Origin of the sequence: Lyngbya confervoides BDU141951 (assembly GCF_000817775.3) — a bacterium.
Lineage (GTDB): Bacteria > Cyanobacteriota > Cyanobacteriia > Thermosynechococcales > Thermosynechococcaceae > Lyngbya > Lyngbya confervoides.
In genome coordinates this window covers 1-57,083 of record NZ_JTHE03000022.1, presented here as the reverse complement: position 1 = coordinate 57,083, position 57,083 = coordinate 1, and the positions used below count along the sequence as shown (strand labels likewise).

Sequence of the window (57,083 nt, the reverse complement as noted above, 5' to 3'; positions counted from 1 at the left end):
GTGCGATGCCCCAGGCAATGGAGCGGTTATTGGCAATCCCTGTAACTAAGGCATTCTTCCCGGACAAATTAAGCATGAACTCTACAAATCCTGGTGGTCAAAGTCTACGTTCAAAAAGTCTACGTTCAATACGACCCTCAGTATACCGTTCCCAATCCCTCCCTTTACGAGAAATTGAGGCCATTGATCCAGGAATGGACCAGGGGTCTGAGCGGAAATCGCCTGACTGGGGGAGTCTTAATTCACCAGGGTTTGTGTATCATTCAATACATCTTGGGGGCAAAATGTTAGATTTATTAATTAAATCTTACTCTTCCTTTGATTCCCTGCTGGGGGACACAACGTCATGATCCATATGGTCAATAAAGGCCCCAACGAAGTGATTACTCGCCACATGCGGGGGGGATCATTTCCAACTTCGACTGAAAATTTTGAGCGTGGTAAAACTATTTTTTTTCCCGGTGACCCAGCAGAACGCGTCTACTTTTTACTCAAAGGAACAGTTAAGCTCTCCCGGGTTTACGAATCGGGCGAGGAAATAACCGTGGCTTTGCTACGGGAAAACAGTGTTTTTGGTGTTCTCTCGCTCCTGACCCTACAGCGTTCGGACCGCTTTTATCATGCCGTGGCCTTTACCCCTGTAGAGTTACTCAGTGTGCCCACCGAGCAGGTGGAAAAGGCCATGCTTGAGGATCCAGAACTGCCGATTATGCTTTTGCGGGGGCTTTCGTCTCGAATTTTGAATACGGAGTTGATGATTGAAACCCTGGCCCATCGAGATATGGGATCGCGTCTGGTCAGTTTCTTGCTGATTTTGTGCCGCGATTTTGGCGTTCCCAGCGGCGAGGGAATCACGATTGACCTCAAATTATCCCACCAAGCGATCGCCGAGGCCATTGGCTCAACTCGGGTAACAGTCACTCGTTTGCTTGGGGAGTTAAGAGAGCAGGGACTCATTTCAATTCATAAAAAGAAAATCACCGTGCATAACCCAATGCAGTTAGGCAGACAGTTTAGCTAGAGGAACTGAAACAAGGTTTTCTTCGTCATCAATATACGATATCAATACGATAGGATAAATTAATAAATCAAGCGTGCTCACGCAGCGTGAACAGAGCAGCCTGAGTAAGCCTGACACGAGTATCAAGGCAGCGTGCCTTTATGCCTGCGTTTGTCCCAGTGGATGCTTGAAATCCCCCCTCTTCCTGCCGGTTTTCGAGGAGGAAATGACAATGAATCAATCAGCGATCGCCCTTATCTCTGCCCTGGCGATGAATATGATGCTGACGGTGCCAGTCCTGGCCCAGCGCGTCGTCAACGTCAATCCCCGCGTCAATGCTCAAAATGTGGAGCCAATCCCCGCCATTTATGGTCAGTTTCAGGATTCACGACGAAGCCCCCTGGACCTTGATTCAGTCCGGATTCGGGTCAACAATGAAGAGGTGACCGATAAAAGTACGATCACGCCCCAATTTTTCAGCTACCGACCCCAGCGGCCCTTACCCCCTGGATCGACGACCGTTGAGATTGAATTTCTAGGTCAGGACGGATTTAAGCGCTACGTGACCTGGAACTTTGTTGTGGGTGCCACCTCAGGACGGCTAGCGATTCGTTCCATTTCCCACAATGCTGCCCAGCCCTTAAGATCTGGTGATAACTTTCTAGCTACCCTCACCGGAACGCCCAATCAGCAGGCAACGGTGTTGTTTATTTACTCAAAGACCGCGGTACGAGAGCTCAATGCCCAGGAAGTTTCGCCAGGGGTCTATGTGGCCAGCCAAACCGTAGGAAATACCCCTCTAGATGAAGGGATTGTGGTGGGTCGGCTGTCGGGATGGGGCGAAACCATTTACGGAGTTGCCCAGACGCCGGCTCGATTTATTCGATCTTCAGGTCCTCCTGCCACGGATGAGTCTGCCGCCGCAGATCCGATCACAGTGGTTGAAGGCCAATCCCTATTGCGGTTTACGAGCCATCAAGAGGGGGAGCAGGTGGAGGGGCGCAGTGGTTTTACGGTGCGAGGTCAATCCATGCCCAGAACAGCGGTTCGTGTAAAGGTGAGCGCAATTCCTCGGAGTCTTGGCGGTATTTTGGGGACGGTCGTGACGGGTAACCTGTTGGTGGATCAAACAGTTCGCGCTGATGCTACTGGGCAGTTTGAAATTGCTGTTCCCCCTGCGCTGATCACCCAACGAGGGACGCGATATCGGGTGGAGGCGACGTCGGTACTCAATAATCGTCGGGAAACCGTGACGATGGATCTAATTCAGCAGTAGGCTAGGGCGTGGAGGCCGTGGGTGAACTCCTAGAGCAGATGGATGTGGGTTCTAGAGCCTGTAGCAGCTCGCTGATTGTAAAGGGCTTGGCTAAAAATCCGTCAAAGCCCAGTTGTTCTACTTGGGAGTTTAGATCGGCGCTACTCAGTCCACTCATCGCAACGATATGAAGATTGGGTTGAATTTGCCGCAGCAGGGGAAGCGTGATCAGACCATCACTGGCTGGCATCATGATATCCATTAAAACCTTGTCCACCGGATGGTGCTGCAGCACGTCCCTCGCCTCAACCCCGCTCTTGGCCGTGAGGACTTGATAGTGATGGGCCTCTAGGGTGGCCTTAGTAATTTCGCAAATGGCAGATTCATCATCCACCACTAGTACCCAACTCTGTGCTCCCGAAGCGGCGGGATCTAGAGAAGGGGCTTCCGGCTCGGGTCCCTGGCCAGTGGGCAGGAAAATCATAAATTGACTCCCGCTGCCGGGGCGACTCGTGACTTCAATAAATCCCCCGTGGCGCTTGATAATGCCCAAGACAGCAGAGAGTCCCAGTCCGGTGCCCTGGCCCAAGGGCTTGGTGGTGAAAAATGGGTCAAAAATTCGATGCAGCTGTTCTGGGGGAATCCCAATTCCGGTATCTGCAATGGTGACTTGAACGTAGGGGCCCGCTTGGGCAGGGATAACTGATGAGTTTTTGACTTCATTCACCCACACCTCTTCCGCCTTAAGGGTGAGGGTCCCGCCCTGAGGCATGGCATCGCGAGCATTCACGCACAGATTCATAAAGACTTGATGGAGCTGTGTCGCATCGGCCGATACCGTGGCCAGATGAGTTGGAACTTCTGTGCAGACTTGAATAGATTTGGGAAGGGTTTGTTGAATCATTTTTTCCACCTCTGCAAGCAGATGCTTGATCGACAGGCTCATCTGTTTTCCCTCTACCCCGCGCCCAAAGGCCAGAATCTGCTTGACTAGGTCAGCTCCTCGACGAGCACTATCGTCTAGGAGCTGAAGAAACTGTTGGGTTTGGGCATCAAGGTTAGGGAGTTTGAGGGGCAATATTTGAACCACTGCCAGAATGGGGGTCAGAATATTATTCAGGTCGTGAGCAATTCCGCTGGCGAGGGTGCCCAAACTTTCTAGGCGTTGAGCATGGAGAAACTGAGCTTCAAGCTGCTTTTTATCGGTGATGTCAATGTGAACCCCGATCATGCTTTGGGGATGGCCGTCAGCACGGGTGAAAATATCTCCCTTTGCTTCAATCCACCGAAGTTGGTGATTAAGCGTATGAATCCGAAATTCGCTGTTGAAACGATGGGTCTGGTCAAGGGATCGCTGCAGATCGGCTTGGGTGCTGGCGAGATCCTCTGGGTGAATGCGGTGGAGCCAGTCTGATACGGTTCCGGGAAAGTCCCCTGGAGAAAATCCATAGAGAGCTTCTAGTTCTTTGCTCCAGTCCATACGGTCCGAGGTTAAATCCCACTCGAAGGTGCCAATCTTTCCCACTCGCTGGGCAAGTTCTAGCCGGTCTTGGATACGCTGACGTTCTAGCACCTCTTGCTGAAGCAGCTGATTGGTCTTTTCAAGCTCAATTGTGCGTTCCCGGACGCGCTGCTCGAGAATTTCCTTGGCAATGCGCAAGGATACCGCTGCCTGCTTGCGTTCAATGGCGTAACGCAGCGATCGCACCAGAATGTCCTGCTGCACCTCCCGCTTGTAGAGATAATCCTGGGCGCCATGTTGAACGGCTTCTAGGGCAAGGCGATCATCCTGGGTATTGGTGAGCACCACGATGGGTAAATCGGGTGCTTGCTCCATCAGTCCGTCTAGCGAGTTCAACCCCTGACTATCGGGAAGACTGAGATCCAGCAAGGCTACGCTAAAGGCCTGGGACTTAAGCGCTGCCAGGGCTTCGCCAAGGCGCTGTTTGTGAACTAACTGAAAGGATCGGCTGGCTCCCTTCAGAAGTTCCTGTAGAAATCGAGCTTCGGCAAGATTGTCCTCTACCAACAGTAAATGCATCATGATTTAGGTTTGGGGAGCGACACAGGGAAGAGCGGCAGTCTCCAGCCAAAAATCCTTGATTCCTTCCACAATGCTGAACAACTGCGCTAAGTTACGAGACTTAGAGATAAAACAGTTCACATGGAGATCGTAGCTATGCAGGATATCCTCTTCATTCCGGGAGGTGGTTAAGACCACCACCGGAATGTGCATTAAGGCCGGATCTCCCTTAATGTCGGCTAATACCTCTCGCCCATCCTTCTTGGGTAAGTTGAGATCGAGCAAGATTAGATCAGGGTAGACCTGGGGCGATTGGGACTTGCACTGGCACAGATAGGCGATCGCCTCCATCCCATCGCGGGCAACCACAACGCGGCAGTTCGACTCGGTGCGCTTGAGCGCCTCTTGAATGAGACGAATATCGCCGAGATTATCCTCGACCAGAAAGAGGGTTTTGGGATTTGCGTCCATGGACATGATGGCGATCGCGGCCTCCAACCGGAATTGTGAAGAAAAAGGTTGAGCCTTGACCTGCTTCAGATTCAACCCAGATCTGACCCCGGTGGCACTCAACGATTTTTTTGCAAATTGCCAGCCCCATGCCCGATCCTGGATATTCATCACGGGTATGTAACCGTTGGAAGATCACAAAAATGCGATCTGCAAATGAAGGGTCAATCCCAATACCGTTATCTTTGACGGAAAAGAGCCAGGCATCGTCCTGTCGCTCCACTCCAATATGAATCTGAGGAACTTCACCGGGCTTACGGAACTTGATGGCATTGCCGATCAGATTTTGGAAAAGCTGCATGAGCTGAGTCCCATCGGCCACAATAGTTGGCAGCGGATCGGCGCTAATCTTCGCCTGGGTTTTCTCAATCCGGCCACGTAAATTACTGCAAGCCTGTTCCAGGGCGTCTTCAATGTGGGTGAGCTCCCACTCAATGCCTTGAATGTCCACCTTTGAATAGGTCAGCACGTCGTCAATAAGCGTTTGCATCAGGCTCACGCCATCCACGGCAAAGCCGATAAATTCCTTGGCGTCTTGGTCGAGTTTGGAGTCATAGCGCATTTCAAGGAGCTGCACAAAGTTCGCGACCTGATTGAGTGGCTCCTGTAAATCATGGGAAGCCACGTAGGCGAACTTCTTCAGCTCAGCATTCGAACGCTCTAGATCCTGAGCTAAAATAGCCAACTCCTCCGCTTGCCTTAGAATCAGGTGCACAATGGCGTTGCGTAGCTCCAGACTGGCCTGAATCTCCACGGCTTTCCAGGGTAAGGACTTACAACGTACCGTTTCTTTCCAAAGCTCAAAGGATTTGCGAGGGCAAAGACGATACTCATGGTCCCTTTGCTTCAGTTCGTAGGCATGGTTAGGATCTCCGCCCCAGTTCACGCTTTGCAATACTTCGGGGCGAAACCACAGGACATAGCTTTGCTTTGAAATGGGAATTGCCAACAGTCCACTGGCAATTTCCTTGTATCGCTCGGCATCGGAATAAAGAAGCGGCAGTGAATCGGTCGAGAAGACCTCATCTGGATTCAATTTATTTAACCATTGCAGCAGATAGTTAAGCTCTATTTCCGGAGGAGTCAATCCCAGGGTACTCCAGCGTCCGCCAAAGTAGATAGCTGCCCCTTGGGCGTTAGCCAGATCCAGCAGGGTTGTTTCATACTGAGTTAATCCCTCCACAAAGGAATCGGCTGCTGACATGGTATCCATCAGCTCCGCTTGGACATTGGCAAGCTTCATGCGGTAAACATGGTCTTGCGTCTCCTCGCGATTGGACAGCTCCGCAAAAATGATCCGTCCTAGAAACTCACAGGCCTTTCGTAAATCATAGGGAACGTACTTCGGTGTTCTGTGATGACAGGCAATGAGTCCCCAGAGCTTCTGGTCTTTCATCAGCGAGATTGTCAAGGAAGCGCCAACGCCCATGTTGTGTAAATACTCGCGATGACAGTCATGGGCACTGCGCAAAATAGACAGGGTTAGGTCTACGGGCTGTCGGGTTACGGGATTAATGCCAGGATAGAGTTCCACCGGTTCAGCATGGGCATCAGGAATCACCCGAATCCAATTGGATAAGAATAGCTGGCGCGCTGGCTTAGGAATATCTGATTCGGGATAGTGAAGTCCTAGGAAAGACTCCATTTCCTCTATTTTGTCCTCGGCAACCACCTCGCCATGCCCCTCGGCGTCAAATCGGTAAAGCATGACCCGATCAAATTGGGTCACACGACGAACCTCCTGAACAATGATTTCGCACAGCTTGATTAAATGAGAGGTGGCTTTGAGCTTACCAATCGAAACCTTGGCGAGGTGATAAAAGCTGAGAAAGGGAATATTTTCTTCGGTGGAGGCTGTTTCTAGCTCCAGGATCAAAAATCCCTCTGCACTGCGATGAAAAACGGCATCAAAAATCGCATAGTCATGTTCGCGCTTGCGCACCCAAACTTTGATGGGATTGATTAAATCAAGATTTTCCTCCGCTAGGCCGGGACGAAACTGATCCACCTGAAAGGCATCTAGAATTGAATCCAGGGGTTTTCCCAGGATTTCAGGGGTGGGAATACCGAGTTCTTTGCCCGTGTTTTGGCTGGCTTGCAGCACCGTGAGTTCAGGCTCCCTTAAAACCAGTAACACACCATGGGGCTGTATTTGACTGAGAAGATGGATGAGAGGTTGCTTCAAGCTGTTGAGGTTGACATCTTGTCGCTGAAGATCGGTATTCACGATGCAGAGGACTCCAGAAGGTAGGATGCAGTTTGACCTTGATGAACGGGGGCGTTAGGATCGAACCCGCGCATTTCATGGCTATGCACATTTCATACTATAGAGTCCTCACCAAAGAGATGAATCCTCTGGTAATCGATAGCAATAATTCTGAACTATAGTTATTCCGATTAATAACTAATGTGTAGTTTGCTAAACCTTTATGTGGGCTTTCTCTGAGGTCCTGGGGATTACTCTGGGGGTAGGGTCACAATTTCCAGCCAAAATCGCTGGATGCGCTGAATCAAGCTGTTTAGTCGCGAAGGATCTGAGGTTTTGACGAGATAGCAATTTCCTCGCAGGGTGTAGCTGTGGAGAATGTCATCCCCTTGATCTGAGAGAGCTAAGACGAGGATGGGAATTCGCCTGAGTTTGGGATGGGATTTGAGGGCGATTAAGGTTTGCTGACCCGCTTCGACCTGGGGCTCTAGATTGAGCAGAATTAGATTGGGTAGGACAGCATTAACCTGCTGACAGGCGTCCAGTAAGAACTCTATGGTCTCTTGTCCGTTAGGGTAGGAAATCAGCTTTGGGGGAACCTCGCCCTGTGAAAAGGCTTGTTTAATCAGAGTCGTCTGATTGAGGTCACTCTCCGTCACTAAAATGACTGGCCTATCCTGGATGTCTGCCATACAATCGCCCCAGTTTCCTGCATTTTTACCTTTACTCTAGCAGTCAGAGACCCAACAGACCTCGAGTCCTGGCGGGACCATATCTCTTTTTAAACATTGAAGCTGCAAGTCGGGGGTGAAGCCCCCTTGGCTGTCAGGGGTTTCTAGTCGTGAGTATGGCTATAGGTGCTTTTGGGGGAATGCAACTAGGTAGGGCTAGCCTGGGATAGGGGCTCTCAGAAAAAATGTTTGGATATGAATTGATGTCGAAAATCAATATAAAGAAAACAATTCGTTATTTTTTGCATCAATTAAGGCTATGATTAGTAGTATTCAATCAAACTCTAGGACTATGGCAACTGCAATGAAGTCTCTTCAGGATCTCGATGTCCTTATTGATCAAGTTTCAAATGTTACGGGACTGTCCCAGGATGAGATTTCCGAACAGATGGAGTCTGCAAATATTAACTCGTTTAAGTTTGCAGACACTATCTTGGTCTCTCCTGAAGACTTTGACTCTATTATTGATGCCTGGGCAGAAAAAATTAAAGCGAGCTTACGCACCGGTAATGACGACAAGCCCAGTCGAGTCACGGTTGCCGATAGTGCCGATAGTCTTGAAGAAGAGATAGAGGGTGAAGAGGACTCGGATTTAGACAGTGATGAGGCGGACGGGGCTTTGGCCTGGCCGCGAGGATATAAAAAGGTTGTGACCCATCTCTACGGCCCTACTCTGAAAAAAATATTGCCAGAGGATCTCGATCAGCGACAAAGGTTCCTTGAGGCGATCGCCAATGACACTGAAATTGGCCAGAAGTTGATCGGTGATTTGGCCACGGCAATTGTCAAGCGCTCAAAGCGTAAGCTCTCAAGAGAAAGCGTCTTAGACGGATTGAAGCGCAAAATTGAGGATCTCCTCATGAACGGCTAATCTATGGGGGATTGTCCAGGCCTTAGATTGAGTTGTGCTGGCGTTAGTCGGATTCTGGATCTGCTTGCGCCCTCCTGGCTTGGCGCCTTAAAACCTAGGCCAGGAGGGGGATGTTTTATCTGTACCCTTTCCTGGCCAGTTTCCTGGGGAGGGGCCCTATTCAGCGACTGAAGGGCTCATGCTCTCTTCCCGGGCAAAATCGACGAGGAGTTGGTTGAAAGTGGGACTGGGGCGCATGGCCTGGCGGGTTTTTTCGGCTTCCATCAGATAGTATCCGCCAATATCAACCGGATTTCCCTGGGCTGCTTTGAGTTCTGCTAGAATTTTTGTTTCCTGGGCGCTCAGCTGTTGTGCCAGGGGTGAAAATCTGGCTTGCAGAGCGAGATCCTGCTGCTGTTCCGCTAAGGCTTGAGACCAGTAAAGAGCTAGATAGAAGTGACTCCCGCGATTGTCCAGCTCATGCACGCGAGGAGAGGGAGACTTTGCCTGTTCTAGATATTGTCCCGTTGCCTGCTCTAGGGTTTGAGCCAGGACCTTAGCCGCCGGGTTTTGATTTTTTTCCCCCAGATCTTCGAGGGCCACGGCCAGCGCCAGAAATTCTCCCAGAGAATCCCAGCGTAAATGGCCCTCCTGCAGAAATTGTTGAACATGCTTGGGTGCAGAACCTCCCGCTCCAGTTTCAAATAGGCCCCCTCCTGCCAGCAGAGGAACAATTGAAAGCATTTTGGCGCTGGTTCCCAGTTCTAAAATCGGAAATAAATCGGTGAGATAGTCCCGTAACACATTGCCAGTGACTGAGATGACATCCTGACCTGCTTTAATGCGATCGCAGGTAAAGCGCATTGCCTCAACGGGAGCCAAAATCTTGAGATCCAGGCCAGAGGTGTCATGTTGGGGAAGATACTGATGGACTTTGGTGATTAAATTGGCATCATGGGCGCGGTGGGCATCGAGCCAAAACACCGTTGGATTTCCAGTGGCTCTTGCTCGTTTGACGGCCAGCTTAATCCAGTCTTGAATGGGAATATCCTTAGTCTGGCACATGCGCCAAAGGTCACCCGCAGCCACCGGGTGTTCTAGCAGAGTGTCGCCGTTCTCATGGACCACGCGTACCGTTCCGGCCTCTGGAATTTCAAAGGTTTTGTCATGGGATCCGTATTCTTCAGCCTTTTGGGCCATGAGCCCTACATTTGCCACATTGCCCATGTGAGTGACATCGAAGGCTCCGTATTCTTGACAAAACTCTATGCAGGCTTGGTACATTGTGGCATAGCAGCGGTCTGGAATCATGGCCTTGATATCATGGAGTTCTCCATCAGGTCCCCACATTTTGCCGGAGTTCCGAATGGCTGCGGCCATGGAAGCATCAATAATCACATCACTGGGCACGTGGAGATTGGTAATTCCCCGGTCAGAATTGACCATGGCAAGGGGGGGCTGGGTTTGGTAAGTTTTCTGGAGGTCAGCTTCAATGGCACTGCGTTGGGCGTCGGGTAGGGTCTGGATTTTGGTATAGAGATCCCCCAGCCCATTGTTGGGATTCACGCCTAGCTCCGCGAAGGTTTGGGCGTATTTTTCAAACACCTCCTTGAAGTAAACCGTAACAGCATGTCCAAATAGGATGGGATCGGACACCTTCATCATGGTGGCTTTAACGTGAAGGGACAGCAGAACATTCTCTGCCTTAGCATCCTGAATGGCTTGTTGGTAAAATTCCCGTAGATCCTGGATGCTCATGACCGCTGCATCAATGATCTCGCCGACTTGCAGCGGAAGTTTTTCCTTCAGAACCTGTACGCTTCCATCTGATTTCAAAAGTTCAATTTTGACCGATCCGGCCTGGGAGACGATGACAGATTGCTCACTGCCGTAGAAATCGCCCGCTTGCATGTGGGTGACATGGGACTTGGACTTGGCACTCCAGTCTCCGACCTTGTGGGGATGATGCTGAGCATAGCGCTTTACCGCCGGGGAAACCCTTCTATCTGAATTGCCTTCTCGTAGCACCGGGTTCACGGCACTGCCCAGAACTTTGGCATAGCGAGATTTGATATTGGCTTCGGTGTCGTCCTGAGCAGAGGCAGGATAGTCGGGAATATCGTACCCTTTTTGCTGTAGCTCGCGAATGGCGGCCGTCAACTGGGGGATCGAGGCGCTGATGTTGGGAAGCTTAATAATGTTGGCGGCAGGGGTTTGGGCGAGGGCCCCTAGTTGCGCGAGGGCATCGGGCTGCTGCTGGGCTTCGGTAAGTCCTTCGGGAAAGTTGGCTAGAATCCGGCCTGCTAGGGAAATATCGCGGGTTTCAATAGCGATGCCAGCAGCTTGGGCAAAGCATTCTAGGATCGGGAGCAGCGAGTAGGTTGCTAACGCCGGAGCTTCATCGGTGAAGGTATAGATAATGGTTTCGGCTTGCTGAGTCATAGATATCTTGCTGGTGTGGGATTAGTACTAAGGGGCGTTAGGGTGATGATTGAGCTATTTTATGATCAACTGCTGCGAGAAGGGGGAATCGAATATGATCCAGTCGCACCTGTTGATTTCGCTGCCCGATTGGCTCTCAAGTTGGGCAGATCAGTATCAACCTGGGCCGGTGCAGGAGCGGATGGCCTTCATCTTAAGGACGGCTCAGGAAAATATCAATCATCACAGTGGAGGACCCTTTGCTGCTGGGGTGTTTGAACTTGAAAGCGGTCGGTTGGTGGCAGTGGGGGTGAATCTGGTGCCCACCCTTCAGCTCTCAATTCTCCATGCAGAAATTATGGCGATCGCCCTGGCGCAAGCTCGGCTAAAGACCTACGATTTAGGCGCGCTCGGGTTGCCAGCCCATGAGCTGGTGACGAGTACAGAACCCTGTGCAATGTGCTTCGGTGCCATTCCCTGGTCTGGGGTGAAGCGGGTGGTGACAGGGGCCACAAGTCAAGATGCGATTGCCATTGGCTTTGATGAAGGCCCTAAACCCGATGCCTGGGTTGAAGCGTTGCAATCGCGGGGAATTTCCGTCATCGAGGCGGTGCAGCAGGCGGAGGCGGTGGCGATATTGCAGAACTACGCGAGGCAAGGGGGAGAAATCTATAATGCGCGGGCTGCCGCTGACCTTTAAACTTTATGTCAAGGCTGAGGGCGGCACCAGGGAAGCGATATGATAGTTTCGCTTCCCTGGCAGTCATCAAGGGTTCAATTATCATGAGGCTTAACCTTTCCCGCTGGATGCTATACATTCTGGTGATTGGCTGGAGTGTGATAGCCTTGGGGATCTTCAGCGTTAAATCTGCCCCAGCGATGGCGGCACCGGTGCCGCTGAGTAAGCAAACGCCCATTCAGGTTAGGGTAGAGCTGGGCAATGAGCAGGGAGATCTCAAGTTCTTTCCAGATCATCTATCCTTTGAAGCCGGAAAACGGTACCAGCTAGTGCTTGAAAATCATAGCCCAACTAAGCACTACTTTACGGCTAAGGATTTTGCCGATGGAATCTGGTCCCAAAAGGTGGATGCTGGCAATGTGGAGGTGAAGGGGGCAATTCATGAGCTTGAGCTGCGCTCACAGACTCATGCGGATTGGGTCTTTATTCCGGCAAGGGCCGGAGAGTATGCGTTGCGCTGCACGGTTCCTGGCCATGCCGAGGCCGGGATGGTGGGCACAATCAATATTTCTGGCTAGGAATCAGATCGTCTTTGGCTAGACCAGATCTCGGGTCAGACGCGATCCGGATGGGCCGCTATCCGGATGGGCCGCTATCCTCGTGAATCGCCAACACCGCAGAACCCTGAATCGTCCCGTTGCGAAGGGCTGCGAGGGCCTGGTTTGCCTGTTCCAGGGGAAAAGGGGTGACGTGGGTGTGAAGAGGAATCTGGGAGGCTAAGGCCATAAATTCCTCACCATCCTGGCGGGTCAAGTTAGCAACGGATCGGATTTGGCGCTCGTGCCAAAGCAAGCGATAGGGGAAGGTGGGAATGTCGCTCATGTGAATTCCTGCGCACACTACGATTCCGCCACGATCCAGGGCGGAAAGGGCTGCAGGAACCAGCGATCCAACAGGGGCAAATAGAATCGCTGCGTCTAAAGATCGGGGCGGAAGTTGATCGGATCCGCCTGCCCAAACGGCGCCCAAATCCAGGGCAAACTGTTGTCCAGCGCGATCGCCGGGCTTGGTCAAGGCATAGACTGAACGCCCCTCATGGCTGGCGATCTGAATTAAAATGTGGGCCGCCGCCCCAAAGCCATAGAACCCAATATGTTCGCTTTCTTGCGTCATGCGGTAGGCGCGGTATCCAATGAGCCCCGCACATAGGAGCGGAGCGGCCTGCAGGGCTGAATAGGCCGCGGGGATCGAAAAACAATACTGGGCCTGGGCGATCGCATAGTCTGCAAAGCCGCCATCCAGGGTATAGCCGGTGAATAAAGCCTGTTCGCACAGGTTTTCCTGCTGGCGCTGGCAGTAATGACAATGGCCGCAGGTCTCTCCCAGCCAGGGAACCCCCACTCGCTGGCCCACTGAAAGGGTCTGTACGGCTTTCCCTCGCTCGATCACCCGGCCAACAATTTGGTGTCCTAGGACCAGCGGGAGTTTGGGGGTAGGTAGATCCCCCTCAATAATGTGCAAATCCGTACGACAGACGCCGCAGGCGATGACTTGAATTAACACCTGCCCTTCCCCTGGAACGGGGACTGGCCGATCCACCAGTCTCAGGGGCTGGGAGGGATGTTCTAATTCCATGACCTGCATTGTAAATGGTCTCCCTCAAAAGCCTTGATTCTGTTGAGCACATAACCACTTGAAGCATCCCTGCAATCCAAGCTACCGCGTTGCAGCCATGGGCGAGATTGCCCCCGGATCTATCCCATTGCCATGGGAATATCTTGAGGCACTGACTGATCCGGTGGGGGCTGATCCAGCGTGGACAGGGCAGAATCCCGGAGTATCAGCACCGAACAGGGGGCATGGTGCATCACGTAGTTGCTCACACTGCCCAAAAAAAGTTCTCGGATGCCCCTGCGACCGCGATTTCCCATAATGACTACATCAGCCTTCCAGGCTTGTGCCTGATCACAAAGGATGGGACCGGGGTTTCCAGAGGCCAACAAGACTTGAGCGCGAACCTGGACCGCTTTGGCCCGCTGCTGAAATTCCCGGAGCTGGGCCAAACAATGTTGCTCATGGGCTTGAATGCAAGCTTCATAATCCTCTAAAGCCTTTTCGGTCACCTCGGAATACCCCTCAAAGAGCGGATAGAGTGAATAGAGGGGATAGGCTTCAGAATCGAAGGAAAGGACATGCATAAACATAATTTCGGCGCCATAGTTCTGCGCCAGTTGAATGACCTCGTCAACCCCTCTATCAGGGATATCGAGCAAATCAACGGCTAATATAATTCGCTTGAACATGACAGACACCTCCACGGTACACTCCCATCTTCATCCATCACTCAGAAACTTGAACATGCTGTGAGGCACTCGCGTTCACGGGACGCACTTAAGGTCAACATCAAATTTGAGGCCTGGGCTCTAGGGGGATGCTCCCAGACTGCTGCCCAGTATCTTAGTTCCGGGGTAATATTGCCTGATAGCTGCTTGTCTAATCTGATGACGGCCAGTGTAATATCGGCCAGTGTAATATCGGCCAGTCTCAAGCGCCCTGTAATAGAAAGCCCTAGAACACTGGCCGATCCAGTGGGCTCCCCCCTTCAGACTAATGAATCTCGGGACCCTGGAATAGAGGCTATAGAGAGCCCGGCAAAACCTTCGCTAAAATGCGCCCATCAAAACCAGCAATGTAAAGGTGCAAAAAATCAGCGTGGTAATGATTGCAATTGTGAAGTAGGGTGCGTGGTTAATGGTATCTAGATACTCGTTTGCCTTTTGATCCCCGTCTTTGGGGCGCCATGTCATAGAACCCATAAAACTTACCTCATGCTTGAACTATATGAAGGCTTGTTCTTAGTGTACCGGCCCTATCCTGGGACACCCGAAGAATTGGGGCAAGACGTCGAAAATCTTAATCCCTGGTATCAAAAGTTCATCGATATTCTTGTTCTTGACCCGCTTCCGGCGCGAATTCCTCCAAGGTCTCTACTCTGCCTGGGAGAGGGTGGCTTTGAGGGTATTCACGACGCTGGGGGCCGGCAAATTAGGATCGGTAAAGATCTGCCTAACCGTGACGGGGCGTCCATAAAACTGACGATTATCCTTGTTATCGACTGCCAGCTTAGACCCTTCTAGCGCCACTCCGCCAAATAGACCTTTACTCCGGGAGTAGACATAGACCGTGTCTTCGTCAAAGGCTTGTAAGGACTCTCGAGCGGACTTACTGAGAGGCCCAGCGGTTCCTGAAACGCTTCCCCCAATTTCAAACTCCTCAGAGATAACACTATTCAGGGCTGCTTGGGAGGGAAATAGCAACACTAGATCCCCAGATTTGAATCCAGCCTGGAGGCCCACGCTGCCACCGGTCAAGTTAATAAAGGAGGGATTACTCCAGCTTCCGTTGGGAAGTCGGGTGAGCATGACCCCGTCTCCGCGCCTGCCGCCAAATAGAAACCCTCCCTGCTTGAGATTGGTCACAATCGCAATGGCCTGAGTCCGCTGCATCAGCCAGGAAGGGATTCGGGTATCGGGGTCTTCAATCATTTCAGAAAAAACCTCAGCGGATTCTTCCACCTCTTCATAGGTTGCTGGAGCTGCAAAGGCTGGGAGTTGAAGCGCTGTCATCACCAGCGCGGTTGAAAATAAATATTTAAGTTTCATGGGACTCTTACCAATGGGTTGCTGACTGCGAAGTAATATCAATATATATTGCAATTTTTTAGGCTGAAACCGTCGAAAGTGATAAGTTTACTCTATCGAAGGGAAGATACTTCTATTCCTACTATAACAACCGATCGCAATCCAAATTTGGCCGTTTCAGAGAGTCGGAATTCTGAAGTTTGGTCTATGCAATTCTGAGGGTTGCTGTCTGAACAATATCTGAACAGATTCATAAACAGCGGAACAACCACCTGCAAAATCAAGAGCGACTGTGGACTATCAATTTCCATCCACCTTTGCGTGGGGCGTTGCAACTGCGGCCTATCAAATTGAAGGGGCTGTGGCCGCTGAAGGTCGCCAAAATTGCGTGTGGGACAGCTTTGCTGCGTTGCCGGGACGAATTCAAGGGGGCGATACAGCCGCGATCGCCTGCGACCATTACCATCGCTTTCCAGAGGATGTGGCGGCAATGGCCAGGCTGGGGGTGAAGCATTACCGATTTAGCCTGGCTTGGCCCAGGATTATTCCTGAGGGGCGAGGGGCTGTCAATGAGGCCGGGATGGATTTCTATCGACGACTTCTGGATGCGCTGCAAGACGCTGGAATTGAGCCTCATGCGACACTCTTTCACTGGGACAGCCCTCAGGCCCTGGAAGATCGCTATGGATCCTGGCGCAGCCGAGAGATGGCTCAGGACTTTGCGGATTACACAGCGGCAGTGGTGCAGCGTTTGGGAGATCGGATTACCTCCTGGATGACCATGAATGAAATTCACTGCTTTACCCATTTGGGCTATGGGGTGCGTCGTCAGCCTCCCCATGCGCCTGGAACACTAGTATCCAGTCCTCAGCAGGTTTGGCAAACCTCTCACCATGCGCTGCTGGCCCATGGGTTGGCCTGTCAGGCGATTCGTGCGGCTTCTCCGCGGCCAGCTCAGGTAGGACTGGTGGATAACTTTGTCCCCACGGTGCCGTTGATTGAGGACAAGGATCATATTCAAGCTGCCCAACGAGCCTTTCATTTGAATGCAAGCAATGGAGGCATTGTGGTGCCTGCGCTCACGGGTGCCTATGCTCCTGATTTACTGGAAAGTCTGGGGCCAGCAGCGCCTGAGATTCGTGCAGGGGATTTAGACACCATTGCTCAACCCCTGGACTGGTTTGGATTTAATTGCTACTTTGGCACCTATGTGCGGCCCACGGAAACCGGGGCGGGATATGAGTATTTGTCCTTTCCTAAAAGCTATCCTCGACTGCATATGCCCTGGCTGCGGATTATGCCTGATTGTCTCTATTGGGGGGTCCGACATCTCAGTGAGACCCTGGGACGGCGAGATCTCCCGATTTTTATTACGGAGAATGGCTGCGCGGTTAAGGATCGCCTCACGGAGACGGGAGAAGTCATCGATAGCGATCGCATTTTTTTTCATCGCGCTTACCTACGTGCAGCTCACCGCGCCATTCAGGAGGGGTTTCCCCTGCAGGGGTACTTCCTCTGGACGCTGATGGATAACTTTGAATGGTCCTACGGTCACCATCGCCGGTTTGGACTGATCTATACGGATTACAAGACGCTTCAACGCATTCCCAAGGCAAGCTATTACTGGTATCAACGCTGTATTCAGCACAACCGAATTGTTTAGTTTGGCAAGTGTTGTCATGCCTCATGCTCAATTTCATTGCCGCCACCTGATCAAGCCCGATGGACGCGATCTCTGGCTCTACAGTCGTCGACCGATTCCCTCGACCTTGATTCCCACTAGTCCCCACGCAGATCCCCTTCAGGCTCATCCCCACCTGCGCTGGCATCCGCTTCGCGGAGAATGGGTTGCCTACGCGAGCCATCGCCAAAATCGTACCCACCTGCCTCCCTCTGAACAAGACCCCTTTGCGATCACCACTGACCCGGATCATCCTACAGAATTGCCCGCGGGGGACTACGAGATTGCGGTTTTTCAAAATCGCTTTCCCTCCCTGAGCCTACAGGCCAGCCAGGCTCCCAAGGAGATTGTGCCCTGTGTGCCTGGGCGGGGGAGTTGTGAGGTTGTCGTCTTTACCCAGGACCCTCACCAAGCCTTGAGCACCCTGTCAGTGGAGCATTTGACGCTGCTGCTGCAGGTGTGGGCTGATCGGACCCAGGCGCTGGGACAGCGAGACTCTATTCAATATGTTCTGCCCTTTGAAAACAAAGGCATGGAAATGGGGGTGACCCTCCACCATCCCCATGGGCAAATTTATGCCTATTCGGTTCTGCCGCCGATTCCCCAGCAGATGTTGGATCAGCAGCGCAGCTTCTTTCGCCAGCAGCAGCGATCGCTTTTGGTCGAACTTCTGGAGCAGGAGATCATCCATCGCCAGCGGCTGCTTTACCTGGATGCAAACGCTGTGGCCATTGTGCCGGTCTGTGCCCGATATCCCTACGAAGTGTGGGTTGCTCCCCGCCAGCCCTGCGCTTTTCTGGCTGATCTCAGTGCCCCCCAGCGACGGAGTCTAGCCCTGGCCCTAAAAACGGTTTTGCTGAAGTACGATGGCCTCTGGAGCCGCCCCTTTCCCTATTTGATGGCCTGGTTTCAAGCCCCCACCGACGGGGCTCCCCATCCTGAATGGCAGCTGCATGCAGAGTTTTATCCGCCCTACCGCAGCGCCGATAAACTGAAATACTTGGCAGGCACCGAACTGGCGGCGGGACTCTATGCCAATGATACCCTGCCCGAGGCGATTGCTCAGGAGCTGCAAGCAGTGTCCATTTCTCTGGAGTAAAGCCCCTTGTCCAATTCCTTTCAGGCTGTTTTTGGGACTCATCCCCTTTGTGAAGCCACGGCTCAGGGACGGGTGAATCTGCTTGGTGAGCATACGGACTATAACGAAGGCTTTGTGTTGCCCACCTTGATTCCCCTGGCCACGCAGGTGGCGATTGGACCCCGTTCAGATCCGGGCTATGGCATTTATTCCACCGCCTGGGATAAACCCTTGCAGGTGCTCTCGCTGAGTCCACCCTTTTCTGGCAGTGCCTGCTATGTTCTAGGATCGCTGCATCTCTTGCAAACGCGTGGAGTGCAGGTGCCGCCGATTAACGTGTGGATTGATTCTTCCATCCCCATGGGCCGGGGGCTTTCCAGCAGTGCGGCCTTAGTCGTGGCCCTCCTGCGATCGCTGCGAACATGGCTCCATCTAAACCTGGCTGACCTGGAACTGGCTCAACTTGCCCAGCAAGTCGAGCACCAGTATGCTGGTGTCCGCTGTGGAATTATGGATCCGCTCACCATCAGCGTCGCCCACGCTGGTGATCTGTTCTTTCTTGACACGCGTAGCCTAGAGTATCAGCATCTTCCCTGGCCCGCCGCTGACCTGTTGATTTTAGACAGTGGTATTTCTCGGGATCTGGCCCGGAGTGGCTACAATCAGCGCCGATTAGAGTGTGAACAGGCGGCCCAAGGGCTCCAGGTCCCCACCCTTCGATCGATTCAGTCCCTATCTCAGCTAAGGGGGCTGCCGCCATTACTCTATCGACGGGCAAAGCATGTCTACACTGAAAATCAGAGGGTTTTAAAAGCATCCCAGGGAGGATCTGCAGATCAGTTGGGGAAACTGATGAATGCCTCTCACCACAGTTTGAAGGTCGACTTTCAAGTGTCAACGCCGGAACTGGATGCCCTGGTTAATCTGCTGCAACGGCACCCCGCCGTTTGGGGCGCCAGGCTAACAGGTGCTGGGTTTGGGGGGGCTTGCGTGGCACTGGTTGAGCCTCATCAAGCCCCAACCGTGGCGGCCTCTGTTTTGGCCCAGTACCCTGGTCCTGGACAGCTTCTGTTGCCAGATCCAGGACAGCTTCACGCAAGACCGGCGGTTGAAAGAGTCAACCCCTGAAACAAGGCTATCTTGAAACAAGGCTATTCCGTGTAGACGCCTGAGAAACCTGTGAGGATTCCGACAGCTTGGGCCTGACCTGGGCTGGGTTGTAGGCGGGTTTAGACGTTCAGGCGATCCAGAATGGTTTTGAGGACCTTGAGTCGGGCATATTTTTTATCCTCCGCTGCAATAATTGTCCAGGGGGCAATTTCGGTACTGGTGCGGTCAATCATATCGGAAACGGCATGTTCATATTGAGGCCATTTATCCCGGTTTCGCCAGTCTTCCGGGGTAATTTTATAGCGTTTGTAGCCCGTTTCTTCCCGCTGCTTAAATCGGCGTAGCTGTTCTTCAGGACTGATATGCAGCCAAAACTTCAGGATGACGACCCCCCGTTCCCGCCATTGCTCTTCAAACTCATTGATTTCTTTGTAGGCCCGCATCCAGTCAGCTTCGCTACAAAGGTTCTCCACGCGCTCCACCAGGACTCGTCCGTACCAGGATCGATCAAAGATGGCCACATGGCCCACCGGGGGGACCTGCTGCCAAAATCGCCAGAGATAGGGATAGCGCAGTTCCGTTTCCGTAGGCGCGGCCACGGAGATGACGCGATAAAATCGAACGTCCAGGGCTGCGGTGATCCGGCGGATTGCGCCTCCCTTCCCAGCGGCATCCCATCCTTCAAAAACAAGAGCCAGCGCCTGATCTTGGAACGATGGATTGCGTAGGGCGAGATTGAGCTGGCCTTGATATTTTTCCAGTGTTTGTCGGTACTCACTGGACTTAACCTGATGATTCAGGTCAACCTGTCGGAGCAAGGGATAGCCGTCGATGGGATCTAGGAGTGTGACGGGAGGGGCAATGGAAGCCGACTGGGGATGGTGGTTCAAGGCGGAGAGCACGATTCTCCCCAGGGTGATTTGACGATAGTTGGGATCGGCTCCGGGAATAATATGCCAGGGTGCATAGCCGGTACTGGTTTCTCTGAGGGCACGGCTGGAAACTTGAGCCAGGCGATCGTAGTGCTTCAATAATTTCCAGTCTCGCTCACTCACCCGCCATCGCTGCTGTTTGCTTTGGCTGAGAGTCTTCAATCGCACCCGCTGCTTCTTCTTGGACAGATGAAACCAGAGCTTGAGGAGGGTCCAGCCTTCCTCCACAAGCATTTGCTCAAATTCGCACACTCTGGCCAGGGCTGCATCCATGCGATTCCGCGAGATCCGGTGGAATGCATAGTCAAGAATGAGCTGAGAGTGCCACGATCCAAAGTGGATACCAATTTTTCCCTTGGGAGGTAGGCGCCGAAAGTAGCGGTAATATTCCGGGCGCATGCACTCTTCATCGGAGGGCTGGAGGGGGAGGGCATGAACCTCCAGATGGCGGGCATCTAGCCAGTGGGAAAGTACATTGATGGAATCTCCCTTTCCGGCCCCCTCTACCCCGCCGACGATGATCAGTAGGGATCGGTCCTGGTGATCTAGCAGGTGATACTGAGCGGCCAGTAGGGCTTCGCGGAGCTTCGGTACCGCTTGCTGGTACTCTTCATCCGACAGAATATGCTCAAGTTCGGCAGATTCAAACATGGGGGTCACGGGTCAGGCTGGGTCATCTTAAAGAGTTCTTGAGCTTGGTGGGTCAGGAAGCCCTCAAAGAGATCGTCTGATCCAGGTACAGGGAAGCGTTGGGCTAGTTCGTAGTAGGCATAGGGCCAGAGAATCTGGACCGGTTGATTTTGATCAGTTCTCACCGGAACCGAAATCTGTACGGCTTGGGTGGCGGTTTGGCACAGTCCGGTTTGAACGCTGCCTTCGATGTGGGCTTTCATGGGGATTCCCCTCTGTTTGAGACCGCTAACGGTTCGCTCCAGGGTGGGATAGCTAGGGCTGCGCTGCTGGTTAATATAGCCTGTGAAGTGATTGACTGCATACCCATGCAGGAGCACCCAGGCGCCATACTGGCTGACGCGATTTACTGATTCAACCGCAGATTGTTTGGGGGGGGGCCAGGGGCGAGACAAGAGTTGCTTTAGCGTCTGTATCTGTTTCTCCAGGGGTTGCTGCCCGAGGTGATCGAATGGCGTTAGGGCAAAGGGCTGGACATTTTCGGCGATGATTGTGGCGATCGCCTCGGGAAGATCTTGAACCATGAGTTCGCTCATGAAGATCTTGGGCAGATTGTAAGCAGCTTGTTGGGGATGACGATAATGCTTGGCCCGCAGGTACTGATCAGGGAAGGCGTAGTCGCCCGCTGCCTGGTAGCCTAAGAACTCCAGAAAGGGCTCCAGGTAGGCTAGCCCTAGATTGATCCTGCCGGTGGGCAAAGAGATCCACAGATTTAGAGCGCGAAAGGCAAGGTGATCGTTGGCCAGGATGCCGCCATCGGCTTCAATCATGGCCTGGTACTGGCGGGCATAGATCACCCGCTGACGATATTCTTCCCAGAGGGTTTGCCAAAGGGCTAGGGCCAGGTGGGGGGGCGGGGCAGGATCGTTCATGACCTTGGGGCGAGCAGTTTAGCCAGAATACTCAGGGCCGTTTGAATTTGTTGTGATTGAATGATGAGTGGCGGGCAGAATCGAAGCGCTGCCTTGCCGCAGCCCAACAGCAGCAGTCCCTGGTAGAAGGCTTGATCCACAAGGCGATCGCGCTGGATTGGGTCGAGCTGACCCTCAGAGCTGACCAGGTCCACAGCCACCATCAACCCCTGGCCGCGGGGATGGGCCAGTTGCGGATAGCGGGCGGCCAGAGCTTGTAGGCCCCCAAGGAGTTCTTGGCCGCGCTCGGTGGCATTGCTCATCAACTCTGATTCCAGGAGCTTGAGGGTGGCGATGGCAGCGGCGCAGGCGACGGGATTGCCGCCAAAGGTGGTGGCATGGGATCCGGGGGGCCAGGTCATCAATTCCGATCGCGCCAGAATGGCGCCTAGGGGAAGTCCACTGGCAATGCCCTTTGCCAGGGTAATGATGTCGGGCATCACCTCCCAATGCTCGATGGCAAAGAGTTTGCCGGTGCGCCCCATCCCTGTCTGAACTTCATCGACAATCATCAATATGCCGAAGCGATCGCAAAGGTCCCGAAGGCGGGCATGGAATCCTTCTTCGGGGAGAACATATCCTCCCTCTCCCTGAATGGGTTCGACGACGATGGCGGCAACTTCCTGGGCGGGCAGCATGGATTTAAAGAGGGTGTGCTCAAGATAATCCAGGCCGGATAAGGAGTAAGGAATATGGGTGATGCCCGGCAGGAGAGGGCCAAACCCCTCGCATTGCACCGGCTTCGATCCGGTTAGGGACATGGCGCCGTAGGTGCGACCATGGAACGCGCCTAGAAAGGCAACCACCCGCGATCGTCCGGTGAAGTAGCGGGCTAGCTTAATGGCTCCTTCTAGGGATTCAGCGCCGGAGTTGGTGAAAAATACCTTGGCTTTGACGCCAATATCGGGCTGGGGGAAGGGAGCGCGAGCCGTGAGAGCCTCGGCTAACTCCACCATGGGCTCATAATAAAAATCGGTGCCGGACATGTGGATCAGCTGCTCCGATTGCCCCTGAATGGCCGCCACGACCTGCGGATGGGCATGTCCGGTGCTGGCGACGGCAATACCGGCAGTCATATCCAAAAAGACATTCCCATCCACGTCCTCAATCATGCAGCCCTGTCCGCGGTGGGCCACCAGGGGATAGGATCGGGTATAGGACGGGGAGGTTACGGCGCGATCGCGGTCCATGAGGGATCGCGCCCTCGGACCAGGCAAATCTGTTTGAAGATAGGGCTCTAGGGGGAAAGGATGGGACAAAATCGAGCTCAGCATGGCAGTTTTTAGGGGGCAGAGGTTACGGATCAGTTCTGTGGGTAGTCCTTAGGAGCAAAGGCTAGCGATTATCAATTTGGGCGCGCTGGAGTTGGCCGGAAAAGTCGACATATACAGTTTTCCAATCGGAAAAAACATCAAGGGCGGCGGTCCCAGCTTCCCGATGCCCATTGCCCGTTTGCTTAACCCCCCCAAAGGGCAGGTGTACTTCGGCCCCAATGGTGGGGCCATTGATGTAGGTAATGCCGGCCTCAATATCCCGCATGGCTTGGAAGGCCCGATTTACATCCTGGGTATAAATTGCGGAGGACAGTCCATAGGGAGTGCCATTGAGAACCTCAATGGCCTCAGCAAAGGAGTCCACGGTGATGATCGCCACTACGGGACCGAACACCTCTTCTTGAGCGATGCGCATGGCGGGAGTTACCGATCCAAAAATGGTGGGAGGAAAGAAGTATCCCTGAGCCAGATCCGGATCCGGGGAGGCTGTGCTCTGGAGCGCTGTGCCGCCAAGGAGGAGCTTTGCCCCCTCCTGCTGGGCTAGGGCAACGTAGTGCTGGACACGCTCTAGCTGCTGGGAATTTACCAGGGGGCCGATATCGGTGTTAGGATCGCTGGCCGGGCCGAGTTTGAGTTGAGCGGCCTGCTGAACGAAGCGCTGGGTGAATTCCGATTCGATAGATCGATGCAGAATAATCCGGCTCGTGGCGGTACAGCGCTGACCGGTGGTGCCAAAGGCTCCCCAAAGGGCGCCCTCTAGGGCCAGGTCTAAGTTGGCATCTTCTAGGACAATTTGGGCGTTTTTCCCCCCTAGTTCTAAACAGACCCGTTTATGGGTGCGACCACAGTGGGCTGCGACCTCAGCCCCGGTCGTTGCGGCGCCGGTAAAGGACACTAAATCAATGCCAGGATGTTCTGCTAGGGCCGTTCCCACCACGGTTCCGGCGCCCTGAATCAGGTTGACGACTCCCGGAGGAAATCCAGCCTCTGTCAAGATTTCCATCAGCTTTGTCGCGCAGGCTGGACTGTTTTGCGACGGTTTTAAAATGACTGTATTGCCGCATACCAGGGCTGGAAAGGCCTTCCAGCAAGGAATGGCAATGGGAAAGTTCCAGGGGGTAATCAGGGCACAGACGCCCAGGGGAACCCTCAGGGTCATGGCAAACTTATTCGAGAGTTCTGAGGGGGTGGTTTGACCAAAGAGCCGCCGACCTTCTCCGGCATAGTAAAAAGCGCAGTCAATTCCCTCTTGCACATCTCCCTGGGCTTCGGTGAGGACTTTGCCCATTTCCAGGCTCATGAGCTGTGCGAGTTCTGCCTTGTGGGTTTGGAGTAGGTTGCCGACTCGATATAAATGCTCTGCTCTGACAGGGGCGGGTACCTGCCGCCAGGTGCGGTAAGCTCGCCGAGCGGCAGCGATCGCCGCTTCCACATCGGCCAGTCCAGAGCAAAGGGAGGTGGCTACTAACTCCTCAGGATGGGCTGGATTCCAACGCTTGTGGGGGGCTGGGGCGTTAGGGGCTAAGGCCTCTTGCCAGTGGCCATCAATGTAGTTACGGCAATGGATCGGTAGGTGTATCAAGGGTAAGGCCTCCCGATGAGACAAACAGCTGAGGATGGGCCACAATCTCAGATAAGGCGTTCAGCATACGCTGAACCTCTGAAAGTGTGTTGTAATGAACAAGACCAATTCTTAAGAAGCCTCCGTCATGGGCAACCCCAAGGCGATCGGCCAGGTTTTGGGCATAGAAATCGCCGTGCCAGCTAAAAACTCCGCGATTTCCCAGGGCTTGGGCTAGTTCAGCCGGAGTGTGTCCTGGGATGCGCAAGCTGATGGTGGGCGTGCGCTGATGCAGGCGATGGTGGTCGCAGATGCCATAGATCTGCAGTCCTGGAATCCGTTGTAATCCTTCAATCAGCGCTTCGCAGAGGGCCTGCTCGTGGGCTTCAATCCCCGCAAAGGCGGCGTTAAGCAGGGTCCGGCGATCGCCCCCGGTGGCACCCAGTCGTACTCCCAGCCGCTGAAGGTATTGAATTGCCGCATGAAGGCCCGTGATGCCTTCAAAGTTTTGGGTTCCTGTTTCCCAGCGTTCGGGCACCGTGTTCGGGGCTGGTCTGACCTTGTAGGGCGTAATTGTTTCCAATAGCTGGCGTTTCCCAAACAAAATTCCCAGGTGGGGGCCAAAAAATTTGTAAGCAGAGCACACTAAAAAATCGCAGTCGAGGACCTGAACATCCAGCAGCCGGTGGGGAATGTAGTGCACCGCGTCTAGGAAAACCCAGGCCCCCACCTCGTGGGCCAGATCAATTATCTGGGCCATGGGGTTAATGGTTCCCACCACGTTAGAGGCGGCCCCGAATGCCACCAGACGGGTACAGGAATTGAGCTTAGCCCTAAAGTCCTCTAAATCCAGGGTGCAGTCCCTTGGCTGAATTTGCACCTGTCGCACGAGAATGCCCTGCTCCTGGAGGGCTTGCCAGGGGGCAATGTTGGCATCATGGTCTAGCTGAGTCACCATCACCTCATCGCCGGGGTGTAGCCATCGTCCCAAGGCGCGGCTCAGGGCGAAGCTCAAGGTGGTCATGTTTGCGCCAAATACAATTTCCTGGCGTTCGCACCCGAGCAGATCTGCTGCGGCCTGGCGGGCGTCTAGGATGGCTAAATCAAGGATCTGACTCGTGATAAAGGCGCCGTGGGCATTGGCATTGGTGGTCCGCAGGGTACGATTCATCGCTTCCATCACCCCGCTTGGAACCTGGGTTCCCCCCGGTCCATCCATAAAAATGGCTGGCTCCTGGACGTTAATTTGACAGGGAGACGACTGCTGAGCGCCCTGGCTTAGCTCGGACAGGGAGACCGAGAGGGCCGGAAATTGCCGTCGAATCCATCGCATTTGATCGCGGGTAAACATGGTGTACCTGGAGCGAATAGAGAAGGGCGCAGTCAAACCAGTTCACTGAGTTCCTGCTTCTGGGGAGAAGGGCTAGATCCTGGGGAGGCCCGAACCTTTTGCCCAAAGCCAAAGGTCAACAGGAAAAAAACGGAAAATGATGCCGATGATGATCGTCTGGCTCAAACTGCACAATACTTCCCCCCGGTTGTAGAGCAAGGGGAGATCGGCTGTATCCATCATAGCTGCTCTCCGCCTGGGGCCGTCAATGCAGCTGGATTGTGCTAGGAAGATTGAGGATCCTGCTGAGGGGGATCAAGGGAGTGAATGCCGCCCTTTTTAACTTCCTGATCAATGCCGCCCTTAATGCATCCATCTTCAATGTGAATGAGGCGATCGGCGTAGGAGACAATTCGAGGGTCATGGGTGGACATTAAGACGCTGCATCCCACGGATTGAATCAGTTCCTCAATTAAGGCCATAATCTTCATGCCATTGACAGAATCGAGCGCACCGGTGGGTTCATCGGCAATGAGGATTTTGGGTTGACCTGCTACGGCTCGGGCCAGGGCTGCTCGCTGCTGCTGGCCTCCCGAGAGTTTGTGGGGTAAATAATTGCCCCAGTCTGTAAGGCCCACTTTTTGCAAGAGATCTTTGACCTGATCTTGATTGGCTGGACCGTGAATACCTTTCAACGCGAGGGCCACGGCCAGGTTTTCCGCGACGGTTAGGGCATTCATAAGGTTGGCTTCTTGAAACATAATCCCCAAATTGCGCAGCCGAAATTGTTCGCGCTCCAGGCGCGACAGGGTATATAAATTGGAGCCCATGAGCCAGACTTGTCCGGAGGAGGGGCTGAGTAGACCGGCAATAATCAAGAGCAAAGTGGTCTTGCCGGCACCGGATGGCCCCACCAGCATCTGCAGCTGACCTTGGGGCACCGAGAAATTGATATCGCTTAGGGCTGGAAAGGCCTCTTTTTTGGAATTAAAGACCTTTCCCAATCCCTGGACGCAGATGGCAGCTGCTGCTTTGTCGGGGGGGGCACTGATGTTGCCTGAGGTCTGGGATCTAGGCTGGACCAGAAAGAATCGCTGCAGTGGCTTAAGCATGATTGCTGACGGAAACAACAGTGAACCCTCAGCCGGGGGAGACCCTAGCGCGGAAAACCAGTAGGGCGATCGCCACTTGAAGACGATTCCAGAGCGGTTGCGCCCAAGGAAGATGTACCTCCTCAGATAGCAAGATCTGCAGCGCTGATTGCATCGAGTCCTGTGCTGAGGCCGCGATCGCGCCAGCGCTGGTCAGGGGCTGAAGTAAGGGGTGATCAAGGATGGCACCCGCAATGCGATTAGATGAAGTTTGGGTTGAGGAAGAGAATGTCGGTAAGGCGCTCTCCTCGTTCCAGGGGTCAGGAATGATCGGACTTTGGAAGGGGAGGCGGGACGGGGTAGGGCTTGACTTTTTCATGGCGAATACCGTTCGAGAGGACCAGAGTATTTGGGCACTCCCCACGGCAGCAACCTGCTGCTAGCTTAATTATAGAGGGGGCTTTGCCGGGAAAAAAGGGGCTGTCCCGGTGTGGCTGCAGGGTGTCCCAGAACTTGGTAGGATTGTTACTAAACTTAACAAGCAAGCGCAATGAGTCCTGTCCTGGCCTTCAAAATTCTGGCTTCCATTTCAGTCCTGGGCATTGCCGGTTATCTGCTCTCAGCCCGGCGCTATGAGTCCGCCCAATCCGTGGCCCACGCCTACGATGAATGGACCGCCGATGGAATTTTGGAATTTTATTGGGGTGATCATATTCACCTGGGGCACTATGGCATGCCGCCTCGGCGCAAGGATTTTATCCAGGCCAAGCATGATTTTGTCCATGAAATGGTGCGGTGGGGAGGATTAGATCAACGGCCGCCCGGTCAGAGGCTTTTAGATGTGGGGTGCGGAATTGGTGGCAGCAGCCGCATCCTGGCCCAGGACTATGGATTTGAAGTGACCGGCGTAACCATTAGCCCCCAACAAGTGGCCCGAGCACGGCAGCTGACTGATCAGGGGGTGTCAGCCCATTTCCAGGTGGACGATGCCATGGCGCTGTCCTTTGCTGATGCCAGCTTTGATGTGGTTTGGTCGGTGGAAGCGGGACCGCATATGCCGGATAAGGCGGTCTTTGCGCGGGAACTGCTCCGGGTTCTAAAGCCCGGTGGGATTTTGGTGGTGGCAGACTGGAATCAGCGCGACGAACGCCAAAGGCCTCTGGCTCTCTGGGAAAGGCTGGTTATGCGGCAGTTGCTCGACCAATGGTCCCACCCGGCCTTTGCCAGCATTGAAAGATTTTCAGAGCTTTTGGAGGCAACCGGGATGGTTCAGGGGCCGGTCCACACCGCTGACTGGACGAAGCAGACACTGCCGGCCTGGCTGGATTCAATCTGGCAGGGGATTGTCAAACCCCAAGGATTTCTCCAATTTGGTCTGCCTGGATTTATAAAGTCCCTGCGTGAAGTGCCGACCCTGCTGCTGATGCGGCTTGCCTTTGGCGCGGGTCTTTGTCGGTTTGGAATGTTTAAGGCGGTGCGGGCGGACGTCCATGGAGATCGCCTGGGCGCATCCTCTCAAGAAGCGGTCAAAATTTGAGGGGCTGGGGGGAGACCTTGGCAGGCGATCGGCTGGGTTCGCGTCTGGCAGTGGGCTGCTTCCAGATCGGCCTGAATGCTGGCCAGGTGCGTGTGGCCGCGGGTAAGCAGCACCAATTCAAGTTCGACGGTTTGCAGGGCCAGGGCTGAAAATTCGCGATGGTGATGCACTTCCATGATGTTTGCGCCCTGGGCAGCCAGAATTTGCGTCACCTGCGCCAGAGATCCTGGAATATCCCGAAGGGTCACATAGAGATGCACCAGGCGGGCCGTGCGAAACAGGTTTCGCTGAATGACCGCACTCAGGGTAAGCGGATCAATATTGCCGCCGCTGAGGATGATGCCTACGTCTTTGCCCTGCAGGCGTTTGCCCAGTTTGAAGAGGGCCGCTAGGGCCACTGCCCCGGCTCCCTCCACCAGCGTTTTCTCGGTGTCTAGCAGAAGTAGAAGGGCCGCTTCAATGGCGGTTTCATCGACCAGCACCAACTCGTCCATCCATTGCTCCAGGATGGGTTGGGTTAGGTGACCGGGGCTTTTAACGGCAATCCCATCGGCGAGGGTGGAATGACCGCAGCGAATGGGATGCTGGTGAAGGGTTTGCCAGAGGGTCGGAAATTGCTCGGTTTCGACGCCAATTAGGTGGAGGTTTGGCTTGAGATGTTTGGCCGCGATCGCCATGCCTGCCAGGAGTCCGCCGCCGCCCACCGGCACGATTAACACCTCCAAGTCGGGGTGCGCCTGCAGCAGTTCCAGGGCAACGGTGCCTTGCCCAGTGATGATTTGCTCATCATCATAGGGATGGATAAATGTCAGTCCCCGGTCGCGGGCTAGCGCGAGTCCCAGTGCAATTGCGTCATCCAGGGTCTCGCCTTGAAGCAGAATTTCTGCGCCGGATTGGCGAGTGCGGTCCACCTTCACCTGGGGGGCAAAGCTGGGCATGATGAGGGTGGCAGGAATTTGGCGCTGATTGGCCTGGTCGGCAACGGCCTGAGCATGGTTTCCGGCAGAGACGGCTAAGACTCCCTGGACCTTTTCCTGGGCACAGAGCGACTCCATTTTGACCCAGGCTCCGCGATCTTTAAATGAGCCGGTTCGTTGGAGATTTTCAAACTTGAGGATGAGGTGGGTGTGGGTTTGCTGGCTGAGCAGGGGGGAGAATCGGCTGGGAGTGGGTCTCAGGTGCGATCGCATCTGGGCATAGGCCGATTGAATCTTCTCAAAGGTCACAGCCATGGCGGCCTCCTGGGTTAGGGGTGGGCAGGGGTACTGGCGGGGGCTAGCGGAGAGGGGAGGATGTTGCCATGCCGCTGTGCCAGGTCGGAAAAGGCTGCGACGCACTGATCAATTTGGGGGCGAGTATGGGCTGCGGAAAGCTGAACCCGAATCAGCGCCTGTCCCTTAGGGACCACCGGATAGCTAAAGCCTGTTACATAAATTCCTGCCTGCAGCAGCGCTTCACTCAGGGTCTGAGCCACTGGGGCCTCCCCCACCCGGATGGGCACAATGGGATGGATGCCAGCAGGAATATCAAAGCCCTGGGCTACCATTTGCCGGCGAAAATACTGAGCGTTGTCCAGGAGAGTTTGCCGCAGGGACGGGGTTTGCTCAATTATCGCGATGGCCTCTAGACTGGCTGCTGCGATGACCGGGGCTAGGGTATTGGAGAAAAGATAGGGGCGCGATCGCTGACGCAATAGATCAATAATGGCTCGCCGACCCGTTGTAAAGCCCCCGGATGCTCCTCCCAACGCTTTGCCAAAGGTACTGGTGATGATGTCCACGCGCCCCTCCACCGCGCAATATTCAACGGTGCCAGCACCGCGTTGCCCCAGCACTCCGGTGCCGTGGCTGTCGTCAACCATGACCATGGCCCCATAGCGTTCGGCAAGAGTACAAATGTCTGCAAGGGGCGCAATCTGGCCCTCCATACTAAAAACCCCATCGGTAGCAATGATCTTGAGTTGTGCGGGGTGGGCCTGTTGCAGCCCCTGTTCTAAGTCCGCAAGATCTAAATGACGATAGCGATATAGCTGGGCCTTGCAGAGGCGAATGCCATCAATAATGCTGGCGTGGTTGAGCGCGTCGCTCAAAATTAGGCTATCTTCGTCAGTGATGACTTCAAATAGGCCGCCGTTGGCGTCAAAGCAAGAGCCATAGAGAATAGTTTCCTCGGTGTTTAAAAATTGGGAAACTCTGGCTTCGAGGGTCTTGTGAAGAATATGGGTGCCGCAAATAAACCGAACGGAGGATAGGCCATACCCATACTGATCGAGTCCGGCTTTGGCAGCGGCAACGATCTGGGGATGATTGGCCAGACCTAAGTAGTTATTGGCGCAAAAATTTAAGACCGCTTGCTGAGAATTCAGGGTTACGGTGCTTCCCTGGGGCGTGATTAGCAAGCGCTCTTGCTTGTGGAGCCCCCCTTGATGAATCTGGGTCAGGGTCTCTTGAAATTTAGAAAGAGCCGGTGCCAACATGATCCGTCCTCCAGGTTAGGTGTGAGAGCATATCTGCCGTGGTGCGCTGCAAGTCGAACCGGGGCTGCCAGCCCCAGTCCACCTGCGCCGCCGTGTCATCAATGCTGTGGGGCCAATTGTTGGCAATGATCTGACGAAAATCCGGGGCATAGTTACAGGTGAAGTTAGGCCGGTGCTGCTGAATGGCCTGGGCAATTTCTGCCGCGGTGGCGCTAAATCCTGCCAGGTTATAGCTGGTGTTGACCCTGAGGGCCGTGGCTGGAGCGTCCATGATCTCCTGAATGGCGCGGATGGCGTCGGGCATATACATCAGCGGCAAACAGGTGTCTGGCTCGACAAAACAGGTGTACCGCCGTTGGGCTTGGGCGGCTAAATGCATTTCCACGGCAAAGTCGGTGGTGCCTCCTCCCGGTAAGGTTTGATAGCTTAAGATGCCGGGAAATCGCAGACTTCGGACATCCAGGCTCCATCGATGATTGTAGTATTGGCAGAGTAGTTCTCCCGTTAGCTTAGTAACGCCATAGAAGGTGGTCGGGTCTGTAATTGTCCATTGGGGGGTTAACTCTTTTGGCGTATGGGGACCAAAGACGGCAATGGAACTGGGCCAGAATACCTTGATGGCAAGTTCCCGAGCCAATTCTAAAATGTTGCGAAGTCCCTCCAGGTTAATGCTCCAGCATTGATGGGGGTGACCTTCCCCCTTGGCTGAGAGGATGCCGGCTAGGTGATAGAGGGTTTGGATGGAATAGCGCTCTGCTAGGGCCTTCAACCCACGGCGATCGCCGATATCCAACCTGAAGTACCGATCCATGCACATTGACTGGGGCCTTAAGGCGCTTCTACCGATGCCAATGAGGAAACTGGACGGGAACTGTTTCCGAAGGGCCTGGACTAGTTCAGTCCCAATTTGACCCTGGACTCCTGTGATCACAATGGTGTCCATCCTCAACCCTCCCTCTTTGTGTCCCATACCTGCTCGGAAAGAGCAGGATAGGCTCCTTCCGAGGTTGATAAAACCAGAGCACCTTCGAAATAGCTGATTCAGGTTAGACGAGACAGGTTAAGTCCTCCGGGGGCTTTGATCTCCTGATCAGGCCCTGTCGCTTTCCCTTCATCTCAGGCGGTTGAGGAAGAGACCTCAGGAAAGTCCCGCAGCAGACATTCCTTAATCAAGCTCCGAGTAATATTTTCCTGTGCCATTTTCTGGCGCAAGATCATAATGAACAGCTCTTCAATTTCGTTACGGGAAATGTCCTTGAGCATGGCTTGAAACTTCCGTAAATCAAACTGCTGTTCAAGGGTTAAGGAAAACTCCGGAAATTTAGGTAACATGATTCACCTCCTTATTGGATGAAGTTCAGTATCAAAGGGAATAGAGACTGTCTCCCTAGCGCATCAACTGAAGCTCTTCCATCAGCAGGATAACCATGCAATTTTCAATTGATTGAGCTAGTGGAGTTCTTGGATAGATTGCTGCAAGAACTCATGCTTTATCGTCCTCACCAATGCGCGACCCTTTCCATCGGGATCTGGAACGGTCCGGGGAAATTTCCTCAATTATAACAAACCGATCTGGGATTGCCCTGGGATCCCCGAGTGAGTCTTTGCTCAGGAACGAGGGGCTAGGAGTCTCCCAAGCGGTCCAGTTCCTGGGTCAACAGATCTTGCTCGGTGGTGTAGGCCAAGTTGTCAGAGCCTATAATCACGTCTTCGGACTGATATTCTCGGGCAGTTTTCAGCTTTTGACGCAACTCCAAATCTGGGGACCGTAGCGCTGCCGCAAAGCGCTCTCGCCGATCGTTACGCGCCTCCAGCCTTTGATTTCGTCGCTGTATCCACAGGTAGCGCACTAGAGGAATGGCCAGGAAGCCAATGCCGTAGGCGAGGAGAACCCAAAGAATGGAGTTGACAAAGGCAACGAGTCCGCCCAATTGCAGCGCTATGGTTCCATCTCGCAACAGAATGCTCAGGACTAGGGCGCCGCCTAAGTTGAGTATCCCCAGCCCAAGGGTTAACATTTTCTGGCCTGAGCTAGCCTGAGAAAATTCCCAGGGCTGTTCTCGTAAGGTATTAGAGACCACAACCGGTTCTCGATTGAGGGCAGTGGTTTGTAACTCAGGAAACCGATAGATGATTTCGCCCTGCTCACTTACCTCAGGATATCCATTAAAGCGGCTGAGTACCGGGATCATGAAGTCTTCGTTGGTAATGGGCGTGGACTCGTCTAGATAGGGAAGAATCTGTTCGGCAATGACCGATCCTTTATATTTGCGGATTACCTTTCCGATTTTCTGCCAGCGTTTGCTCTCCAGATTGGGATTGGGATGTCCATCTCCAAATAAAACCGAAAAAACCGCTTCGAAAAAGTTCATCCCTTGAGCGCTGCGCACGGACTGATAGGGGCGGGACCGGGGGCTGAACCATCCGCTCAAGTTCGGCATAATCCAGATGTTGGGAAAAAAGCCGCCGTTGATCGATCGACTGCTGCGACGGTCGTTATTGTCACTGCTAGATTGGGCAATGACGATGATAATAATCGTCACGAAAATCAGTAGAATTGAGATAACCAGGAAGATTCCAAAGGAAATTCGGATCAGGTAAAAAATGACCGCCCAAATTTTTTGCCATAGGTCCTGCAATCTTAAGCTCAGATATTTTTTTCGCAGGATGTTTCGATAATTGCGAGGAAAAAGATAGGCGATGTCGCCGCTCTGAGAGACCTGGAGATGGGCACCCACATCAGAGGCCAGGGTCAGCAAGCCTGCCTGGGCTTCATTAATGTTGAGGCCAGATTGGGTAGCAACATCGCCAACCGTGACCCGATAGTCAAGCTGCTCAATCGTTTTGGCAATTTGCGGATTAATCATCACACCCTCGCAAGGTCGGGTTCTTCTCTTCCATTATGCAAGCTAAAGATGGGGTCAGGAGGAGTTAGCTTGGGAAGAGAGTCAATGGCCCGTTTCTGCACAGGGTGATCTAGGCTACCCCGCCTAACTGTAAAATCGCTTCATTTTGCCGGAGCTTGCGTAGTGCTCGCGCCTCTAACTGTCTGGCTCGTTCCCGAGAGGTGCCGATGGCTTCACCACACTGCTGAAGGGTTTTGCGCTCCCCATCGATCAGGCCAAAGCGCATCCGAATAATCAGGGCTTCCTTCGGCAGTAGGTTGTTAATGCTGTCTTCCAGGAGATCCTTCACGTTTTGATTGGAAATGGTTTCAAAGGTTGTGGCCTCTGGGCTGGGAATTAGCTCTATCAGCTCGGTGGATTCGCTTTTCCCGATGAGTTGATCGAGGGACATGCATTTTGACCTTGAAAATTGATGGCTCAGCTCCTCGAGTTTTTCCAGGGGGATATCCGCAAGATGGGCGAGCTCGCTCACCGATGGGCCGCGCCCTTCTGCTTGCATAAATTCACGCCGCACCTTCTTGAGCTTGCTGAGCTTTTCCCAGTTGTGGCTGGGCATGCGGATCAGTCGGGATTGACGAGCGATCGCTCGAGAGATGGATTGGCGAATCCACCAGTGGGCGTAAGTGGAGAATTTGTAGCCTTTCCGAAAATCAAATTTCTCCACGGCGCGGTTGAGCCCCATGGTTCCTTCCTGGATTAAATCTTCAAAGTCCAGCCCCCGCTTGAGGTATTTTTTGGCCACAAACACCACGAGCCGCAGGTTTGCCGCAATTAGTTTTTCCTTGGCTCGGCGACCGCGGGCCTGAATGTTAGGGGGCACGGGTTCACCGTGTTTGAGCCATTCCTGCACATGTCGCCCCAGCACAATCTCTTGCTCAGCGCTGAGCAAGGATACTCGACCAATGCGATTTAGATATTGCCCTGTCCCGTCTTTGTAGTCTGCCATGAAAATACCCCGACCAATTTTTGATGTGAGGGTAACCTATTTTTCGGAAATTGCAAAGAAATTTAGTTTTTCCTTCACATCCAGGGTAAAACTTCAGACTTTTGCCAGGGCAATACAGACTTACGCCAGGGCAATACAGTCGATTTCCACCTTGACATCCTTGGGGAGCCGAGCAACTTCTACACAAGCTCGGGCAGGTGCGGAGCTTTCTTCAAAGTACTGAGCGTAGACCTGATTGACTGCGGAAAAATCGGCCATATCCGCTAAGAAGACCGTCGTTTTAACCACCCTATCCCAGGAACTCCCGGCGGCGGTCAGCACGGCCCCCAGATTTTCCATCACCTGGCGGGTTTGGGCGCTGACATCTTCACCCCCCGTCAGGGTGCCTGTTTCTGGGTGAAGGGCAATTTGACCCGACACAAACAAAAAAGATCCCGAAGCCTTAATTGCCTGGGAATAGGGACCCACGGGTGCCGGTGCTTGGTGGGTAACAATGACTTGTCGATCTGCCATTCACTATTTCTCCGATTCATAGGGAAACCAGCTTGCCCGCCAGGCGGCCGCCGCTTGTGCAATCGTGAGCTTGCCCAATTTTTGCTGATAGGTCTGCTCCAGTTGAGTCAGCCTCTGCCACAGTTGCCGAATGGGGCGCCTGGCCTCTAGAAGGACAGAGTCGGCAAATTCTAGGTCTCCAATCTGTAAGTATAGGGCTGTCAGCGGACGAACAGGTTCCTCTTCATCTTCCTTCATGTCCACAATGGCCTTGAGGAGGAAGGGGGGATTGGTAATGGATCGTCCTGCCTCCTCTGCCTTGGCCGCAATCTCAAACAGCGCTTCTAGAGATTTGATTGCTAAAATGCCGTGTTGCTCTAGCAGCCGGTTCACTCGATAGGAGGTTTCCCGCAAAATTTGGGCCAGCGATCGCTCAAAGCGGAACAGGTGGTCCATGATTTCACTGGGTGGATCACCCTCGGGAGGGTTCTGCTCCAGAGTGCTTTGAAAAGCCTCCTGGAGGTTCTCCATCAGTCGAAGTCCCAGCCTTTGTAAATCCTGTTGCAGTGTCTGGCGTTGGCTCAGGGGAAGCTTTAAGAACTCCTGAGGGTGGCGTTCTGTACATAGCTCAAAACAAGTCTGGACCATAAACTTTTGAGCCGAAGTGCCCAGTTGTTTGACGTATTTTCCATAGTGTTCTACTAGCTCCTGATAAAGACTCGCCGCTTTTTGATTCAGCTGCGCGAGCTCTTTTTGCAGGAGTTCAGGATTGGAGACCATGGCGCTTGCGTCGATGTAGGGCGAATTACTCGGTGCTAATTCCTGGGAGGTAATGCCAATTTAAGCGGGGAGGGAAAAAGGCTGACCAGGCGGGAGTTCTTTGAGAGTTCGGCCTAGATACAGGGAAGCTAGAAAACTTCCTGTTGATCCGGTTTTTCTGACCAGGACCACAACTGAAAGCTTTCTAGTTCCCCAATCCCACTGAAGAGCGGGATTGGGGAAAATGCTCCCCCTACTTTTTGCGCTTGCCCGACTTTTTCCCTTTGCCTTTTCTGGACTCCTTTGGGGGTTTGACGGCTGCCGGTTTAGGTGCCTCGGTAGAGGGGGCTTGATCGGGCTCCTTTGTTTCGGGAGTGGCAGCTTGAGTGGCAGCGGCGGTTTGAGCGGCCACCTCCTCCGCTAAATTTGCTTCTTTTTTCTCAATTCCTTCGCCAAGCACATAGCGCTGGAATCGACGAATCTGAATGTTTTCGCCCAGCTTGGCAATGGACTGCTTAATCAACTCCTCAACGGTGATGCTTTGATCCTTAATAAATGGCTGGTAAAGCAAGCACATTTCCTTAACAATCTTGTCTACCTTCCCCTGAACGATTTTATCCTTTACATTGTCAGGTTTACCTTGAAGGGCATCGGACTCCAGGGCAATGGCACGTTCCTTCTCGACAATGTCGCTGGGAACTTCACTCATTTCAACATAGCTGACGTTTGGACAGGCCGCAATTTGCTTGGCAATATCCTGCACCAGCCCCTTAAACTCTTCGTTGCGCGCGACGAAGTCTGTTTCGCAATTGACCTCAACGATGACGCCAATTTGACCGCCAAAATGAATGTAGCTATCCACCAGGCCTTCCGCCGTTGCCCGGCCTGCTTTTTTCCCCGCGGAGGCTAAACCTTTCTTGCGAAGATATTCAATGGCTTTTTCTAAATCGCCATCATTTTCCTGGAGTGCTTTTTTGCAATCCATCATGCCTGCGCCGGTTTTTTCGCGCAGCTCCTTTACATCCTTAGCCGAAATACCTGCCATGATTGTTTTGCCTTTAATTCGCTAGTCTATCTAAGGTTAGTCAGTCCTGAAGGGGATCCCAGAATTGGGTTGCATCCCCTTCAGATTAGAGTCGATTACTCTTCTTCAGAATCCTCATCCTGAGCTTCGAAATCTTCGTCATCGATGAGGTCCGAAAATTCCGTTTCCAGATCGGATCTCTCGGTATCAACTTCTCCGTGTTTTCCTTCATAGATGGCATCTGCCAGCTTGCTAAGGATAAGCTTAATGGATCGAATGGCGTCGTCATTAGCGGGAATTGGCACATCTACTTGGTCGGGATCGCAATTGGTGTCCAAGAGCGACACAATCGGGAGACCGAGTTTTTGGCACTCTTGAACGGCGTTGTACTCTCGGCGAACATCCACAATTACGACAACGTCGGGAATTCGATTCATGTTTTTAATGCCGCCCAGATATTTCTGGAGCTTTTCCATTTCCCGACGCAGACGGGACGCTTCCTGTTTGGGAAGCAGATCAAAAACGCCACTGGCATAGCGCTTTTCTAAGTCCTTTAGCCGCTCTGCCCGCGTTTTAATGGTGGTCCAGTTGGTCAACATCCCACCGAGCCAGCGCTGGTTAACGTAGTAGCTACCGCAGCGAGAAGCTTCTTGAGCCACTAGCCCCGCTGCCTGGCGCTTAGTGCCTACAAATAAGAAACGTTTGCCCGATTCAGCTGCATCCCGCATAAATCGGTAGGCTTCCTCCATAAGCTGAGCCGTCTGCACCAGGTCAATGATGTGAACCCCGTTCCGCTCCGCAAAAATATAGGGGTCCATTTTGGGATTCCAGCGTCGGGCTTGGTGGCCGAAGTGGACTCCAGACTCTAACAGTTGAGCCAGACTAACAACAGGCATATCTATTTGCTCCTATTCGGGTTTATCCTCCATCTGAAATGTATTCCTGGGGACCAGATCAACCGCAGGGTCTAAGACACTGTCAGGGGTCTTACGCTCTGGCCAAGGAACACCCGAATGTTCAGATGTGTGATTTTTTACAACTTTACTAGGGTATCACAGCTCAGGCTAAATTTTGGGAATTGATTCTGTCCTTCTTTCCTACCTACCTACCTTTCTTTACCTATTGTTCTCCCTCTGACCTTTGGGCTAGAGAGGCAAACCTAATCTGCTCAAGAGAAAATTTGCTCCAGGGAAATGTGTCCTGGCCGCAGTAAATCCCAGGGGGAAGGTGAGTTTGGCTGCCCATTCCAGGCTATGACCGTGGAGGGGAGGCCTGGCCCTGGGGGCGGCCAATGCCCATGATCTAAGGTGAATACCTGCGGAAAGTGGGCCTCAATTAAGTCGGGTTGGGTCAAGGCCGATTGCCCAGATCGGTTAATGCTGGTGGTGGCTAGGGGACCGGTCTGCTGCAAGATGGCCTGGGCAAGGATCTGATCTGGCACCCGGATGCCAATGGTATCTGGGGTGTGGGGATGAACGGCTAGGGGAACTGCGGGGCTAGCGGGCAGAACCAGGGTCAGGGCGCCAGGCCAAAATTGCTGGGCAAGGGTTTGCCAGCAGCGTAAATCTGCGGGTGATCCCTGCACAAAGGGCCAGAGTTCAGCCGGACTTGCCGCCATTAAAATGAGGGGTTTTTCAGCGGATCGCTGTTTGGCCTGATAGATGTTGGAGGCGTGGTCGGGAAGAACCGCGAGGGCGGGAACGGTGTCGGTGGGAAAACTAATGAGTGACCCCGATCGCGCCAGGGCTACCAGGGCGGCCATAGAGAGTTGAGGCATGGGTCAAGGGGAATGAATGGCGTCCCATTGGGTGTAGTGGGCCACCGCCTGCACCAGAATCTCTTGAACTTGTTGGAGCGGCAGGCTGCCCACCTCGCCAGGTCCTTGGGAGGGCCGGGTTCTGATCGTGAGGCTCTGGCTATCGACTTCTTGGTCGCCAATGACCGCCATGATGGGAACCTTGTCCTTCTCAGCGTTTCGAATTTTCTTGCCCAGGCGATCGCCACTGGTATCAATTTCAACCCGGAGGTTGGCGTCGCGCAGTTGCGCCGCAGCCTGGGTGGCGTAGTCCATTTGAGCATTGGTCACGGTCAGAAGTCGCACCTGCACCGGGGCCAACCAGAGGGGAAAGTCTCCTGCATACTGCTCAATCAGGATGCCCACCAGGCGCTCTAGGGAACCAAAGGGAGCCCGGTGGATCATAATGGGGCGTCGGCGATCGCCATTATCGGCCATATATTCCAGCTCGAATCGTTCGGGCAAGTTGTAGTCCACCTGCACCGTGCCCAGCTGCCATTCGCGGTCCAAGACATCTTGGAAAATGAAATCCAGCTTGGGGCCGTAGAATGCAGCTTCGCCGATACCCTCAAAGTAGTCCATGCCAAGGGTTTCCACGGCACGACGGATGGCCCCTTCTGCCTTTTCCCAAGCCTCATCGGATCCGATATATTTATCCGAGCTGGGATCTCGAAAGCTCAGCCGCGCTCGAAAATTGTGCAGCTGCAGCTTTTCAAACACCGATAGGATTAAATCCACCACCTTGAGAAATTCATCATCTAGCTGATCTGGGGTGACAAAAAGATGGGAATCATCCACGGTAAACCCGCGGACCCGAGTCAGGCCTCCCAATTCCCCGGACTGTTCATAGCGGTAAACCGTGCCGAACTCGGCTAGGCGTAGGGGTAGATCTCGGTAGGATCGCAGCTCACTTTTATAAATTTGAATGTGAAATGGACAGTTCATGGGTTTCATGACAAACCCTTGCTCCGCCTGGCGATCGCGATCAGATTCACTCATCAGCGGAAACATATCCTCTTGATACTTCTGCCAATGACCGGAGGTTTTAAATAAATCCACCCGAGCGATGTGGGGGGTCACCACAGGGAGATAGCCGCGTTTGAGCTGTTCCTTTTTAAGAAAGTCTTCCAGGGTGCTGCGCAGGGTGGTGCCCTTGGGGGTCCACAAGGGGAGACCAGGCCCTACCAGATCGGAGAAGATAAACAGCCCAAGTTCTTTGCCGAGCTTGCGGTGATCACGTCGGAGGGCTTCCTCTTTTCTCCGCTTATATTCGGCTAACTGTTCCGGGGTTTCCCAGGCAGTGCCGTAAATTCTCTGCAGCTGCGCCTTTGTCTCATCGCCCCGCCAATAGGCCCCTGCTACTGTTTCCAGGGCAATGGCCTTGGGATTAATGTCGCCGGTGTTGTCCACATGGGGGCCAGCGCACAAATCCCACCAGTCTTCGCCCAGATGGTAGAGGGTAATGGGCTCCTTTAAATCAGCCAGGATTTCAAGCTTGTAGGGTTCATTGAGATCTTGAATGCGGCGTTTAGCCTCCTGACGCGTCACCTCTTCGCGAATCAGGGGCAGCTTTTTCTTGATGATCTTCACCATCTCCTTTTTGATGGCCTTAAGATCGCTGTCGGAAAAGGGCTGGGGACTGTCAAAGTCGTAGTAAAACCCGTTTTCAATCCAGGGACCGATGGTAACCTGTGTTCCCGGAAAGAGCGTTTGAACGGCCATGGCCATGATGTGGGAAGTGGTATGGCGAATTCGTTTGAGCTGCTCAGATTCACTGGTCTTCGGCAACTCTATTTTTTTAGCGAGTACGTTGTCGGGCGAGGCAGGCATTACAGAGTATGGAACTGACGCAAGGAGCTTCCCTATCTTATCGTTGCTATCGGCATCTGCGGCATATTTTGGACCCATTCCCAAAATATGCCGCTGATCCCAGGAAAGAGGGGCGGAGAGAGCCTGGGAGGACCTACCTTTGGAATGCTTCTCCCCTAAAGGGTGAAATTTTCTTCGAAGTCTTGGCGCGTCATGGGTTGCAGCACCTCTAGCCCCTCTCCTCCCAGGATCTCCAGGGCTTTTCCATTCACCGAGATCCACACCGGGGCTTGGGGATCGAGGGAAGAACTGGTGTAAATAATTTGTCCGAGGCGGCCTTGCATGGAGGCACTCCCACCCCCTTGGGTAAATTCTGGGCTGAGATCCACGTGAATGCCATCGGCGCGGACGGAGACCTGATTGAGTTTGGTGTTCTGCGGAATCGCACTGGAGACCTCAGCCTCCTCTGGGCCCTTGAGCAATTCCTGAAGCCCCCCTTTTAACTGTTCTTCGGGGCTGGCGCCTGATCCCCCTGAGAACGGACGGGCGCTCAAGGCCAGTTGTGAGTCCTGGCTGGTTAGCCAATAGATCTCAACTTGATCGTCGGTTTGGGGATCCTCTGAGGCTGGGGTGGAGTTGCCGGCGTTATTGGGTTCTAAGGAGGGCAGGGCAGGGGATGGGGAGTTGACCGGGGGAGAAACTTCCACGGAGGGATCTGGCGACAGTTCAGGGTTCTCTGCGAGGTCCCCTTCACAGGCCCCTAGGGGGATCAATAAAATAATTGCCAGCAAAAGCCAGAGTTTTTCCCTATGTCTGGTCAGAAAACTCTGCTGCATACGCGTCTAACTCCGATTCCAACAAACTTAAAAGTAATTTTGCCCCATTGAGGCCAGTGTCCCGGGGTCTCCAGCAGCGCACGGGATCGACCGGGTTGCAAGCGACTTAACTATAGCTCAGGGGACGCCCCCATCGCCGCGACAGTTCCAAAATTCTTCAATTAAAAAAGCCGCCCCTCTGGCGGCTTCTCTGGGGGACTGAACCTTCAGTGCAGTCTATATTCGTCTTCATAGTCGATGTCTTCTTCTGAATCATCTGCAAAATCATAGTCCTCTAGAACGGGAGCAAAGAAATAGGCCTGTTCTGCTTCGTAGAGGGAAATCCATCGTCCAGGCTCGCGCAGGGCTGCGGGCGGATCTTCATAGCGAGCATAAAACCAAGGTGGACTCGTAGGTTGGGTAATCACGGCCTTGACGCGATGGGGATCCAGGTTGGGAAAGTCTGAATCTCTGGGAACTTCTAGCCATACTTTTTGGCCAATGAGATCTTCGGGGGATAGCATCGGTTTACCTCGGTTTACGCTCTATTCATGGCTTTACTCAACCCATATATAAAATGAAGGGCCTATTCATATTTTAGTTCGTTATGTTTTTCTAATAAATCCTTCGTTCTGTAACGAGTTCTTTGCAGGGGGGCCTGGAACTCTTGGCCTTAACGATGGATTGGGCAATATCTTAATCAGGTTTGCACCTGTGGCGCAACCGGGAGGGGGGCTGGGGAGACTCAGGGAGCAACCCGCATCCCAGGGATGGGACACTATCCCTGAGATGCCTGATGGGAGAGGGGGAAGCAGGGGGACTGTTGGTTCAAAGGACTGATCGGTCCCCAGACTTTGGGTGTTTGTGTTAGGGATCTAAGAACCTTGAAGATTCTATGTTGCTATGACTTCATCCTTACGTCCCGCCCCTGACTCTCAATATTGGATCTGGCAGGGCCACTCTATCCATTATGTTCAGCAGGGACAAAAGGGACCCTGCTTGCTCTTGGTTCATGGTTTTGGAGCTTCCACTGACCACTGGCGTAAAAATATAGAGGTTTTATCCCGGTCCTGTCGGGTTTGGGCAATTGATCTATTGGGGTTTGGCCGTTCCCAAAAGCCCAGGGTTGGCTATACGGCCCAACTGTGGGTGGATCAGCTCCGCCAGTTTTGCCAGGAGATTGTTGGTGAGCCCATCTATGTGGTGGGCAATTCTCTGGGGGCCTATGTGGCCCTTTGCCTGGGCGTGGACCATGCGGATCAGGTGGAAGGCTTGGTCTTGATTAATTGCGCGGGTCCCTTTAAATCTGCGGCCGAGGCGATCCAATCGACCCGACAGCGATCGGTGCGGCGGCGGCTATTTCAGTTGCCGGGGGTCATTCCCCTAATGAGTTTCTTGGCGTTTCGCTACTTTCGGCGGCGATCGCAAATTCGCAAGACCCTACTGCGGGTCTATCGCGACCCGGCAGCCGTAACGGATCGGTTGGTGGAAGAAATTTATCAACCGGCCTTTGACCCCGGTGCCTTTGGCGTGTTTGCTTCGGTGTTCCAATCTCCGCCGGGACGAACCCTGGATGATCTGTTGGGGAGCCTATCGGTGCCGCTACTGCTGCTGTGGGGCACCGCCGATCCCTGGATGGATGTGGAGAAAGGCCGTAAATGTCAACGCCTCTATCCTCAGGCCGATTTGGAGCTGGTGGAGGCGGGCCACTGCCCCCACGATGAATGTCCTGATCAGGTGAACTCGGTGCTGCAGCAGTGGATTGTTCAGCAGGAGGCTCCCCCGGTCCCTCGAGAACCCACGGTTTCAGGACCGTTTACCTAGATCAGTTTCTCGAGCCCAAAAACCAGGGTTTGAAGTTCGATCACTTTCCGAATGGACAGCAGGACTCCGGGCATGTAACAGGCGCGATCGCTGGTGTCATGTCGCAGGGTGTAGATCTGGCCTGGAGCCCCAAAGAGCACTTCCTGGTGTGCGATCAGGCCCGGTAGCCGGACAGAATGCACGCGAATTTGCTCCCCGACCTTACTGCCGCGGGCACCGGGAAAATGCTCCTTTTCCTCCACCTGGGGGGGATTATAGGTTTTGCCAAGTTCGGAGAGCATTTGCGCTGTCTGGAGTGCGGTTCCACTGGGAGCATCCGCCTTTTGATTGTGATGTAGCTCAATGATTTCCACGTGGTCAAAATACTGAGACGCCTGAACCGCAGCCTGCTGAAGCAACACCATGCCGATGGAAAAGTTTGGAATAATCAAGCAGCCCACATCGGCTTTGTCGGCAAATTCAGCAAGGTCCTTGATCTGTTCCTCGGAAAGCCCCGTGGTTCCCACCACGGGCCTGACCCCGTAGGCGATCGCTGCACGAACATTGTGGTAGACCGAACTGGGATGGGTAAAGTCCACCATTACAGTCTGCCGATGGCTTTGGACCGCAGCGGCTAGGGTTGGCTCCAACTCTTGAGTGATGAACAGGTCCTGTTCCCCCATTCCCACCAGAGTTCCCACGTCAAGGCCCTGAACCTGCGGATTATGATCAATGGCAGCAAACAGCGTCATATCCTCTGCCTGCGTAACGGCCTTGACAACCTCCCGCCCCATTTTGCCGGCGGCTCCATTGACAATTACCGCGATGGTTGAGTCCTGTGTCATTGCATTTCAATCATCCTAAACTCTCCTCATCCTACGTGAATTTCTAAGTGTATTTGCTCTAGGGGGAATATGGCCTCGCTCCTTTGAATTTCTGCAACATTGCGCAGAATTGGCAATGAGGATGGCCCGTAAATGCCGTCGATGATCAGTGAAATAAGCCTTTTTTATGTGTCCCCTTGTGACATCCTGGATCGGGAGTGGGAACTTTACTATTGAGGAGGAAATTTCGTGGAAGAGCAAGTCCATCGATAATCAAGGACTGGTAAGCATTTCAGAGGGTTTTATTCTGTATCACCCATCAAAATATTCCCCATGGGAATGTGAAATTGCTTGCCACCCTGCTAAAAGTTCGATAGCTTATTCGAATGTAAAAAAGCGTAACTGTTTATTTGCATTTGTTAATTTACGAGGTGTTTTTCCCCTCGATGGAACAACGGAAGCTTTTTGAGGTTACATAGGGATGCGATTGACTGCCGTCAGCTGCAAGGCTTTTTAGCCCTTCTCCCCTGACCTCTCGTAAATCTGCTTTATTTTCTTGCCAGAAAAGTAAGATCTAGAGTATTTTTACTTAAAGCTTTTGCCCGGCCTCAGGCTTGGGTCATTACAGGCGGGAAACTGACTCGTTATTATCGATCGTCAATTGTTGTTCCGTGCATGTGAAGTAAAAGTCAGGAGGTCCTCATTGATACGAGAAATTCCGCAGAAGGTCAACGCTCAACCTAGCGTTGTTTGGCTAGGTCAGGGACTGACCCCTCTACGTCGAACTCGTGCGTCAGCTCTAGTGGGATGCTTGTTCGCAGCAGCATTAGGTTCAGTGGTTGCTCCTCAGCAACAGGCGAGTGCGAAGACTGTGCTTCGTGCCGAGCCAATCCAATCTTTAGACTCTCATCGTTTGGCTGATGTTCAGGACCAGTTAAACCTCTCACCTTCTTATCGGTCGCGTCTTGCCTCGGCCAAAAGTATTGCCAATGAACTCAAGCAGACTCGGATTGATAACTTCCACAAGTCGGCTCTTGCCCAATCCGGGGCTGTGGTTCATCAGGTCAGGGATGGCGAAACCTTAGCCTCGATTGCCGAAAAGTATGAGGTCTCCGTCCAGACGCTAGCCGATGCCAATCGGATGATGGACCCAGATTCCATCGTCAGTAAAGAAGCCATTATTGTCCCCACCACCCAGTCCCCTCCTGAAATTCGCAGCGCGCATTCGGCTCCGCTGCTCAACCCTCAGGTGGGAACACAGCCCCAAGGTGTTCTTCCACCTTCGGCCCTTGCCTCTGTGGATGATGGAGCTTCACAGCTCTTAGAGACAGATTTAACGGCAAGTTCTGAGGAGCCAGACCTTATTCTTGCTCGCGTGGCCGATGATCCAGCCTTGGGACTCCCCGATGGTGAGACGTCCCTCACTGCTGAGGACTCCTTGTCTCCTCAGCCCTCTGGAGTTTCTGATGAGTCGCAGATCCAGGTGGCCACCGTTCAGAATCTAGATCTAAAGGGAGACCAAGGTGATCTGCCCGCTGTTCAAAAGCCAGGTCTAGATTTGATTGACATTCCCGTCGCGACCCGTGGGCCCTTGCCCAAGCTGCCCGATCTGGATCTGCCCCCCTTGGTCTCCGACAACTACTTGCCCAGTGAATGGCAGTCTGGTACGGTTCGCTATATCTGGCCTGCCAAGGGGACCTTTACGTCCGGTTTTGGTTGGCGATGGGGGCGTATGCATCGCGGAATTGATATTGCGGCTCCGGTGGGTACGCCGATCACCGCTGCTGCTCCTGGGGTGATTACCTATTCCCAATATAATTCTGGTGGTTTTGGCAATCTAGTTGAAGTCACTCACCCCGATGGAAGCCTAACCCTTTACGCCCACAACAATCGTAATTTAGTGCGGGCGGGTCAATATGTTTCTCAAGGTCAGCAAATTGCTGAGATGGGCAGTACCGGTCGAAGCACTGGACCCCATCTACACTTTGAGTTACACCCAGCCGGCCAGGGTGCGGTTAATCCTGTGGCCCTATTAGGACGAGGTTAAGGCCTGGCTTTCGGGCTGGCTGGTTACCAGTTTTCTGGTGTAACGAGCCGAAAATCCAGAATCAGCACCTTGAAAAGGCAGAAGATTTTAATCTTCTGCCTTTTTTTGGGTGAATTTTCCCTGACTGGATGCTTTTGGGACTCTCTGCCCCGCGAGTCCTTAGCTGTAGGCCATTACCTGTATGACCGGACCACTGCGGGGCAGGGTGTCGGCTTGGAAGGTTAAACTGCTGCGTCCCGTGCGGTTGATGGTCCGACCACTCATTAACTCTAAAAACTTATCCACGGATTCGAGATCGCAAAGCTCTGGGTTGGCAGCAGCAGTGAGGTAATGCATGGGAATGACGACTTTGGGTTGAAGAGTGTCAATGGCTTGCTTGGCCTCCTCGGCCGTATAGGCTTTTTCGCTGCCGCCAACGGGAATAAATAACAGGTCCGGTTGGCCCATGAGAATTTTTTGCTCAATGCCAATTTCGGAGGCAATCCCACCCAGGTGCAAAATATTAATACCGGCTTGCTGCCATTTCCAGGCGACGTTGGTGCCGAAGCGATAGCCATTGTAGCGGTCGTGCAGGGTGCGGATGCCCTGGACGCTGAGACCATTGGGGCGATAGGTTCCCGGTTCAAATAGTAACTTGGGCTGTCCAGGCAGGTTCTCGATGGCCCCTTCATCTAGGAGTCGACTGCTGATGAAGACTAAATCTGCGGTCACATTTGGCGCGCGATAGTTTGCAGTGCATCCGGCCGGTTGAAAGGGATTAATGAGTATCCGATTGCCGCTGCCCCTCAGCAGAAAACAGCTGTGTCCTAGCCACTCCACCGTCAATGAGCCAGCCGACTGAGCTCTGGCGCTGATTTGGGGGACTAAAGCTGTGCTCAGGGCGGAAATGACGCTCAGTTGAGTGAGACGAAAAAATTTACGACGATGCATGCTGTTCTTGTACCTGATCTAAGAAATTCTGGAGAAGCTGTTTTCCGGAAGTTGTGAGAATGCTCTCTGGATGAAACTGGACGCCCTGGATCCAGGGGTAGTTCCGATGTTGAACGCCCATGATGGTGCCATCGGCGGTCCAAGCCGTGATTTCAAGTGTATCGGGGCAGGTTTGGGGATCAATCACCAGGCTGTGGTACCGAGTCGCTACAAAGGGATTCTGCAGATCTTTAAACACGCCGCTGCTGTTGTGAAAAATTTCCGACGTTTTACCATGCATGAGTTCTGGGGCTCGGATAATATCGCCTCCAAAAACTTCCCCGATGCTCTGATGCCCTAAGCAGACGCCAAGGATGGGAGTCTTAGGACCTAGATGCTGGATGAGTTGCATGGATATCCCCGCATCCTCGGGACGGCCCGGACCGGGTGAAATAATGATGGCATCTGGGTTAAGGGCTTTGACCTCCTCCAGATTGATTTTGTCGTTGCGATACACGTTTAAGTCTTTGGCGATGTCAACCGCTAGACCTAGTTCTCCGAGGTATTGAACCAGGTTGTAGGTGAAACTGTCGTAATTATCAACGACCAAAATCAAGGGTGTCACTCCTAAGTGGTTTTCAAGGATACTTTAATATATCAATCGGAACTCCCCGTCGAGGCATTCCTGGTATCGATCCGTTTTCCTCCGCCCTATGCGCTTGATTGAAGGATTGCTAATAGCTGCCATCATACTTTGTGGGGCAGCAGGAATTGATTGGCTATTGAGGTGGTGGCTGCAACGGCTGCGACGGCAGTATTTTAGCAGGATTCAAGGGAGCCCAACCCCACTTGGCTCAGGTCAGTCCGATGTGTCAAGACTTGATCTAGTGTTGAACATTGCTCTGGGTGGGATGCGATTGCTGCTGTGGATTTATGCTTTATTGGTTGGAATACGGCAGATTCCCCAGCTAGCTTCCTGGACCTCCGAAATAGAATCCTGGCTAAGCCAGATTCCCAGGCTGATTTATCGAGCCTTTAGTTTGGGCCTGATTGATTTTGGGGATGGCAATCGCATTACTTTGTTGACCCTGCTAACCGTGGTGGCGATCGCGGTGCTGATTTTTCTGGGGTCTAATCTGCTTGGGCGATGGCTTCGACAGAAAATCCTCAGCCGGACTCGGATTGAGCGTGGTTCCCAAGAAGCGATCTCGGCTCTGGTGTCCTACGGAATTGCAATTTTTAGCTTCATTATTCTGCTGCAATCGGTGGGTTTAAACCTTAGTTCGTTGACCGTGTTTGCTGGGGTGATTGGAATTGGGTTTGGTTTGGGGCTGCAGGAACTGGCAAAAAATTTCGTCAGCGGCTTAACCCTGCTATTTGAGCAGCAGCTGCGAGTGGGAGACTTTGTCCAGGTGGAGGACATTTTGGGAACGATTGAGGCCATCTCAATTCGATCCACGATTATTCGAACCCAAGATCGCCTTTATGTGGTTCTCCCAAACCATCGCTTTTTTGATAATAATGTGGTCAATTGGACCTATCGCTCACGCGAGAGTCGAATTCATCTTCCGGTGAATGTTGCCTACGGCACGGACACGATTTTAGTGACGGAAACCTTGCTCTCGGTGGCTCGAATGGAGCCGCGAGTCCTGTCTTTTCCCGCCCCGAAGGTCTGGTTTAAGAGTTTTGGGGAGAGTGCCTATGAATTTGAGCTGTTGGCTTGGATTAATCAGCCGCAAGAAGTTGACCCTATCAAAAGCGCCTTAAATTATTTAATTGAGCAGGAGTTCAAGCGGCGCAACATCGTGATTCCCTTTCCTCAACGGGAACTCTGGATTCGCAGGGAGTCGGCTATTTACACCGAATCCTTGCCAGAGGTGATGATGAGTGGCGCCCCGCTAACCTCCAAAAGTGTTGCCCCCTCGGTGGCGCCTCTGAACAAGCGGACGCTCAGATACCTCTTGCGTAATGTGAGCTATTTTCAGCATTGTTCCAATGCACAATTACTTTTACTCATTGAAGAGGGTTTTCGCCAGCTTTTTGAAGCTAGGCAGATCATCTGCCGTGAGAATGATCTGGGAGAGTGTTTTTATTTGATTTTGGCTGGACAGGTGGAGGTTTACTCGGAGAAACTGGGTCAGGTTTTAGCGACCCTGGGGCAAGGCGAGTTTTTTGGGGAGATTTCCTTGTTTACGGGCGTTCCTCGCTCAGCAACCGTGCGATCTTTAGAGGAAACGACTCTGTTTGTGGTGAATCGACTGGCGCTGCAGAAGCTATTGCAGGACTATCAAGAACTGGCTGAACATATCGCTCAGGCGCTCTCCCAGCGTCAGCAAGTGCTGGAGGAGTTAGGGTTGACCCAAACCTTCGGAACTCAGGAGTGCGAGCTGCCGCTGTTTAATATTCGGCAGCGGATTAAAACGCTTTTTGGTCTTTAGCCGGAGAGGATGATCTCAACCCATGATGTCTACACAAGTTCTCCATCTCAATCCCTATCAGGTGCATTATCGAGAATGGGGGCGGGGGCAACCGCTGTTGCTCCTCCACGGGTTTTTCGGCAGTGGTCAAAACTGGGAGGCTTTGGCGGGGTTGCTGGGGGATCAATTCCACTGTTTTGCGCCGGATCTGTTGGGGTTTGGCCAGTCTTCGAAACCCAGTTTAAAGTACACCGTTTGGCATCAGGTTGATTTTATTCGTGCCTTTGTCCAGGCCCTTGGATTGTCTCACTATTCTGTGGTGGGGCATTCCTATGGGGGTTGGACGGCGGCGGCCTGTGCCCTGCACATGAAGGATATTGCTCACTTGACGCTCATTGCTCCTGCTGGAATTCGAGATGATGAATTTGTGGGACGTTATCGCTATATGCGTCCGCTGCTCTGGCAATCGCCCTGGGTGGATTGGGGATTACGAGCCATTGCTCCGGTGGGGCGCTGGTTGGGACAGGCCGCAACGGTGGAAATGTTGCTGAAGGTGAGAACGGCTCTGACAGAACAGCCGGTGGCGCGATCTTTCCTGTGCGATCGCCTTCGACCTGAAGATGCCATTGACACCCTGGAAAAGGATCTGCACCACATCCAGGTTCCGGCTCTGGTGATTGCCGGGGGGGAAGATAAGGTGATTCCCCTTTGGCACTGTCAAACCTTTGCGGCCGGTATTGCCAAGGCGAAGTATCACCTGCTGCCCAAGGCTGGCCATGATCTGATTCAAACCCATGCAGCCGTCATTGCAGAGATTTTACTGGCGGACTGTGATCGAGCTGTTTTTTCGGAGGATTTGGCTGTGGAAGTGCCGCCGGAGGTTTGATCTGCTGAGTCTCAAGATTTTTACACTAGCCTTGGGGGGGCCTGGGAAAATGGTCTGGAGCGAAAAGGAGGTTTCCATGGTGTCCGAGGATGAAGCGCGACTGGCAAAATTGCGAGCCGCGGTCGAGGATTTGTGGTGGATGAGCGAAACCGATGCTCCCTTTGAGGTATGGGTCTGGGATGGAGTTCAGCCCTTTGAGGCTCAAAGTCTGAGGCAGCAGATGGGATATGCCCCCATGACTCCGATGCAGGTGATCTCCCTGGCGGATTTTTTTGCCCCGGTGCTGGTGCCTAAACCCTGGCATCGGCAGGCAGAGGGCCAGGTCCTGCAGCGCTATGAGCAGCTCTACAAGCTCCTGTTGCAAGTCTTGGATTCCGTCAAGGTCTATCGGATTGGGGACAGGCAGCTAGATGTGTATATTGTGGGGCGATCGCCAACGGGAACCTGGATGGGACTCCGAACGCAAGCTATCGAGACCTAGGGAATGATCGGCTCCGGTGCAGATTTTGGTTTAAGGATTGGAAATCGCTGGCGCTCTAGATTCTTCTGGAGTTTGGTGGGGATGCGAGAGAGCAGGTTGAGGCCGGTTGCAGCCTCAATTTGATCAACCGTGACCTGATAGTCTTGCCAGGGGCGATCGCGGATGCCTTGCGCATTGGGCATGTCTACGGCAATGAGGGTGGTTTGGGAATCAATCTGACGCGGGGTGACCGGCTGCTTGCCGTCCAGACTATTGACCCGAACAATGACTTTCCATAGACGGGCTGGCGGCACCAGCTTGCCCCCAGCCACCGCCGGACGCTCGCCGTATCCCCCTGCGAGAATATACAGGGACTGACCGGATTGTACCCAGGTGCGACAGTCTTTTTCTAGTTCTACCCAGGGACCTTGGTTATTATCGGGGGCCTGGGGCATGATATTTGTCATCAAAAAGGTGGATGAGTTGTCCTCAACGGTCCGAGTGCGATCGCTGGAAGGCACCCAATGACCACGGTCGTACCCTGTTCGTCGGTAATCACTGGGAAAGATCGGCGGCCAGTCCGGGGGAAGGCCGGGATCGGGCCGAAAGTCATTTTGCCGATCCACCTCCCCCAGCCAGGTTTGATTGAGTTGCCAACTGACCCAGCGGGCGCGCCCCAGTTTCTGGCTGTAGGCGAGGGCGTACTGAGGCTTAATCTGAAGATAATTGTCTGTCCTGCTGGCCCTGGGCTGGGCATGGGTGGGATTGCCTAAACTCAGATGCGTGCTGTGAGAGTCCCGCAATTGGCATCCCATTACGCTGCTTAAACTCAGCAGCAGCACCATCATCCCTGCAATTGATTGCCACCGTCTTAGGGTCCAGCTTGCCATCTCAATGAAAGAGCCGAGGAGGCAGAAATCTGTCCATATTTAAGCTCTATTTAAGCTGTCCCTATCTTACCGGCTTTGTGCTGCCACAGGCTGAATATCCAACCTAACTCTAATCTAAGGCATCCGATGCCGGCTCCGGTCCTAGCCATTGGGTCATGTAAGCGCCCAGAAATCCAAGCAAAAAACCGCCAATATTGCGCACTAGGGGAACCCAATCGCTGGTGCGGGTGACAACGGGGCCAATGCCAAAGGAAATAAATAACATTCCCCAGAGGGGCGAAAAAATTAAGGCCCATTGCCAGGCAAACACCTGGTCAGGCTTGCGAGGCCGACCGGCAAATCCACAGATAATGCCTCCGGCCAAGGAGGTGATGAGGGTGAAAATCCACTGCTCCTGCGGTAATCCTGGCACAACATTGCAGCCTCCCTTGGCTAGACATCCCTGCACGGCCCCCAAGGCCTGCAAAATGGATTGGTCTTCTCCTTCATCACGCACAAAATACTGGTTGCCAAATCGAGTTTGCAGCTCTACCCAGAAGGTGCGGGGAAGTAACTGGTAGACCTCTTCTCCCACACTGAAGTTCAAGATGTTGCCACCTCGCGCGTCGGCAACTAAGAGAACGCTCTTTTCGTCAAGCTGCCAATAGTCTTTTACGGCTCGACCGGGAGTTTCATCGCGCTGAGTGAGGACCCTCAGCTTCCATCCGGTTTCCCGCTCAAAGGTATTGATGGTGTCTTCGAGTTGTGCCGCTTGAGTCTTGGTGAGCGCCTTCGTTAGATCCAGGACTGGCGTTTGGAAATCTGGTAACAGTTCTGGATTGTCGAAGGCCTGGGCCAGTGAACCTGGAACCCAAAGAACCAAGCACAGTAACAGGGCCACCGTCACTTTCGCCAGAGCGTTAACACGAAGCTTCATAGGAGGTGCTCTTAACACTTGTTTACGTTTTCTCATCATACCGTACCTTTCTTCCTCATTTCCAAGGTTTGCCTGCTGTTTACAAGTTCTATCGAAATTCTTCGCAGTACACCAGCCACAACTAAACGCTTGGCTGGGGGTGTAGCGGAGCGCGACCACAGGGAGAAATCTATACAGTTTTGTTGTATGGCGTAGATACGCTAAATATGACCTGGGAATTCAAGTTAGAGCCGACTGCCGAGCAGATTTCAGAGATTGAGCACATTCTGGATCTGTGCCGCAATGTCTGGAACTTTGCGCTCCCGCAGCGCAAAGACTGGCTAAATTCTCGCAAGTTACCCGTGAATGCTTGTTCGATTCAGCAAGCGTTTATCTTGCCAGCAGATGCGCCCTTCCCGAATTACCACGTTCAGGCAAAGCGGTTGACTGCGGCCAAGGCTAACTTCCCTGCAAACTGGCTGAAGCTCCATAAGAAGATTGGGAGAGTCCATCAACGCATTGCCGATACTCGAAAAGACTGGCATTTCAAGCTGGCGCATCACCTCTGCGACGGTGCAGGGATGATTTCCGGGGAAGACTTGGACTTCCGGATTATGGCCAAAGGGATGCTGGGTCAGCATCCGTTGGATGCAGGATTAGGGCAGTTCATCCATCAAATCCTGCCTGGGGTGTGCTTCAAGCGAGAGGTGTATTACGGCAAGGTTGACCCAAGAGGGACGAGTCAGGACTGTCTTGATTGTGGTGCCGCAGTCAAAAAAAGACTTGAGCGTGAGAGTGCATCAGTGCCCTAGTTGTGGCTCAACTAAGCCGAGGGATGTTGCAGTAGCGTAAGTGATCTGTAGCCGTGGGCAACGGCAAATAGAAAATGCTTGTGGAGGGGATGGGGCGGGGACTGGGGTTCCTCAGCCTAGCGGTCACCGGTTGAAGCAGGCAATCTTTGGGGCGACCCCAGGAATCTCTCTCTGTACCTGAAAGTTCAACCTGAAAGCTCAGAGGGAGAGGATGTCAAGAACGGGTTGGCGATCGCAAGGTCAGCGCCACCCCAGGGCAAAACACTCCAGGAATAACGGACGGTTTTTTCTGCCTCTGTTTCCCGTTGAGGGGCACTCCATCCTAGGATGAGTCCAGGATTTTGTTTTTGGGGAAGGCCTGTGATGGAAATCAAGCTGATTCCAGTGTTATCCGACAACTATATTTTTCTTTTACACGACCCCCTGCGGCATGAAGCGGTGGTGATTGATCCAGCCCTGGCCGATCCGGTTTTGGTTCAGCTCTCGATCTGGGGAGCGCGGCTTACGGCAATTTGGAACACGCACCACCATGGGGACCACGTGGGGGGGAATCGGGACCTGATCCGCGCTTTTCCAGACCTGGTGGTTTACGGGAGTCAATACGATGTCACCTTGGGGCGGATTCCAGGGGGGACGGTGAGTCTAAAAGAGGGGGATCGCGTTGAATTTGCGAAGTGTTGCGCTGATGTGATGCATGTGCCGGGGCATACCCTGGGACACCTTGCCTATTATTTTCCCCCAGGGACAGCCTCCGCCCAGGGAGACTTGTTTTGTGGAGATACCCTCTTTGCCGGAGGCTGCGGACGACTCTTTGAGGGATCTGCGGCCCAGATGCTGATCGCCTTAAACCGCTTTCGCCACCTTCCCCCCCAAACTCGCCTTTGGTGTGCCCACGAATATACGTTGAATAACCTTCGATTTGCCCTAACCCTTGAGCCCGATCATCCGGCTCTCAATCATCGATTGGCGACCGTGCAGGCGCTGCGATCCGTTGGGAGCGCGACGATTCCCTCGACTCTGGATGTGGAATTGCAAACCAATCCTTTTTTGCGGTGGGATTCTCTGGCTTTGATGCAGGCGGTTCATTGCCAAGAACCCCTCGCCACCTTTGCCGAAATACGGCACCGGAAGGACCGATTTTAGGGTGGAGTTTGTCCGAAGTCCTGGAGGGAGGCTTCAAGGACGGGTGGGGCTTAACGGAGTTGATCTAGACCCACTGAGAAGGCGGCTAACCCCAACCCCACCAGATAGAATACCCCAACCACCTTGGTTTCCGGCCATCCTGATAATTCGTAGTGGTGATGGAGAGGCGCCATTTTCAACAGCCGTTGACCGACGCCGTTGCTATCTTTGGTCGCCTTATAAAACAGCACTTGGGCAATGACCGATACAGACTCGGCTAAGAACAAGCCGCTGAGGATCAGTAAGGCCCACAGATTATTAGAAGTCAGCCCCACAGCTGCCAGTCCAGCCCCCAGGGCGAGGGACCCGGTATCCCCCATGAAGACTCGGGCCGGGTTGTGGTTATGACTTAAGAAGCCGAGGCACCCTCCCCCTAGACAGGCGCAGAAAATTTGTAAATCGGGATCGGTGGGGGCCACTATCAGGGCAAGGCCTAAAAAGGCGATCGCGGCTGTCCCTGCGGCAAGGCCGTCCATTCCATCGGTCAAGTTCACCGCATTGGACTCCGCTGCCACCACGAAAATGGCAAGCAAGGCAAAGAAAATGCCTAGGGAAAGGGAAAGCCCAAAGGGCAGTTGAACCGTCGCGATCGCGGGTTGGCTCCACAACAACCAAGCCGTAAAGGCCCCCCCTGAGACAATCTCAATTCCCAAGCGGAGCTTCGCGGAAATCCCGCGATTGGACTTTTTGAGCAGGACCTGGAGATCATCTACCCAGCCGAGTCCTCCCAGGGTGAGGGTTAGCAGGCCGCTGGCGATAAGATTAGGGGTGACCTTTCCTACTCCCACAGCGCAAAGAACTATACTCATTCCCAAACCCACCGGAATAAAAAATACTCCGCCCATGGTGGGTGTTCCGGCCTTTTGCAGATGCTGCTGAGGACCATCCTCGCGAATCACCTGGCCTGCCTTTAACTGCTTTAATAGGGGAACCACCCATAGTCCCAAAATGGACGTGACCAGCGCAGTTACCACAAAGGGCAGCGTGATCGAAGTGAGGGGGGTCAAAAATCGTCCCGACAGCGCATCTGCTCCAACGGTGATGGCTAGCAGCCCAAGGCACAGGCCCACGTACAGTCCTTTTCCTGATATCAACGGTGCTTGCTCCGAAACCTGCATCTTTTAATTTGAAAACTTGAACGTACTCCGCTCTGAATATCTAAGGGTCAATCCTGCAAAGCAACGATCCTGCAAAGCAACGATGGATCACTCTCCCGGATCGTTGCCTTTAGATTGTTGCCGCAGGCTTGTACAAAAGAGGATTGAAATTACGCTTTCTCCCCCTCAAGTTTTCCATTCAGCTATGCATCGTCATCTTCATCAATGTAGTCATCGGAATCACCCATCAGGGCGTTGATTTCCTCAATTTCCTCCTCTTCCGTGTTCTTCGGTTCCACAACTTCCCGATCCATTAAGCGCCCGGTGCCCTCTAACCAAGTTAGGATAGACGCCTTAGTATTGGGTGGAATTACGGGAGCAAGTTCAGATAAGGCTTGCTGTCTTAATGATGGATTTTGCATAGCAGTGAAGTCTCAATCAGGGCCTTCTATTTTGAATGCGAACAAGCGAGCAAACCATTATACCAAAATTACTACGCCCTAGATTCTGCAGTCATCATCCTCCCCATTATCCCAGCGCGTTGCTCCTATCGCCCCAGGGCTAAGAGGTTGTGAAGTGATGTGAGACCAACGGTGTGTGCTCAGAAAGAGTCACGTCACTGTGCTGCTGGACTGGAATGTTTTGAGTCTTTTCCGTGCTGTGGTTTCACTGTGACGCTGCACGCAAGAGAGACAAAAAATACCAGTTCTAATATTTGGGTGGGAGGACGATGCCGACCTATAATTTTCCCTTGAAGGGTTGGGCGTCTGCCCACTGGTTATCTGAGGTAAATTTGTGTCAGAAGATGTCCGTCATATTCTTCGAATGCTCTCTGCGGGGGATATTCCCACGGGCTTAAGCTCGCTCGCCAAAAGAGCTACAAGCAAGCTTGAATATCAGTTGCAAATTGAGGCGCTGCTGAGCGCTGCCCATCAACAGCTGAAAGGTGAGCAGCATGAATTTGTGGTGTCCTTACTGACTCGTTTACAGTCCTTGGGGCAGAGTTCCCATCCGGACTCGGCAATGTATGCCGCGGAGGAAGATCTCTACCGGCAACTCGATCTGTGGAGCCAAGCCGAAGAGGTTCCTAATCGCTGGCAGGTTGCGCGTCGCATCATTGAAATTGCACGACACCATGGCGTCAACGCCAAAGATCTAAATCGGCATTCCCAGGGACTGATTGGCGAGTGCTAAGCAACTGTCATTCTCATTCACTCTCATTCTCGCACCGCAATCCCAGCGGTTAAGGTTTCATTTCAAAAGAATAAGAGAGATGCGGGAATGAGGAGAGAGGTTAGCGAAATCACGAAGAGGTCGTTGAGGATGAG

Annotated in this window: 52 protein-coding genes and 2 pseudogenes (1 of these 54 running past the window's edge); 17 read left to right on the top strand and 37 right to left on the bottom strand. The window is 53.2% G+C overall.

Annotation, left to right across the window (positions count from 1 at the left end):
* On the bottom strand, positions 1-76 hold the start of the coding sequence (gene fabI / locus QQ91_RS03245) for an enoyl-ACP reductase FabI (RefSeq protein WP_166279921.1). The gene continues 701 nt to the left of window position 1, outside the view; the window shows 76 of its 777 coding nt (coding positions 1-76); it begins with the start codon at positions 74-76; its stop codon lies off the left edge, out of view.
* A 318-nt stretch (positions 77-394) separates the two neighbouring features.
* Here fabI and ntcA point away from each other — a divergent pair, with 318 nt between their 5' ends.
* Together ntcA and QQ91_RS03235 are read left to right on the top strand one after the other, a co-directional pair.
* Positions 395-1,021, top strand: a complete 627-nt coding sequence (gene ntcA / locus QQ91_RS03240) for a global nitrogen regulator NtcA (RefSeq protein ID WP_236096054.1) — start codon at positions 395-397, stop codon at positions 1,019-1,021.
* A gap of 205 nt (positions 1,022-1,226) precedes the next feature.
* Positions 1,227-2,276 (top strand): hypothetical protein, encoded by a 1,050-nt coding sequence (locus QQ91_RS03235; RefSeq protein WP_166279919.1) that lies wholly within the window; start codon positions 1,227-1,229, stop codon positions 2,274-2,276.
* A 1-nt stretch (position 2,277) separates the two neighbouring features.
* Here QQ91_RS03235 and QQ91_RS03230 read toward each other — a convergent pair whose 3' ends face one another.
* From QQ91_RS03230 to QQ91_RS03215, 4 genes are all read right to left on the bottom strand, one after another.
* Positions 2,278-4,299 (bottom strand): hybrid sensor histidine kinase/response regulator, encoded by a 2,022-nt coding sequence (locus QQ91_RS03230; RefSeq protein ID WP_236096052.1) that lies wholly within the window; start codon positions 4,297-4,299, stop codon positions 2,278-2,280.
* A gap of 3 nt (positions 4,300-4,302) precedes the next feature.
* Positions 4,303-4,755: a response regulator gene (locus QQ91_RS03225; protein WP_166279917.1), complete on the bottom strand. Its 453-nt coding sequence runs from the start codon at positions 4,753-4,755 to the stop codon at positions 4,303-4,305.
* Positions 4,709-7,015, bottom strand: a complete 2,307-nt coding sequence (locus QQ91_RS03220; protein WP_166279915.1) for a sensor histidine kinase — start codon at positions 7,013-7,015, stop codon at positions 4,709-4,711. Before QQ91_RS03220 ends, QQ91_RS03225 begins: the two co-directional genes overlap by 47 nt.
* Before the next feature lie 230 nt (positions 7,016-7,245).
* The gene (locus tag QQ91_RS03215; RefSeq protein ID WP_166279913.1) at positions 7,246-7,686 is read right to left on the bottom strand and encodes a response regulator; all 441 of its coding nucleotides are present in this window, start codon (positions 7,684-7,686) and stop codon (positions 7,246-7,248) included.
* A gap of 343 nt (positions 7,687-8,029) precedes the next feature.
* Here QQ91_RS03215 and QQ91_RS03210 point away from each other — a divergent pair, with 343 nt between their 5' ends.
* The gene (locus QQ91_RS03210; RefSeq protein ID WP_166279911.1) at positions 8,030-8,596 is read left to right on the top strand and encodes a hypothetical protein; all 567 of its coding nucleotides are present in this window, start codon (positions 8,030-8,032) and stop codon (positions 8,594-8,596) included.
* Positions 8,597-8,752: 156 nt separating this feature from the next.
* Here QQ91_RS03210 and QQ91_RS03205 read toward each other — a convergent pair whose 3' ends face one another.
* The gene (locus QQ91_RS03205; protein WP_166279909.1) at positions 8,753-11,017 is read right to left on the bottom strand and encodes an NADP-dependent isocitrate dehydrogenase; all 2,265 of its coding nucleotides are present in this window, start codon (positions 11,015-11,017) and stop codon (positions 8,753-8,755) included.
* 94 nt (positions 11,018-11,111) lie between these two features.
* Here QQ91_RS03205 and QQ91_RS03200 point away from each other — a divergent pair, with 94 nt between their 5' ends.
* Together QQ91_RS03200 and QQ91_RS03195 are read left to right on the top strand one after the other, a co-directional pair.
* Positions 11,112-11,696 carry a nucleoside deaminase gene (locus QQ91_RS03200; RefSeq protein ID WP_166279907.1) on the top strand — a complete coding sequence of 195 codons (585 nt, stop codon included), beginning with the start codon at positions 11,112-11,114 and terminating at the stop codon, positions 11,694-11,696.
* 83 nt (positions 11,697-11,779) lie between these two features.
* Positions 11,780-12,253, top strand: coding sequence for a plastocyanin/azurin family copper-binding protein (locus QQ91_RS03195; protein ID WP_236096051.1), 474 nt, complete (start codon positions 11,780-11,782; stop codon positions 12,251-12,253).
* 58 nt (positions 12,254-12,311) lie between these two features.
* Here QQ91_RS03195 and QQ91_RS03190 read toward each other — a convergent pair whose 3' ends face one another.
* The 3 genes from QQ91_RS03190 to QQ91_RS03180 form a co-directional block, all read right to left on the bottom strand.
* Positions 12,312-13,310, bottom strand: coding sequence for a zinc-dependent alcohol dehydrogenase family protein (locus QQ91_RS03190; RefSeq protein WP_236096050.1), 999 nt, complete (start codon positions 13,308-13,310; stop codon positions 12,312-12,314).
* A 119-nt stretch (positions 13,311-13,429) separates the two neighbouring features.
* Positions 13,430-13,978, bottom strand: a complete 549-nt coding sequence (locus QQ91_RS03185; RefSeq protein WP_166279903.1) for a universal stress protein — start codon at positions 13,976-13,978, stop codon at positions 13,430-13,432.
* 684 nt (positions 13,979-14,662) lie between these two features.
* On the bottom strand, positions 14,663-15,337 hold the full coding sequence (locus QQ91_RS03180) for a lipid-binding SYLF domain-containing protein (protein ID WP_166279901.1): 675 nt from the start codon (positions 15,335-15,337) through the stop codon (positions 14,663-14,665).
* Between the two features lie 271 nt (positions 15,338-15,608).
* Between QQ91_RS03180 and QQ91_RS03175 the strand changes: the two genes are divergently transcribed.
* From QQ91_RS03175 to galK, 3 genes are read left to right on the top strand one after another with little or no spacing between them, the layout of a single operon-like run.
* Positions 15,609-16,979, top strand: a complete 1,371-nt coding sequence (locus tag QQ91_RS03175; RefSeq protein WP_166279899.1) for a GH1 family beta-glucosidase — start codon at positions 15,609-15,611, stop codon at positions 16,977-16,979.
* Positions 16,980-16,995: 16 nt separating this feature from the next.
* The gene (galT, locus tag QQ91_RS03170; RefSeq protein ID WP_166279897.1) at positions 16,996-18,096 is read left to right on the top strand and encodes a galactose-1-phosphate uridylyltransferase; all 1,101 of its coding nucleotides are present in this window, start codon (positions 16,996-16,998) and stop codon (positions 18,094-18,096) included.
* A gap of 6 nt (positions 18,097-18,102) precedes the next feature.
* Positions 18,103-19,203 carry a galactokinase gene (gene galK, locus QQ91_RS03165; protein ID WP_166279895.1) on the top strand — a complete coding sequence of 367 codons (1,101 nt, stop codon included), beginning with the start codon at positions 18,103-18,105 and terminating at the stop codon, positions 19,201-19,203.
* Positions 19,204-19,304: 101 nt separating this feature from the next.
* Here galK and pap read toward each other — a convergent pair whose 3' ends face one another.
* The 7 genes from pap to QQ91_RS03130 all read right to left on the bottom strand — a co-directional run bounded on the left by pap (position 19,305) and on the right by QQ91_RS03130 (position 27,353).
* Entirely contained in the window at positions 19,305-20,768 is a 1,464-nt protein-coding gene (gene pap, locus QQ91_RS03160) for a polyphosphate:AMP phosphotransferase (protein ID WP_166279893.1), read from the bottom strand.
* Between the two features lie 5 nt (positions 20,769-20,773).
* Positions 20,774-21,679, bottom strand: a complete 906-nt coding sequence (locus QQ91_RS03155; RefSeq protein WP_166279891.1) for a DUF1338 domain-containing protein — start codon at positions 21,677-21,679, stop codon at positions 20,774-20,776.
* A complete protein-coding gene (locus QQ91_RS03150) occupies positions 21,676-22,992 on the bottom strand; it encodes an acetyl ornithine aminotransferase family protein (RefSeq protein WP_166279889.1) in 1,317 nt (438 codons plus the stop codon). Before QQ91_RS03150 ends, QQ91_RS03155 begins: the two co-directional genes overlap by 4 nt.
* Positions 22,993-23,053: 61 nt before the next feature.
* Positions 23,054-24,574: an aldehyde dehydrogenase family protein gene (locus QQ91_RS03145; protein ID WP_201277294.1), complete on the bottom strand. Its 1,521-nt coding sequence runs from the start codon at positions 24,572-24,574 to the stop codon at positions 23,054-23,056.
* Positions 24,546-25,940: a cysteine desulfurase-like protein gene (locus QQ91_RS03140; protein WP_250833240.1), complete on the bottom strand. Its 1,395-nt coding sequence runs from the start codon at positions 25,938-25,940 to the stop codon at positions 24,546-24,548. Before QQ91_RS03140 ends, QQ91_RS03145 begins: the two co-directional genes overlap by 29 nt.
* Before the next feature lie 227 nt (positions 25,941-26,167).
* Positions 26,168-26,995, bottom strand: coding sequence for an ABC transporter ATP-binding protein (locus QQ91_RS03135; RefSeq protein WP_166279887.1), 828 nt, complete (start codon positions 26,993-26,995; stop codon positions 26,168-26,170).
* A gap of 28 nt (positions 26,996-27,023) precedes the next feature.
* Positions 27,024-27,353, bottom strand: coding sequence for a hypothetical protein (locus QQ91_RS03130; RefSeq protein ID WP_166279884.1), 330 nt, complete (start codon positions 27,351-27,353; stop codon positions 27,024-27,026).
* Positions 27,354-27,524: 171 nt separating this feature from the next.
* On the opposite strand from QQ91_RS03130, the gene QQ91_RS03125 reads away from it, so the two are divergent.
* A complete protein-coding gene (locus QQ91_RS03125) occupies positions 27,525-28,511 on the top strand; it encodes a methyltransferase domain-containing protein (protein ID WP_166279882.1) in 987 nt (328 codons plus the stop codon).
* Here the strand turns inward: QQ91_RS03125 and QQ91_RS03120 are convergent.
* The 14 genes and pseudogenes from QQ91_RS03120 to QQ91_RS03055 all read right to left on the bottom strand — a co-directional run bounded on the left by QQ91_RS03120 (position 28,490) and on the right by QQ91_RS03055 (position 42,057).
* Positions 28,490-29,743 (bottom strand): threonine ammonia-lyase, encoded by a 1,254-nt coding sequence (locus QQ91_RS03120; RefSeq protein WP_166279879.1) that lies wholly within the window; start codon positions 29,741-29,743, stop codon positions 28,490-28,492. The genes QQ91_RS03125 and QQ91_RS03120 overlap by 22 nt on opposite strands.
* A gap of 14 nt (positions 29,744-29,757) precedes the next feature.
* Positions 29,758-30,987, bottom strand: coding sequence for a glycine C-acetyltransferase (locus QQ91_RS03115; RefSeq protein WP_166279877.1), 1,230 nt, complete (start codon positions 30,985-30,987; stop codon positions 29,758-29,760).
* Positions 30,965-31,930: an NAD-dependent epimerase/dehydratase family protein gene (locus tag QQ91_RS03110; RefSeq protein WP_166279874.1), complete on the bottom strand. Its 966-nt coding sequence runs from the start codon at positions 31,928-31,930 to the stop codon at positions 30,965-30,967. The genes QQ91_RS03115 and QQ91_RS03110 overlap by 23 nt, the downstream gene beginning before the upstream one ends.
* A 173-nt stretch (positions 31,931-32,103) precedes the next feature.
* Positions 32,104-32,319, bottom strand: a complete 216-nt coding sequence (gene nblA, locus QQ91_RS03105) for a phycobilisome degradation protein NblA (RefSeq protein WP_166279871.1) — start codon at positions 32,317-32,319, stop codon at positions 32,104-32,106.
* Positions 32,320-32,609: 290 nt separating this feature from the next.
* Entirely contained in the window at positions 32,610-33,854 is a 1,245-nt protein-coding gene (locus QQ91_RS03100; protein ID WP_201277292.1) for a hypothetical protein, read from the bottom strand.
* 109 nt (positions 33,855-33,963) lie between these two features.
* Positions 33,964-34,839, bottom strand: a complete 876-nt coding sequence (locus tag QQ91_RS03095; protein ID WP_166279951.1) for a sigma-70 family RNA polymerase sigma factor — start codon at positions 34,837-34,839, stop codon at positions 33,964-33,966.
* Between the two features lie 120 nt (positions 34,840-34,959).
* Positions 34,960-35,352 carry a RidA family protein gene (locus QQ91_RS03090; protein ID WP_166279865.1) on the bottom strand — a complete coding sequence of 131 codons (393 nt, stop codon included), beginning with the start codon at positions 35,350-35,352 and terminating at the stop codon, positions 34,960-34,962.
* Between the two features lie 3 nt (positions 35,353-35,355).
* Entirely contained in the window at positions 35,356-36,111 is a 756-nt protein-coding gene (locus QQ91_RS03085; protein WP_166279862.1) for a hypothetical protein, read from the bottom strand.
* 379 nt (positions 36,112-36,490) lie between these two features.
* Positions 36,491-37,135: pseudogene (gene tsf, locus QQ91_RS03080) on the bottom strand (translation elongation factor Ts); the annotation flags it as partial.
* 95 nt (positions 37,136-37,230) lie between these two features.
* Complete coding sequence (rpsB, locus tag QQ91_RS03075) at positions 37,231-38,010, bottom strand: 30S ribosomal protein S2 (RefSeq protein WP_166279854.1); 780 nt, start codon at positions 38,008-38,010, stop codon at positions 37,231-37,233.
* A 272-nt stretch (positions 38,011-38,282) separates the two neighbouring features.
* Positions 38,283-38,891, bottom strand: a complete 609-nt coding sequence (locus QQ91_RS03070) for an L-threonylcarbamoyladenylate synthase (RefSeq protein ID WP_166279851.1) — start codon at positions 38,889-38,891, stop codon at positions 38,283-38,285.
* A gap of 3 nt (positions 38,892-38,894) precedes the next feature.
* Positions 38,895-40,739, bottom strand: coding sequence for a threonine--tRNA ligase (gene thrS, locus QQ91_RS03065; RefSeq protein WP_166279848.1), 1,845 nt, complete (start codon positions 40,737-40,739; stop codon positions 38,895-38,897).
* Positions 40,740-40,894: 155 nt separating this feature from the next.
* The gene (locus QQ91_RS03060; RefSeq protein WP_166279845.1) at positions 40,895-41,554 is read right to left on the bottom strand and encodes a GerMN domain-containing protein; all 660 of its coding nucleotides are present in this window, start codon (positions 41,552-41,554) and stop codon (positions 40,895-40,897) included.
* A 206-nt stretch (positions 41,555-41,760) separates the two neighbouring features.
* Entirely contained in the window at positions 41,761-42,057 is a 297-nt protein-coding gene (locus tag QQ91_RS03055; protein WP_166279842.1) for a hypothetical protein, read from the bottom strand.
* Between the two features lie 379 nt (positions 42,058-42,436).
* Between QQ91_RS03055 and QQ91_RS03050 the strand changes: the two genes are divergently transcribed.
* A complete protein-coding gene (locus tag QQ91_RS03050; RefSeq protein ID WP_166279839.1) occupies positions 42,437-43,357 on the top strand; it encodes an alpha/beta fold hydrolase in 921 nt (306 codons plus the stop codon).
* On the opposite strand, the gene dapB is transcribed toward QQ91_RS03050, so the two are convergent.
* Positions 43,354-44,181: a 4-hydroxy-tetrahydrodipicolinate reductase gene (gene dapB, locus QQ91_RS03045; protein ID WP_166279837.1), complete on the bottom strand. Its 828-nt coding sequence runs from the start codon at positions 44,179-44,181 to the stop codon at positions 43,354-43,356. The two genes, QQ91_RS03050 and dapB, sit on opposite strands and share 4 nt — an antisense overlap.
* 814 nt (positions 44,182-44,995) lie before the next feature.
* Here dapB and QQ91_RS03040 point away from each other — a divergent pair.
* A complete protein-coding gene (locus QQ91_RS03040; RefSeq protein WP_284707153.1) occupies positions 44,996-46,207 on the top strand; it encodes a LysM peptidoglycan-binding domain-containing M23 family metallopeptidase in 1,212 nt (403 codons plus the stop codon).
* A 159-nt stretch (positions 46,208-46,366) separates the two neighbouring features.
* On the opposite strand, the gene QQ91_RS03035 is transcribed toward QQ91_RS03040, so the two are convergent.
* Positions 46,367-47,137, bottom strand: coding sequence for an MBL fold metallo-hydrolase (locus QQ91_RS03035; RefSeq protein WP_166279834.1), 771 nt, complete (start codon positions 47,135-47,137; stop codon positions 46,367-46,369).
* Entirely contained in the window at positions 47,124-47,732 is a 609-nt protein-coding gene (locus tag QQ91_RS03030; protein ID WP_166279830.1) for an anthranilate synthase component II, read from the bottom strand. The genes QQ91_RS03035 and QQ91_RS03030 overlap by 14 nt, the downstream gene beginning before the upstream one ends.
* A 271-nt stretch (positions 47,733-48,003) precedes the next feature.
* Between QQ91_RS03030 and QQ91_RS03025 the strand changes: the two genes are divergently transcribed.
* The 3 genes from QQ91_RS03025 to QQ91_RS03015 are packed head-to-tail and all read left to right on the top strand — an operon-like array spanning position 48,004 to position 50,900.
* Positions 48,004-49,554 (top strand): cyclic nucleotide-binding domain-containing protein, encoded by a 1,551-nt coding sequence (locus QQ91_RS03025; protein WP_250833239.1) that lies wholly within the window; start codon positions 48,004-48,006, stop codon positions 49,552-49,554.
* A gap of 22 nt (positions 49,555-49,576) precedes the next feature.
* Complete coding sequence (locus QQ91_RS03020; protein WP_236096049.1) at positions 49,577-50,419, top strand: alpha/beta fold hydrolase; 843 nt, start codon at positions 49,577-49,579, stop codon at positions 50,417-50,419.
* A gap of 49 nt (positions 50,420-50,468) precedes the next feature.
* Entirely contained in the window at positions 50,469-50,900 is a 432-nt protein-coding gene (locus tag QQ91_RS03015) for a nuclease A inhibitor family protein (protein ID WP_166279824.1), read from the top strand.
* Here the strand turns inward: QQ91_RS03015 and QQ91_RS03010 are convergent.
* Together QQ91_RS03010 and QQ91_RS03005 are read right to left on the bottom strand one after the other, a co-directional pair.
* The gene (locus QQ91_RS03010) at positions 50,897-51,769 is read right to left on the bottom strand and encodes a DNA/RNA non-specific endonuclease (RefSeq protein ID WP_201277291.1); all 873 of its coding nucleotides are present in this window, start codon (positions 51,767-51,769) and stop codon (positions 50,897-50,899) included. The genes QQ91_RS03015 and QQ91_RS03010 overlap by 4 nt on opposite strands.
* A 109-nt stretch (positions 51,770-51,878) precedes the next feature.
* Complete coding sequence (locus QQ91_RS03005; protein WP_166279821.1) at positions 51,879-52,685, bottom strand: TPM domain-containing protein; 807 nt, start codon at positions 52,683-52,685, stop codon at positions 51,879-51,881.
* A 206-nt stretch (positions 52,686-52,891) separates the two neighbouring features.
* Here QQ91_RS03005 and QQ91_RS03000 point away from each other — a divergent pair.
* Positions 52,892-53,657: pseudogene (locus tag QQ91_RS03000) on the top strand (zinc ribbon domain-containing protein).
* 182 nt (positions 53,658-53,839) lie between these two features.
* Positions 53,840-54,619 carry a hydroxyacylglutathione hydrolase gene (gloB, locus tag QQ91_RS02995; RefSeq protein ID WP_166279818.1) on the top strand — a complete coding sequence of 260 codons (780 nt, stop codon included), beginning with the start codon at positions 53,840-53,842 and terminating at the stop codon, positions 54,617-54,619.
* A gap of 50 nt (positions 54,620-54,669) precedes the next feature.
* Here gloB and mraY read toward each other — a convergent pair whose 3' ends face one another.
* Complete coding sequence (mraY, locus tag QQ91_RS02990; protein WP_166279815.1) at positions 54,670-55,776, bottom strand: phospho-N-acetylmuramoyl-pentapeptide-transferase; 1,107 nt, start codon at positions 55,774-55,776, stop codon at positions 54,670-54,672.
* Between the two features lie 182 nt (positions 55,777-55,958).
* The gene (locus QQ91_RS02985; protein ID WP_166279812.1) at positions 55,959-56,177 is read right to left on the bottom strand and encodes a DUF3134 family protein; all 219 of its coding nucleotides are present in this window, start codon (positions 56,175-56,177) and stop codon (positions 55,959-55,961) included.
* Between the two features lie 373 nt (positions 56,178-56,550).
* Here QQ91_RS02985 and QQ91_RS02980 point away from each other — a divergent pair, with 373 nt between their 5' ends.
* On the top strand, positions 56,551-56,949 hold the full coding sequence (locus QQ91_RS02980; protein WP_166279809.1) for a hypothetical protein: 399 nt from the start codon (positions 56,551-56,553) through the stop codon (positions 56,947-56,949).
* Positions 56,950-57,083: the final 134 nt, after the last annotated feature.

What these genes read in the sequence shown, in the direction of transcription:
- QQ91_RS03150 (WP_166279889.1), bottom strand. Translation starts at nt 22,992, where the DNA reads ATGCTGAGCTCGATTTTGTCCCATCCTTTCCCCCTAGAGCCCTATCTT.
- QQ91_RS03125 (WP_166279882.1), top strand. Translation starts at nt 27,525, where the DNA reads ATGAGTCCTGTCCTGGCCTTCAAAATTCTGGCTTCCATTTCAGTCCTG.
- QQ91_RS03100 (WP_201277292.1), bottom strand. Translation starts at nt 33,854, where the DNA reads ATGATTAATCCGCAAATTGCCAAAACGATTGAGCAGCTTGACTATCGG.
- QQ91_RS03215 (WP_166279913.1), bottom strand. Translation starts at nt 7,686, where the DNA reads ATGGCAGACATCCAGGATAGGCCAGTCATTTTAGTGACGGAGAGTGAC.
- nblA (WP_166279871.1), bottom strand. Translation starts at nt 32,319, where the DNA reads ATGTTACCTAAATTTCCGGAGTTTTCCTTAACCCTTGAACAGCAGTTT.
- dapB (WP_166279837.1), bottom strand. Translation starts at nt 44,181, where the DNA reads ATGACACAGGACTCAACCATCGCGGTAATTGTCAATGGAGCCGCCGGC.
- rpsB (WP_166279854.1), bottom strand. Translation starts at nt 38,010, where the DNA reads ATGCCTGTTGTTAGTCTGGCTCAACTGTTAGAGTCTGGAGTCCACTTC.
- QQ91_RS03200 (WP_166279907.1), top strand. Translation starts at nt 11,112, where the DNA reads ATGATCCAGTCGCACCTGTTGATTTCGCTGCCCGATTGGCTCTCAAGT.
- QQ91_RS03070 (WP_166279851.1), bottom strand. Translation starts at nt 38,891, where the DNA reads ATGCCTCAACTCTCTATGGCCGCCCTGGTAGCCCTGGCGCGATCGGGG.
- QQ91_RS02985 (WP_166279812.1), bottom strand. Translation starts at nt 56,177, where the DNA reads ATGCAAAATCCATCATTAAGACAGCAAGCCTTATCTGAACTTGCTCCC.
- QQ91_RS03155 (WP_166279891.1), bottom strand. Translation starts at nt 21,679, where the DNA reads ATGAACGATCCTGCCCCGCCCCCCCACCTGGCCCTAGCCCTTTGGCAA.
- QQ91_RS03130 (WP_166279884.1), bottom strand. Translation starts at nt 27,353, where the DNA reads ATGAAAAAGTCAAGCCCTACCCCGTCCCGCCTCCCCTTCCAAAGTCCG.
- mraY (WP_166279815.1), bottom strand. Translation starts at nt 55,776, where the DNA reads ATGCAGGTTTCGGAGCAAGCACCGTTGATATCAGGAAAAGGACTGTAC.
- QQ91_RS03205 (WP_166279909.1), bottom strand. Translation starts at nt 11,017, where the DNA reads ATGACTCAGCAAGCCGAAACCATTATCTATACCTTCACCGATGAAGCT.
- ntcA (WP_236096054.1), top strand. Translation starts at nt 395, where the DNA reads ATGCGGGGGGGATCATTTCCAACTTCGACTGAAAATTTTGAGCGTGGT.
- QQ91_RS03185 (WP_166279903.1), bottom strand. Translation starts at nt 13,978, where the DNA reads ATGTTCAAGCGAATTATATTAGCCGTTGATTTGCTCGATATCCCTGAT.
- QQ91_RS03090 (WP_166279865.1), bottom strand. Translation starts at nt 35,352, where the DNA reads ATGGCAGATCGACAAGTCATTGTTACCCACCAAGCACCGGCACCCGTG.
- QQ91_RS03230 (WP_236096052.1), bottom strand. Translation starts at nt 4,299, where the DNA reads ATGATGCATTTACTGTTGGTAGAGGACAATCTTGCCGAAGCTCGATTT.
- QQ91_RS03010 (WP_201277291.1), bottom strand. Translation starts at nt 51,769, where the DNA reads ATGGCAAGCTGGACCCTAAGACGGTGGCAATCAATTGCAGGGATGATG.
- pap (WP_166279893.1), bottom strand. Translation starts at nt 20,768, where the DNA reads ATGTTTGAATCTGCCGAACTTGAGCATATTCTGTCGGATGAAGAGTAC.
- QQ91_RS03210 (WP_166279911.1), top strand. Translation starts at nt 8,030, where the DNA reads ATGAAGTCTCTTCAGGATCTCGATGTCCTTATTGATCAAGTTTCAAAT.
- QQ91_RS03095 (WP_166279951.1), bottom strand. Translation starts at nt 34,839, where the DNA reads ATGGCAGACTACAAAGACGGGACAGGGCAATATCTAAATCGCATTGGT.
- QQ91_RS03180 (WP_166279901.1), bottom strand. Translation starts at nt 15,337, where the DNA reads ATGAAACTTAAATATTTATTTTCAACCGCGCTGGTGATGACAGCGCTT.
- QQ91_RS03015 (WP_166279824.1), top strand. Translation starts at nt 50,469, where the DNA reads ATGGTCTGGAGCGAAAAGGAGGTTTCCATGGTGTCCGAGGATGAAGCG.
- QQ91_RS03190 (WP_236096050.1), bottom strand. Translation starts at nt 13,310, where the DNA reads ATGGAATTAGAACATCCCTCCCAGCCCCTGAGACTGGTGGATCGGCCA.
- QQ91_RS03115 (WP_166279877.1), bottom strand. Translation starts at nt 30,987, where the DNA reads ATGTTGGCACCGGCTCTTTCTAAATTTCAAGAGACCCTGACCCAGATT.
- galT (WP_166279897.1), top strand. Translation starts at nt 16,996, where the DNA reads ATGCCTCATGCTCAATTTCATTGCCGCCACCTGATCAAGCCCGATGGA.
- QQ91_RS03005 (WP_166279821.1), bottom strand. Translation starts at nt 52,685, where the DNA reads ATGAAGCTTCGTGTTAACGCTCTGGCGAAAGTGACGGTGGCCCTGTTA.
- QQ91_RS03085 (WP_166279862.1), bottom strand. Translation starts at nt 36,111, where the DNA reads ATGGTCTCCAATCCTGAACTCCTGCAAAAAGAGCTCGCGCAGCTGAAT.
- QQ91_RS03110 (WP_166279874.1), bottom strand. Translation starts at nt 31,930, where the DNA reads ATGGACACCATTGTGATCACAGGAGTCCAGGGTCAAATTGGGACTGAA.
- QQ91_RS03235 (WP_166279919.1), top strand. Translation starts at nt 1,227, where the DNA reads ATGACAATGAATCAATCAGCGATCGCCCTTATCTCTGCCCTGGCGATG.
- QQ91_RS03055 (WP_166279842.1), bottom strand. Translation starts at nt 42,057, where the DNA reads ATGCTATCCCCCGAAGATCTCATTGGCCAAAAAGTATGGCTAGAAGTT.
- thrS (WP_166279848.1), bottom strand. Translation starts at nt 40,739, where the DNA reads ATGCCTGCCTCGCCCGACAACGTACTCGCTAAAAAAATAGAGTTGCCG.
- QQ91_RS03120 (WP_166279879.1), bottom strand. Translation starts at nt 29,743, where the DNA reads ATGGCTGTGACCTTTGAGAAGATTCAATCGGCCTATGCCCAGATGCGA.
- QQ91_RS03195 (WP_236096051.1), top strand. Translation starts at nt 11,780, where the DNA reads ATGAGGCTTAACCTTTCCCGCTGGATGCTATACATTCTGGTGATTGGC.
- QQ91_RS03135 (WP_166279887.1), bottom strand. Translation starts at nt 26,995, where the DNA reads ATGCTTAAGCCACTGCAGCGATTCTTTCTGGTCCAGCCTAGATCCCAG.
- QQ91_RS03060 (WP_166279845.1), bottom strand. Translation starts at nt 41,554, where the DNA reads ATGCAGCAGAGTTTTCTGACCAGACATAGGGAAAAACTCTGGCTTTTG.
- QQ91_RS03020 (WP_236096049.1), top strand. Translation starts at nt 49,577, where the DNA reads ATGATGTCTACACAAGTTCTCCATCTCAATCCCTATCAGGTGCATTAT.
- QQ91_RS03035 (WP_166279834.1), bottom strand. Translation starts at nt 47,137, where the DNA reads ATGCATCGTCGTAAATTTTTTCGTCTCACTCAACTGAGCGTCATTTCC.
- QQ91_RS03050 (WP_166279839.1), top strand. Translation starts at nt 42,437, where the DNA reads ATGACTTCATCCTTACGTCCCGCCCCTGACTCTCAATATTGGATCTGG.
- QQ91_RS03225 (WP_166279917.1), bottom strand. Translation starts at nt 4,755, where the DNA reads ATGTCCATGGACGCAAATCCCAAAACCCTCTTTCTGGTCGAGGATAAT.
- gloB (WP_166279818.1), top strand. Translation starts at nt 53,840, where the DNA reads ATGGAAATCAAGCTGATTCCAGTGTTATCCGACAACTATATTTTTCTT.